Below are 55294 nucleotides of genomic sequence, written 5' to 3'. Positions count from 1 at the left end.
TGGACGAAATTCCGAAGGAGTACGAGGAGGCGGCGCTCGTCGACGGCTACACGCGCATGGAAGCCTTCTTCAAGATCGTGCTGCCTGAGGCCGCCACCGGCATCGCCGCCACCGCCGTGTTCTGCTTCATCACGGCGTGGAACGAATATGCCTTCGCGCTGATCATGACCAACCGACGCGCCCAGACGGCACCGCCCTTCATTCCCAGCCAGGTCGGCTCCGGCCTGTCGGACTGGACGGTGATCGCCGCCGGAACCTTCCTGTTCCTGCTGCCTGTCGCGATCTTCACCTTCCTGCTCCGCAACCACCTCTTGCGCGGCATGTCCTTCGGAGCGATCCGCAAATGATCCGCCATGCTACAATCCAACGCACGGCCGAGATCGTGATGGTGTGCGGCATCATCGCGCTCTGCCAGCCGTGGAATCTCTTCCTGCATCGCTACGGGCTGACGATCATCATCGTCGGGCTGGTGACGTTCATGATCACCGGCTGGGTCGGTCCAAGGCAGAAGCCGCAGGCGACCGGCACCCCGGAAAAAGAAGGTCACGCATGACCCAGATCGAGCTTCGTGGCGTCCAGAAATTCTTTGGCGCCGTTCAGGTCATCAAGGACCTCAATCTCAAGATCGACGACAACGAGTTCATCGTGCTGCTCGGACAGTCGGGCTGCGGCAAGACGACGACGCTTCGCGCCATCGCCGGGCTGGAGACGATCGACGGCGGCGATGTTCTCATCGACGGCAAGCCGGTCCAGCATCTCAAGGCTGCCGACCGCGACATCGCCATGGTGTTCCAATCGTTCTCGCTCTATCCGCATATGAGCGTCTACGAGAACATCGCTTTTCCGTTGCGCGCCATGCGCAAGAGCAAGGCGGAGATCGACGGCGAGGTGCGCTCGGTCGCCAAAGTGCTGCAGATCACCGACCTGCTCGGCAAGAAGCCGTCGGCGCTGTCGGGCGGCGACATGCAGCGCGTGGCCATCGGCCGGGCGCTGGTGCGGCGGCCGAAAGCGATGCTGATGGACGAGCCGATCGGCGCGCTCGACGCCAAGCTGCGCGAGGAGATGCGCGCGGAGATCAAGCGGCTGCACATCAAGCAGGGCTCGACCACCATCTACGTCACCCACGACCAGATCGAGGCGATGAGCCTAGCCGACCGCATCGTCATCATGCATGAGGGCGTTCTGCAACAGGTAGGCAGCCCATCGGACGTGTATACGCACCCGGCCAATTTGTTCGTCGCGCAATTCGTTGGCTCGCCTGTGATGAACGTCGCCAACGCGGCGGTGACGATGAACGGCTCCGGCGCCAGGGTCACCGTCGACGGGGCCGCGGAAGGGTTCCTTTTCCCGTCCGAGCTGGTCGGCCAGCTCGACGCCGCGAACGTCGGGCAGGACCGTCTTGCGCTCGGCATCCGCCCCGAAGGAGTGATGGTCTCGCGCGAGGCGGCGGACGGTTATCTGCCGGTCGAGGCGCACATCATCGAACCGCTAGGCTCCTACGACATTGTCGACCTCAAGGTTGGGGCACAGATGTTGCGTGCCCGCACCCGTTCCGGTTTCGTCGGCAAGCCGGGGGTCCAGGTCTTCGCCAAGCTCGACCCGGCGCAGGCGCACTTCTTCGACACGACAAGCGGCAATTCGCTGGGGGTGAGACTCTGATGGCCCATATCCAGCTCAAGAACATCTCGAAGACATTCGGCAATCACACCGCATTGACCGGGCTCAATCTCGACATTGCCGACGGCGAGTTCTTCGTGCTGCTCGGCGAGACCGGAGCCGGCAAGACGACGACGCTGCGCATGATCGCCGGCCTGGAAAAGCCGGACGAGGGGCAAATACTCATCGACGGCGCTGACGTCGCTGACTGGGGTGCGGCCGAGCGCGACGTGGCGCTGGTGCTGCAGCAATATTCGCTCTATCCGCGCTACACGGTGCGCGAAAACCTCGAATTCCCGCTGAAGCCAAAAATCCGCCGCATCGAGCCGGACGAGATCAAGACGCGCGTCGACCGCGTTGCCAAGACCTTGCGCATCGAGCATCTGCTCGAGCGCAAGACGGATCGCCTCTCCGGCGGCGAGATGCAGCGCGTCTCGATTGGTCGCGCCATCGTCAGGAAGCCCCGCGTATTCCTGATGGATGAGCCCCTTTCGGCGCTCGATGCCAAGCTGCGCGAGGCGCTGCGCACCGAGTTGAAGAACATCCAGATGAACCTTGGTCAGACCTTCCTGTTCGTGACGCACGACCAGATCGAGGCGATGTCGATGGGCGACAAGGTCGGCGTGCTCAACCATGGCCGCATCGTCCAGACCGGCACGCCGTATGAGATCTACAACAATCCGCGCGACACCTATGTGGCGAGCTTCGTCGGCTCGCCGCCGATGAACCTCATCGACGGCAAGCTCGTCAACGGCCGCGCGGTGATGGCACCGCTGAATTTCGAACTGCCTTTTGCGGGGGGGGCCAAGACGAGCGGTGCGACCGACGGTCGCCCGCTCGTCTTCGGCATTCGTCCCGAGGATGTCTATCTCGAGAGCGGGGCCCCGGTGGAAGCGCGCGTCCACGATGTCGAGAACCATGGCGTCGAAAAGATCCTGACGCTGCGCGTCGGCGATGCCATGCTGCGGGCCACGGTGCCGGCCAGAACCGATGTCGAGATCGAGCAGCCGGTGCGCTTTGCCTGGGATCCGGACAAGGTGGTGCTGTTCGACAAGGCTAGCGGAATAAGCCTCCGTCACGCGGGCTAGAGCGCGTCTGTTGGGCAGCAGGATGCTCGGCGGCTTGAAGCCCCTGGCCAGATTTAGCCGGCTTGGCGGGTCTCAGCCTGTTCCTCGGCCCGGAAATGGCTGGGAGCCGACCCGATGACGCGCTTGAACGCCCGACTGAAGGACGCGTCGGATTCATAGCCCAGGCGAGCGGCGACGACGGAAATCTTCAGCCGGTCGCGGACTAGCCATTGCCGAGCCTGGTGCATCCTCACCTGGGTGACATATCTCGCCGGGGTTTCGCCGACGATCGTCGCGAAGCGTTCCGCGAAACCCGATCGCGAGGCGCCCATCATCCTGGCGAGCGTTTCCACGGTCCAATCGCGGTCCGGTTCGAGGTGGATTGCCGCCAGCACGCGGCCGATCTCGCGGTCTCTCACCGCCGCGATCCATCCGGACGAGTCGCCGCAGCCGCGCTCGACCCACGAGCGGATGACGGTGGCGGCGAGCACATCGGCAAGCCGTGCGAGGATGCCGCCGGATCCGACGCGCTCCATCGTCACTTCGCGGGCCATGGCTTCCAGCAGATGCGGGATGCCGGGTTCATAGGCTTCCAACTCGTGCGCGCGCATTACGTCCGGCATCATGCCGAGCAATGGGTGCAAACCGTCGAGATTGAAATACATGCTGCCGAAAAACAGCAGCGTCCCCGGCCGGCGACCTTCATTGGACATGCAGTAAACGTCCTTGCAGACCTCGGCGACCTTGTAGCCCTGGATCGGCGAAGCCTCGATACCCGGCTCGCTCGCCAGGACGTGTGCCGCACCACGCGGCAGCAGCACCGCGTCGCCCGCCTTGAGCTCCACCCATTCGCCGGACGGCTGCAGCAGCCAACATCCCTTGCGGCCGATGAAATGAAACCGTGCCGCCGTCTGGGCCGGAAACTGGAGGCCCCAGGGCTCCTGCATTTCACAGCGGCCGTATTCGACGCCGTCGAGCCGTAACCCGCGCAATATGTCTGTCAGCGGATCGCCGGTGATCGGAACTTTGGACGAATAGTCAAGCATGATGGTGTTTCTAGCATGGAAACTCCAGGCGGTCACTCCCTATGTTGCATTGCAGCCAAATACTGCGCTGCAACCAGACCGGAGATTCCATCATGACCGAACCCGCGACAGGCGTCATGGACGCCGTTCTTGATCCCGCGGAAACCGACGAACGAGCCGAGCCGGCGTGGGGGGCGGTCGTGTCCCTTGCGCTTGGGGTGTTTGGGCTGGTGACCGCAGAATTCCTGCCTGCCAGTCTGCTGACGCCGCTGGCGCAGGACCTCGGCGTGACGGAAGGGACTGCGGGCCAAGCGGTGACAGCGACGGCCGTTGTCGGCGCGATAGCCGCTCCGACCATGGCCATCATCACCAAACGCCTGGACCGCAGGCTGGTCATGTGGGGACTGACGGTGCTGCTGATCCTGTCGAACCTGGTGGCGGCGTTTGCCTCCTCGCTTCCCGTTCTTCTGATCGCTCGCATCATGCTCGGGATCAGTCTCGGCGGCTTCTGGTCGATGTCGGCGGCCATGGCGATGCGGCTTGTACCGATGCGGCTGATGCCGCGCGCCATGTCGATCATCCTCACCGGCGTTTCGGTGGCGACGGTCTGCGCCGCCCCGGTCGGTGCCTATGTCGGCGACATCTGGGGATGGCGAACGGCCTTCATGATCGCAGCTGTTGTCGGCGCCCTGGCGCTGCTCGTGCAGATCGCCACCCTTCCGAAGCTGCCGCCGGCGGGCGTGGCAAGCGTTCGGACCTTGCTGGACGTGATGAAGCGCCCGATGATCAGGATTGCGCTTCTGGTGGTCCTGCTGGTCGCTTCGGGACACTTTGCCGGCTTCACCTATGTCCGCCCGTTTCTCGAAAAGGTGCCCGCGCTGGATATCGAGACGATCTCGCTTGTGCTGCTCGCCTACGGCATCGGTGGCTTCTTCGGCAATTTTGCCGGTGGCTTCATGGCCGAGCGCAGCCTCAAAACCGCCGTCGGCCTGGCGCCTTTGCTGATTGCTGTGGCCGCGGTGTTGCTGCTTACTCTCGGAGCCTCGCCAGTCGTTGCGGCGATAGCGGTTGCCGCCTGGGGCTTTGCCTTCGGCGCGGTGCCGGTCGGGCTGCAAACCTGGCTGGTGCGAGCCGCTCCCGACCAGGCTGAAAGCGCCGGCGGGCTGATGGTCGCCACGTTCCAGGTGGCCATTGCGCTGGGCGCCGTTTTCGGCGGCCTGCTGGTCGACAACGCCGGCGTTGCCAGTGCGTTCGCCTATTGCGGGATCGCGACGTTGCTGGCGGCCTTGGCGGCGTTCCTGCTTGGTCCGAGGAGCGCAACCTAAGCCATCCGCGCGTGCGTCCAACGTAGGACGCCTCTTGCCTCCAAGAAATGGCCCGAAAATCGGTTATGGTTTTCGGGCCGTTGCGATTGCGGCGACGAAACGGCCCAGACTATCTTCGACGTAGGATGCAACTTCGACTTTCGGGTCGAAACTCCACCAAAGCAGCGAACCTTGCCAGTGCGATGCCATCAGCAGGCCGATGTCCAACGGCGTGTTGGCCACCGAAGCAAAGCAAGAGTCGAGGATGTTGCACAGGGATGCCTTCCACGATGCCCCTCGCGCGCGAAGCACCGGATCGCGCAGATCTTCACGCAGGACGAGCAGGCCCTCGGCATAGGATTCAATGCCGCCATAGTCTCGCGACAGCGCCACCATCAGCCCGATCGCTCCACCAGGGGTTCTTGGGATCGTCTTCGACAGCCTCGCCGTCTTGTCATCAAGCCGGTCCCATGCCTGCAACAGAGCCCTCTGCTTCAGAGTGGCCTTGCTTTTGAAACGCTGCACCAGCGTCGAGCCGGACAGCCCGCAGGCTACGGACAGCCGCTCAAAGGTGAGCGCTTCCGGGCCATGCGCATGGATCAGCCGGTTCGCCGCTTCGAGCACGTCTTCGTCGGACTGGGTTTTTGGCCGGGGCATCTTGACATCCATTTATAACCGAATGATCATTTATATATTATGGCACCGGCAGAGACCAGCACCTCCTGGTCGAATCGAGCTTTGGGAGAGCCTAATGACGCTTCGTGGAAAAGTCGCTCTGGTCGCGGGCGCCACGCGTGGCGCCGGCCGAGGCATTGCAGTCGAACTGGGCGCTGCCGGCGCGACTGTTTACGTCACCGGCAGGTCGACGCGCGGGCATCCGTCCGAATATGCGCGTCCTGAAACCATCGAGGAAACGGCGGAACTGGTTTCGGCGCTTGGCGGCAAGGGCATTGCCGTGCAGGTCGATCAACTGATTTCGGAAGACGTGCGCAAATTGGTCGACCGAATCCGTGCGGAGCAGGGCCGTCTCGATATACTGGTCAACGACATCTGGGGCGGCGAAAAGCTGTTCGAATGGAACAAGCCGGTCTGGCAGCACAATCTCGAGAACGGCCTGCGCATGCTCAGGCTGGCAATCGACACGCACCTGATCACAGCTCACCACGCGCTGCCCTTGCTGATCGAGCGTCCGGGTGGGCTGCTTGTCGAGGTCACCGACGGCACCTCCGAGTATAATGCAGACCACTATCGGCTTTCCCCGTTCTATGACCTCGCCAAAGTGTCAGTGACCCGCATGGCCTGGGCCCATGCCCAGGATCTTGCCCCGCACGGTGCCACCTCGATTTCGCTGACACCCGGCTGGCTGCGTTCGGAAATGATGTTGGAAGCTTTTGGGGTGACGGAGGATAACTGGCGTGATGCGACAGCGAAGGTGCCGCATTTCATCATTTCGGAGACACCGCGCTTCGTCGGCCGCGCGGTGACGGCGCTGGCGACGGACGCCGATCTCTCACGCTGGAACGGGCAGTCGCTGTCCAGCGGCGGGCTGGCGCGGGTTTATGGCTTTACCGATCTCGACGGCTCGCGGCCCGACGCGTGGCGCTACGTTCCCGAGGTTCAGGACGCCGGAAAACCTGCCGATGCGACGGGGTACCGTTAGACCGCTCGAACGCTGGGAGCCGGCAATAGTTTCGGTTTCAGGCCGCGCGGCCGTCGAAGTCGAAAATCGACACAGCGTCCAGATCGAGATCGTCTATGCAATGGATGTTGACGTAGGCGCTTCGTTCGCTCCCTTCGCTGACATCCTCGGCGAAGGGATGGATGCCGCAGGTCCGGCAGAACCGGTGGGCGATGACATGGTTGCCGAAAGTGTACCGGCCAAGATCGTCACCCCAGGCAAGCACCCGCAATGCCGCATGCGGCACGGCCCATAGCAGTGCGCCCTTGCGCGAGCAGATCGAGCAATTGCATCGCACGGCTCCGGTCAGATCGCCTTCGACCTCGAAGGCGATCTGACCGCAGTGGCAGCTGCCTTTGTAGAGCATCAGGTCTCCTCCTTCTTTCGACAGGGTGCAAATGTGCTTGTGCCGGGTTATGTCTCTGCAGGTCACGCACCAGTCGTTGCCTGTAAGACGTTGCAGGCGTCCGGAGTCCGACACCGAAAATGCAATCTGCCCGCGACCGCCTCGAAGTCGTCCTTTCGCGTCTCGCCGTCCGCGCGGACAATGAAAGCGTATTCGTAAAACTCTATCCGGAAGCCGGGCGGGCAGCAGCCGATGCCGCCGATATCAGGCGCAAGGCCGGCGTGACGCTCGGACCGCTCGACGGAGCGATTGTGTCGATCAAGGATCTGTTCGACGTCGCCGGCGAGCCGACCACAGCCGGTTCGTTGTTGCTCGGCACCGCGGCGCCGGCGCTGTGGGATGCCGTCATCGTTCGACGATTACGGCAGGCGGGTGCCGTCATCTTCGGCAAGACCAACATGACCGAATTTGCCTTCACCGCGATCGGCGTCAATCCGCATTACGGCACGCCTGGCAATGCGACCGACACCAGCCGGATTGCGGGCGGCTCGTCTTCAGGCGCCGGCGTTTCGGTCGGCGAAGGCACGAGCGAGATCTCGATCGGTTCCGACACCGGCGGTTCGGTCCGCATTCCGGCGTCGCTGAACGGTGTCGTCGGCTTCAAGCCGACCGCACGGCGTGTGCCACGCGGTGGCGTTTTCCCGCTGTCCAACACGCTCGACTCCATCGGCCCACTCGCGCGCACCGTTGCCGAATGTGCCGCAGCCGACGCGGTGATGGCGGGCGAGGAGCCTGTGGCACTGGTTCCGCTTCCGCTTGCCGGGCTGCGCATCGGCGTTCCGCGCGGCGTGCTCTTCGAGGATATGGAAGAAGAGGTCGCGGCGGCGTTCGACCGATGTGTTGGCAAGGTAGAGCTTGCGGGCGCGCGTCTCGCCGATCTGTCCATCGATGACCTCCTTGCCGATTTGCGCGCGGTAACCAAGCGGGCCTCGATCGCGGCAATGGAGGGCGCCGAGGTCCATGCAGATTGGCTGGCGGCAGGTGCGACGACACCGGTCGATCCGCGGGCGAGCGAGCCACTGTCGCGCGCTGCCGCCGTTCCGGCCACAGCCTATATAAGGGCAATCCGCCGCCGCACGGCGCTTGTCGCCGCCATGGACGAGCGGCTGGCGTCTGTCGATGTGCTGGCACTGCCGGCCACGCCGGTCACCGCGCCGACTATCGTGTCAATGACCAGCGACGAAGTTCTATGTGAGCATACGGAAGGGCTGCTGCTGCGCAACACCCAGGTCGCCAACCAGTTCGACCTCTGCGCGATCTCGCTGCCGATGCCGGGAATGGCGCGCCCGGCCGGGCTGATGCTGGTGGCGCGCAACGGCCACGACCACCGTCTCCTGCGCATCGCTGCGGGGGTCGAGGCATTGCTTGGCCGTTGAAGACGTGAACGTCAGTGTGACGAACAATGGCCGCGTTCGCTGTCCCTGGACGCTCGTTCGATACCGGTCGCGACCAGCCATGGCAGAGTGTATCGCTTGCCGTTGAGGGTCTGGGTCCGGTTCTCGATGGAGCCGAGAACCACGACCTTGCCGGCGTAGAGCTTGTCCGAGAGATCGAGCGCCTTGTCCTCCCGCGGCAATTCATCGATGTCGATCGACACGCCCTTGATGATCTTGCCGGTGGCAAGGTCGAGCGCGCTGTTCGACGGACAGGGCGCCATCACGCAACGCAGACCGTTGTCGCAATAGACATAACTGCTCTCGGCCGCCGCACCCGCGGGCAGGACGCAGATCGAAAACATGGCAGCAAGCAGCGGCGTGCGGCGGACAACGAGCATGGGTCCAGCGTCATGGAGAAATGGGGCGAAACGGCGATGGCGCTACGCGTCGGCCGGAAACCGCCGCCGGTAGTGCTCGACCACTTCGGGATTGCGCAGGTTGACCGGCAATTTGTTGGCCAGCACCAGCAAGGTTTCATCAGCCGACCCGACGCCCATGCGCATCATCGACTGCTCGGTTATCCCTGCCATATGCGGGGTGACGATGACATTGTCGAAGCCGAAATAGGGATGATTGGAAGGCAGCGGCTGCGTCGCGAAGACGTCGAGCGCGGCACCGCCAATACGGCCCTTGTGCAGCGCTTCGATCAGCGCGTCGTCGTCGATCACCGGCCCGCGCGAAATATTGATCAGCAGCGCATGTGGCTTCATACGAGCGATGCGCTCGCGGTTGATCAGGCCGCGCGTCTCCGGTGTCAGCGGGCAGCACAGAACGATGATGTCGCTCTGCTCGACCAGCGCGTCGATCGACAGAAAGCCGACCCTGTCCAGCGCCGGCCCCATGCTGCGCGTCGTCGCCACCACGTTCAGGTCGAAACCATGCGCCGCTATGTGGCCGACTGCCTGTCCGATAGCGCCAAAGCCGACAATGCCGATCGTCTTGCCGGCGAGCTCGCTGGCGAGAGTGGTGTGGTCGCGGCCGGCCAGCCAGCCCTTCGCCCGCAAGTCGCGGTCCACCAGGCGGAAACGCCGAAGCAGCGCCAGGGCCGCGAACATCACGTATTCGGCGACCGACCGTGCATTGACCGCGGGCACGTTGGCGACCAGCACGCCGGCTGCAGTGGCCGCTTCCATGGGGACCATGTCGAGCCCGGCACCGTGGCGGATTGCGGCCCGGAGCTTCGTCGCGCCCTCGAAAAGCGCTGATGGCAGCGGCGCGCGAACGATGATGATATCGGCGTCCCTCGCCTCAGTCGCCAGCGTGTGCGCATCGAGGGCGGAGGCGACGACGAGTTCACCGGCACCGGTCAGCATGGCGGAGGCGCGCGGGTGCAGCGTGTGCGTCGACAGGATTCTAGGCATATCAGACCTGTTCGAGCGCTGGGCTTTGAGTTTCTTCGCGACCTTCGATCAGGCCTTTCCAGTAGCTCTCCGCGCCTTGCAAATGGGCGCTCATCAGCGCCTGGGCGAGGTTGCCGTCGCGGCGCAGCAGCGCCTCGTAGATCTGGATGTGCTCGGCGTGCGAGCGCACGCTGCGTTCGGGATCGTTGAAATAGATCGGCAGGCGTTGCTCGCCCATCATGTAATAGACGCTGCATATGTTGTGAAAAACGCTGTTCTTGGTTGCTCGCACGATCTCAAGGTGAAACTCGCGGTCCTCCTTGGCGAGGCCTTCGCCCGCAGCAATGCGATCCTCCGAAGCCTTCAGGATTTCGCGCAGCCGCTCGAAATTTTCCTCGGTGGCACGCGAACAGGCAAGCTCAGCGGCCTTGATCTCGTGGATCTTGCGCAACTCGACCGTCTCGTAGATCATAATCGGGTCGAGTGGCAGGCCGGCCCGCGCAAACAGTGCCATCGCCTCGACGCTGGGCTGCTTGGTGTCGATATAGATGCCGGATTTGGCCCGGCGCTCGACGATGCGCATGGCTTCGAGGATGGCCAGCGCCTCGCGGATCTGGCCACGGCTGACGGCGAAATGCTCCGCCAGTTCACGCTCAGACGGCGTTCGGCCCGTCGCCTTGTCGGAATGGGAGAACAGATAGGCGGCGAGTTCCGCGAGGAGGTTCTTTTCTTTCATGATCAGCCGCGTAGCGCGTGCGCCTCCAGGAACCGTTCCGAAAGGGTGAATCCCAGTCCGGGCTTCTCGGGGATCGCTATCATACCGTCCTTTGCTTCGACAGTCTCTTCGATAAGATCGTGGATCATCGGGTTGGCGCCGAGCGAATATTCGACGGTAAAGCTAGCCGGCGAGGCAGCGCAGACATGCAGCCCGGCAAAGAAGCAAGGGGCGCCGGCCCACAGATGCGGCGCGAAGCGCAAATTGAAGGCGCTGGCGATGGTGCCGATCTTCATCGCCTCGCTGATGCCGCCGCAGAAGGCGGGATCCGGCTGGAAAATATCGGCCGCTTTGAGCATGGCGAGGTCGCGGAACGCATAGCGCGTCGCCTCGCTTTCGCCGGTGGCGATCGGGATGGAGCCGGACGCCCGCACTTCGGCCATCCCAGGCTTATCGTCTGCGATGACCGGCTCCTCGAACCAGGCCAGATCGAGATCGCCGGCGAGATGGATGAAGCGCTTGGCCTCCGCCACAGTGTAGGTGCCATGCGCATCGACCATCAGGTCGACTTCGGGGCCGAGCGCCTGTCTTGCGGCGCGGACGCGGGCGGCGGAATTGTGCGGGGTGCCGTCCATCGCGCCGATCCGCATCTTCAGCGCCTTGAAGCCGCCCTTGGCGATATAGGATTTCAACTGGTCGCCGATCGCCGCGGTCGAGGCCCAGCCGCCGGAAGCATAAGCCGGCATGCGGTCGAGCTTGCGGCCGCCGAGCAGCCGCCAGACCGGAACCCCCAGCGACTTGCCCAGAATATCCCACAATGCGATGTCGACGGCACTGATCGCCGCGACACTGATGCCGCGCCGCGCCAGTTGCGGCATGGCGTGGCCGTTTTGGGCGGCGCTGTCGTGGCGCACGCCATTGTAGAGCATCTCCCAGATCACCCCGATGTCAGCCGGATCGCAGCCGATCAGCTGCGGGCCGACCTCGTGGTTCAGCATGTGGACAAGGGCGCCGTAGCTGCCGGTGCTGCCGGCGGCATTCTTGCCTTCGCCCCAGCCGACCAGCCCATCAGCGGTCTCGATGCGCAAGATGGCGGCGTCGAACGTCGTCACCTGACCGAAGTCGCTGCGATGCTGCTTCGCGGCTTCGATCGGTATGCGGACCCACCAGGCTTGGACCGTCTTGATGCGCATGTTCATCCCCGGCCCTGCCGCCGGTCAGGGCGGAAGGCTCATTCCCAAACGGACCGACTACTTGATCAGCGGCAGCAGCGTTTCAGCATTGATGCGCATCTGGTCGGTGTAGAATTTCTCCGTGAGCACGCTGGAACCGTGGTCTTGGATGAACTTCAGCTGCTCCGGCGAGATATCGACGGGATTGCGTTCGACCATGTCGGGATAGGGAGCGGCCGGCGTGCGGTCGACAGGGGCGACGAATTCGTTGGTCAGAGCGCCGTCGTAGCCGACTTCCTTCAGCGTGCCGACGATCTTCGGCCAGTCGATCTGTCCAAGACCGGCGGCGAAGCGGTTGTTGTCGGCGACGTGGAAGTCGAACAGGCGCTTGCCGACCTGCCGGATGGCGTCATAGACGTTAAATTCTTCCATGTGGATGTGGTAGGCGTCGAGGCAGACACCGCATTCGGGGCTGACCGCATCGGCCAGCGCCAGCGCCTGGGCGCCACGGTTAAATAGATAGGTCTCGAAGCGGTTGAGCGGCTCGACCGCGATCTTGACGCCGACCTTCTTGGCATGGGTGAAACACTCCCTGGTGGCGTCGACCACCCATTTCCATTCTTCGTCTTCGGTGCCGTCCGGCACCACCTTGCCGACGGTCGCGGGAACGAGGGTGATGATCTCGCCATCGAGCTCGCTGATCATGGTCAGCACGTCCTTGACGTACTGCACGGAGCGCTCGCGCTGGCCCTGGTCCTTGGCGGCGAGATTGCGCTCGCCCAGCATCAACGTCACCGCCCCCCAGCAGCGGATGCCGTGCTCCTTCAGGAGCGCACGCGTCTCGTTGGTCTTGTACTGCTCGGGCTCGCCGGAAATCTCGATCGACTCATAGCCGAATTTCTTGATGCGCTTGAGCGTCGTCTCCAATGGTTCCGCCCGCATCCAGTTGTGCGTCGAAAGATGCATGGTCTGTCCTTCCCAGAATTCGCCTGTAACAGCTCGCCTGCAACGCACCCATCGGAGCGCGCAGCACGATTCCTCCCCAAGGCGCTCCAGCGTTCTTCGTAAACTGGTTCGACCAATTGGGCCTGAAGCGAGGTCTACAGCAATTTGATCTGAACGGCAAGAAGCGCAGGATTACCGCTCTGATGCCTGGCTTACCTCATTGATTACATTGCAATATGTCGCGCAACTCGGCATGGTTGCAGGCTTCGGATGGCAAGCAAGGTGGCTTGACGAGATTTCGACGTTTGGTAATACCAGAATAGCGGTGCGTAACGCACTGTGCGAAAAGACCAAAGAGGCTGGCCCTGCTTTCAATCGGCGCTATGCTTGGTCGTGGAAAAATTAGGGAGGATGCCGATGCCGTCGACGATGAAGGGGCCTGGGCTGTTTCTGGCGCAGTTCGCGGGCGATGCCGCGCCGTTCAACTCGCTGCCGTCGATCACCAGGTGGGCGGCCGGCCTGGGCTACAAGGGCGTGCAGATCCCGACCTGGGACAGCCGGCTGTTCGACCTCGAGAAGGCGGCGTCTTCCCAGGCGTATTGCGACGAGGTGAAGGGCATCTGCACCGAGGCCGGCGTCGAGATCACCGAGCTGTCGACGCACCTGCAGGGGCAGTTGGTGGCAGTGCATCCGGCCTATGACGCGCAGTTCGACGGTTTCGCGCCGCCAGCGGTGCACAACAATCCTAAAGCCAGGCAGCAATGGGCGGTCGAACAGATGAAATTCGGCGCCAAGGCTTCGAAAAACCTTGGGCTCAAGGCGTCGGTGTCATTTTGTGGAGCGTTGGCCTTCCCCTACCTTTATCCGTGGCCGCAACGGCCGGCGGGATTGATCGAGGAGGCATTTTCCGAACTCGGCAAACGCTGGAAGCCGATCCTCGATATGTATGAGGACAATGGCGTGGACCTCGGTTACGAGATCCATCCGGGTGAAGACGTGTTCGACGGCGCGACGTTCGAGATGTTCCTCGACGCGGTGGGCGGCCACAAGCGCTGCAACATCAATTACGACCCGTCGCATTTCCTGCTGCAGCAGCTCGACTATCTCGAATTCATCGACATCTATCACGAGCGGATCAAGGCGTTCCACGTCAAGGATGCCGAGTTCAATCCGACCGGACGGCAAGGCGTCTATTCCGGCTATCAGAGCTGGACGAACCGAGCCGGGCGTTTCCGCTCGCTCGGCGACGGACAGGTGGATTTCGGCGGCATCTTCTCCAAGCTCGCCCAATATGACTACGATTCATGGGCGGTGCTGGAATGGGAGTGCTGCCTGAAGCATCCGGAGGACGGTGCGGCCGAAGGCGCTCCCTTCATCGAGCACCACATCATCAGGGTGACGGAAAAGGCGTTCGACGATTTCGCCGGCGGCGCGACCGACAAAAAGGTGCTGCGAGCCATGATGGGAATCTAGCACGGCTTCCCTCCCCTCGAGGGGAGGGTCGATCCGCGTAGCGGATCGGGGTGGGGTCGCTGGGCGTAGAACTCGGCATGAACCGACCCCTCCCGGCCCTTCGGGCCACCCTCCCCTCAAGGGGGAGGGGTATCTCAGACGACGAGGGAGAAAATCATGGTCGGCGCATCGAAGTCGGAAACGGGAGGCGGCCCGATCCGCTACGGCATGGTCGGCGGCGGGCAAGGCGCCTTCATCGGTGCCGTGCACCGGATCGCGGCGCGCATGGACAATGAGTTCGTGCTGGTGTCAGGTGCCTTATCGTCGGATCCGGCACGTGCGAAAGCGTCCGCCGCGGAACTCGGGCTCGATCCCACGCGCAGCTACGGCTCTTTCGCTGAGATGGCCAAGGCCGAGGCCAAGCGACCGGACGGCATCGAAGCGGTAGCCATCGTCACGCCCAACAATGTGCACGTGCCGGCGGCGAAGGCATTTCTCGAAGCCGGCATTCACGTCATTTGCGACAAGCCGCTGGCGACGACGTTGGCGGAAGCGAAGAAGCTGGCGGCACTTGTTGAAAAGACCGGCAAGGTCTTTGTGCTCACCCACAACTACACCGCCTATCCGATGATACGGCAGGCGCGCGAGATGGTGGCCAAGGGGCAGCTCGGCGACATCCGGATCGTGCAGTCGGAATATCCGCAAGACTGGCTGACCGAAGACCTCGCCGCCACCGGCCAGAAGCAGGCGTCCTGGCGCTCCGACCCCAAGCAGGCCGGCGCTGGCGGTGCGCTGGGCGACATCGGCACGCATGCCTACAATCTCGCGCGCTTCGTCTGCGGGCTGGAGCTTGATTCGCTATCGGCAGATCTCGATGCCTTCGTGCCGGGGCGGCAGCTCGATGACAATGTCAACGTGATGCTGCGCTTCAAGCCGGTCGGCAAGTCGCACCCGGCCAAGGGCATGATCTGGGCGAGCCAGGTGGCGCCCGGCCACGAGAACGGGCTGAAGCTGCGCATCTATGGGTCGAAGGGCGGGCTTGAATGGGTGCAGGCCGATCCGAACTATCTCTGGTACACGCCGTTCGGCCAGCCGAAGCAGTTGATCACCCGCAATGGCGCTGGCGCGCTGCCCGTCGCCGGGCGGGTCAGCCGCGTTCCGTCAGGCCACCCGGAAGGCTATCTCGAAGGTTTCGCCAACATCTACCAGGAGGCGGCCCGCGCCATCCGCGCGGCGCGCCGCAAAGGCGGCAAGCCGGCTAAGGACGTCATCTTTCCGACCATCCAGGACGGTGTCGAAGGCATGGCGTTCATCGAAGCCTGCGTGAAGTCGTCGAAGAAGAACGGGGCCTGGACGAAGCTTTAATCGCTGCGCCCGGTTAACGGGAAGTCCCCCTCACCCGGATTGCCAGCCGAATTGCAAGGGCAATTCGGCTGGCAATCCGACCTCTCCCCGAGGGGAGAGGAGATCGCCGGCGCTGGCGTCTGCCTCTCCTCCCCAGCGGGGAGAAGGTGGCCGCGAAGCGGCCGGATGAGGGGGCTTGTGGCGAAGTCGGCGGAGGAGCCAGCCGGCTGTCAAAGGGGAGGGAGCGTCGATGAAAATCGGCATGTGCATGTTTTTGTGGACGACGGCCGTATCGAAGAAACACGAGCCACTGCTCAGGGATATCAAGGCGACCGGCTTTGATGGTGTCGAGATTCCGGTCTTTTCCGGCACGCCCGACGACTACACAAAACTTGGCGCGCTGCTCGACCGCATCGGACTGGAGCGCACCGCGGTTTCGGCAATGGGCGATCCGGCGATGAATCTGATCTCGGCCGATGGCGGAACGCGCAAGGCCGGCATCGATTATATGAGATGGGCGATCGACTGCTCCGCTGCGCTCGGCGCCAGCACGCTGAGCGGCCCGCTGCATTCGACACTCGGCGCCTTTTCCGGCAGTGGGCCGACGGCGGCGGAGAAGAAGCGCTCCGTTGCCTCGCAACGCGCCATCGGCGACCATGCCGGCAACAAGAACGTCACCATCGGGCTGGAAGCACTCAACCGCTTCGAATGCTATCTGCTCAACACGATGGACGACTTGTCGGAGCATGTCGACGCAATCGACCGGCCGCACATCAAGGCGATGTACGACACCTTCCACGCCAATATCGAGGAAGCCGACCCGATCGGCGCCTATACGCGCAACCGCAGGAATATCGTCCATATCCATATTTCGGAGAACGATCGCGGCGTGCCTGGGCGCGGCCACATTCCGTGGAAGGAGACGTTTTCGGCCATCCGCAAGAGCGGCTATGACGACTGGCTGACGATCGAGGCCTTCGGCCGCTCGCTGAAGGATTTGGCGGCGGCAACCAAGGTCTGGCGCGATTTTTCGGAAAGCCCGGAAGCCGTCTACCGCGACGGCTACAAGCACATCAAGAGCGGCTGGAAGAAGGCTGGTGCTTAGGACGCAGCCGAGCCTTCCTCTCAGGCGATCTGAGCCACCGGCGGCAGGCCAACTGGCGCGCGCCCGCGCCGCTCATCGTTGCCGTTTGCGACTGTCCCCATCAATTTGCGGCGGAGAAAACTGGAAATGTTGTCGAAGATAAAGACGACAAGCAGGATCAGCAGAACCATATAGAAAACGTTGGCCCAATTGGTGTTGGTGCGCATCGCTTCCCACAGTTTCAGGCCGATGCCGCCGGCGCCGACAGCGCCTATGATCGTCGCTGACCGCGTGTTCGATTCCCAGAAATAGAGGGATTGGCTAAGGAATACCGGCAGAACCTGGGGCAGCACGCCATAGCGCTGCACCATTGCCGGCGTGGCGCCAACCGAGCGGATGCCCTCGCGCTGCTTGTCGTCGATGTTTTCCAGCGCCTCGGAATAGAGCTTGCCCAGGGTTCCGGTGTCGGTGAAGAAGATCGCCGACATGCCGGCCAGCGGCCCCGGACCGAAGCCACGCGTGAAGAACAGCGCCCAGATCAGCATGTCGACCGAGCGCAGGAAATCGAAGAAGCGTTTTGTTGCCTGGTTGGCAATCCGGCTCGGCGTGACGTTGCGCGCAGCCAGGAAGGCGAGCGGAAAGGCGACGATCGATGCCAGCACCGTGCCGACGAAAGCCATGACGACGGTCTGCAAAAGCTTCAGCCAGACGTCGCCGTGCTGCCACTCGGCGTTGTTGAGGATGTTGTCCCAGGCGAGCGCCGCGTTTGATCGCGACGGATCGATGCGTGCTCCGGAGATAATCAGTGAAGCGACCTCGCCGAACGGCTTTCCCCAGAATGGCGAGTTCGTGTCGAACACGAAATTGGCCCAGCCGAAGAAACGCCTCCAGGCAACGACTTCGTCGTTTTGGACTTCAGCGCGACCGAGAAATCCGAACGAGACATAGGCTGTCGAGCCTGGCCTGCGCTGCTCGATCCAGTCAGGCAGCGGTGTGCGCGGCGTCACAGAGCTGTCCTTGGCAATGTCGAAAATGACGCTTTCGGCGCCGCGCGTCACGGTGACAAGGTCTGGCGCGATGGCGATCTGACCATTGCCAAGAGTGACAGTCGCGGCCACGACGGCGTTTTCGCGCACCGTTTCAGGCACAGCCGGAGCGGATTGGCCTGACGGGACGGCTGGATTCTCGGCGGTCGGCGCGCCAGGCGCCATAAACGAATCCTGCGACGACTTGCCGGTCGCGCTCGCCGGTGCTGGCGCTGCGTCGACCCGCCGCTCGATCACCGCCATCTGCTTGGCCACCCAGTCGGGATTTGGATTGGATCCCAGCTTGGAAAAGCGGGAGTAGTCGATCGTCAGATGGTTGTCTTTGAATTCGATGTCAGGCCGGATTTCGTAAGACACCCAGTCGGCGAGATACGCGCCGGCAAGGTTCCAGTTCGCTTTTTCGAGAACGGTGACGATCGAGAAGAACCACGCGCAATAGAATGTGTAGAGGATGCAGAGAACGATACCGAGCGGGGTGGCGTAGCGCTTCCATAGGGATCGCCGGAACGCATTCGGATGGCGAGTGGCGATGTCGTTGATGGCGTCGGCGTTCATCGCATTACTCTCCGCGCCCGTATGCGAACGCTTGCCGGCCGACAAGACGATGTCTCAGCCACGCCGAAAACTGATCGACGGCGACAATCGTGCAGAACAGCAGGAAGACGATGGCGATGGTCTTGGCCTCATGGCCCCGGCTGATCGAAAGACGCAGGGATTCGCCGATGCCGCCGGCGCCGACGGCGCCGAGAATGGTCGAAGCGCGCACATTGATCTCGAAGCGGAGCAGGAAATAGCTCATGAAGTTGGGCAGAACCTGAGGCACGATGCCGAACCACACGCGTTCGACCCAGTTGGCGCCAACGGCTCGCAAACCTTCTTCAGGCTTCATGTCGGCATTCTCGACCACTTCGAAGAACATTTTTCCGAGTGCGCCGACGGTGTGGATGCTGACCGCGAGGATCGCCGGAATGGGTCCTAGCGAGAAGACCGCCAGAAAGAAGCCGGCGATGACGATTTCCGGAAAGGCGCGGACAATTTCAAGGAAGCGGCGCGTGGTGAAACGGAGCCAGCGGCTGGCCGTGATATTGCCCGCAGCCAGGAAGCAGAGCAGGAAACCGAATGTGGAGCCCACCAGCGTCGAAAACAGGGCAATGTTCAGCGTCTCGATCATCCGGTAGAAGTATTCCGGAACGTAGATGCTTTGGGTCAGGTAGACCCGGCCTTCGGGGTAGTCGAACTTGAGGCTGCCATCGTCGTAGGGGGACGGCAGGTCGAACAGCGCGCGCACCGGATCGAACCAGTCGCGCGGCTTCAATTCCGTGAAAAAGTCGGCGATATATGGAAGGCGGTCGAAGAACTTTCCGGCGTTGGTTTCGTTGGCGAACCAGAGCGAGCCAGAGAGCGCGAGAAACAGGAAAACCAGGCCTCCGATCGTGTAAAGGCGCCGGCGGGCGGCGAGGTCACGCCAGTGCCGCTCGACAGTGGCTCCCTCCGGTGAAAGCGCAGGCGCACGGTAAACGTCGGTCGCACTCATTTATCGATCCCTGGCCCATGATGCGGCAACGCCGCCGGCGGCACATGGCCCCGGCGGCGTTGTGGCAGTTTACTTACGAGCCGATCTTCGCCTTACGGGCGTCGATGATTGCCTGATAGAATTCCGGGGTGACCGGCGAATAGCCCTTGAAGTCGCCGCCCTGTATCGCCGAGAAACAGGCTGGATCGGTTTCCGGAAGCTTGGTCAGGAAATCGGTGACCTTCTGTTTGGCGCCGGCATCGATCGACGCACGCAGCACCAGCGGGCCGTTCGGGATCATCGGCGACTGCCACAATTCGACAAGATCGTCCATCTTGAGGACGCCCTTGTCGACCATCTTGCGCAGATTGCCCGAGCTGTAGCCGTCCTTGAAGTCGCCGACGCCGGAAGCCCAGGTGGTGCCGGCATCGAAGGTGCCCTTCAGGACCTCGAGGACGAGCTGTTCATGGCCGCCACCAAAACCGGTCGACGCGAAGTAGCTCTTCACATCCATGCCGATGTCCTTGGGCAGTGAAGTGACCGGGATCAGGTAACCCGAAGTCGAATCGGGATCGGCGAAACCGAGTTTCTTGCCCTTCATGTCGGCGAGCGTCTTGATGCCGGAATCGGCACGGGCGACCATGACCGAATGATAGCCGGTCGAACCGTCGGTCTGGACCGTCGTCAGGATAGGCTCAACCGCGTCCTTGTTTTCGAGATAGATCTTGGCATAGGCGGAAGCGCCGAGCTCGGCATAGTCAAGCGTGCCGCCGAGCAGGCCCTGGATGACGCCGTCGTAGTCGGCGGCCGGGAACAGCGAGACTTTCTCGACGCCCAGCACTTCCTTGATGTGGTCGGCGAAGCACTGGTAGTTGCGCAGACGGTCGGCTTCGTTCTCGCCGCCCAGAATGCCGACGCGGAATTCCTTCAGGTCCTGTGCCTGAACCGCGCCCATCGCCATGGCGATGATGGAAACAGCACCGAAAAGCATCTTTCTAAACATGTCGCGTCTCTCCTGTTGGTTCCGGCATCGCGCCGGTAGCGTTCGAATTTTGACAGCGCCCTTGACGTGGGCCGGCGATCCAGGCGCTCTTTTGCTTGTCCATGATCGTTTCCGGATACCGGTATCCACTTGTCGGGATCATGGAACTAGTAGCCCGGAAATGCGGGCTCGAGCGGTCCGGCGGATGCGGCGATTTTTTGCTTGATGGTGACGCTGGTCGAGGTGATGGCCTCGGAGATTTCGCCGCCATTGCTGTCGGCGCCGTAGACCATGCGCACGGCTTCGCGGTTGAGGTCTTCGGGTGGGCCGTCGAACACGACCTTGCCGGCGGCCATGCCGATGATGCGGTTGCAATAGGTGCGCGCGGTATCCAGCGTGTGCAGATTGGTGACGACGGTGATGCCCTCGCGCAGATTGATGTCCTGCAGCGAATCCATAACCACCTTGGCGTTGAGCGGGTCGAGCGAGGCGATCGGCTCGTCAGCAAGGATCACCTTCGGCTGCTGCATCATGGCACGGGCAATCGCAACGCGCTGCTGCTGGCCGCCGGACAAGGTGCCGGCCGGCTGCAGCGCCGTGCGGGCAATGTCGAGACGCTCGAGCGCCGCGATCGCCTCGGCCCGTTCCTCGCGAGAAAAGACACCGAGCAGATTGACAACGGTCGAGCGGTGATTGAGCCGGCCGAGCAAGACGTTGGTCAGCACGTCGAGACGCGGCACCAGGTTGAACTGCTGGAAGATCATGGCGCAGTCGCGCTGCCAGCGCCTGAGCAGCGAGCCGCGCAGGCTGGAGACTTCGGCGCCGTCAAAGAAAATCGACCCTTGGCTGGGATCGATGAGGCGGTTGATCATGCGCAAAAGGGTCGACTTGCCGGCACCGGAACGGCCGATGATGCCGACCATCTGACCATGCGGGATCGAGATATCGACATTGCTGACGGCGGTGTTCTTGCCAAACCGGCGGGTGACGCCGCGGATTTCAAGCGTGGCTGAGGTTGCTGACATGGGGCAGGTTCCAGTCCAGTCGCAGTTGAAGGTCCGTTGACCCTCGCTAGCGCAGCCGCATGAACCTGCGGTGTCGGATTGATGTCAGTTTTGTTACTGCCCACAGGCAGAGACGTCGCGCCGTCAGCCCAGGACAAGAAGCTCCTCGAAATACTTCATGTCCTTGAAGCTGCAAAATGCCGGAGGCCGCAGCTCGATCACTGGAGCCTGAAGGGCGAGCAGCGAGAGGCAGTCATCGAATAGCTGTTGCCATTGCGAGGCCCTTTCGTCGTCGAGGTGCCGGATCTGGTAGGCGAAAGTTATGTGGAAAGTGTAGCTGTCGTGATCGGGATGCCGGTATCCGAACGGCACCGACAGGGCATCGCGCCACGCGCGCATGATGCGCTCGTCCTGGTCCGACACGCCGGTAACGGTAAGCCCGGTCGGCACGACATCGACAACCCTGACTTTAAACGCGCCATGGTCCCCGACGCCATTCAGGCGCTCCAGATAGAGCCGTGTCATGTCGTCGATGCTTGTGTCGAGGGGCACATCCTCAGGCCAGTAGGGAAGCCGGCGGCGATATTCGATGATGCCCTGGAACAGCGTCATATGCAGGCTGGAGATCGGCGTGAAGGCCAGCCTGTCGGCATCGGGCATAACGCGCATCCGCTCACGCACTTCGATGACCGCCGTTTCGGAAGCTGAGCCGCTGACGAGATGGCAGACGACCGTGTTGCCGGGCTCGGTCAGGAAATTGCCTGACGTGTCGTAGCGCGTGCCGAGATGCACGGGAGGGTTCGGGTTCGAGCCGGCAAAGAATCCGGCGAGCGAAGGTTTGATGGGCATGGCGATCTCCAGGGAAAGACCGCCTTTGTCCGAGTCATGTGTCAGAGGTGTGAAACGGGCGGGTTCGTCCTGTGGTCAGCCGTACTTTTCCAGAAACGCTTCCGCCGAAAGCGCGCGAAAATCGTCGAGCGCGGCGCGCAGCCTGATATGGTCCCAATCCCACCAGGCGAGCGCCTGATAACGTTCCGCCGTGCGGCGGTCGAAGCGTTCGCGGATCGGTTTCGCCGGCACGCCGCCGACAATGGTGTAGGGCGCGACGTCCTTCGACACCACGGCGCCGGCGCCGACCGCCGCGCCATCGCCGACGTTGACGCCGGGCAGGATGGTCGAGCCGTGGCCAAGCCAGGTGTCATGGCCGATGGTGACGCGCTTGGCGCGACGCTGAGCGAAGAATTCGCTCTCGTGCTCGGCGTCGTCCCAATAGTCCGAGGCGCGGTAGGTGAAATGGTGCAGCGTCGGCCGCCAGGTCGGGTGGTTGGTGGCGTTGATGCGCACATTGGCGGCAATGTTGGCAAATTTGCCGATCGTCGCGCACCAGACGCCGCAGTCCTGCATCATGTAGGAATAGTCGCCCAACGTGCTTTCCGAAACCCGGCAGCGGTCGGCGATCTCGGTCCAGCGGCCAAGCGTCGAGTTCTCGACTTCCGCCGTCTCGTGGACAAGCGGCGCTTCCGACAGTTTTCTGGTCATGCGGCGATTTTCCCGGCGGCAAAAGCGGTCACGTCGATGACGCGGTCGGCTACCGCCTCGCGCACGTCGTGGTCATGGAAGATGCCAAGCAGGGCGACGCCAGCCGCCTTCTTGGCCGCGATCAGCGCAATCACCACGTCGCGGTTCCTGGCATCGAGCGAGGCGGTCGGCTCGTCGAGCAGCAGGATCGGGTGCTCGGTGATGAAGCCGCGCGCGATGTTGACGCGCTGCTGCTCGCCGCCGGAAAAGGTCGCCGGCGGCAGCATCCAGAGTTTTTCGGGCAGGTTGAGCTGCGCCAGCAAGGCGCGCGCCTTATTGCGCGCGACCTCACGGTCCGCGCCGCGCTCGACCAGCGGTTCGGCGACAACGTCGAGGGCGGAGACGCGCGGCACGGTGCGCAGGAACTGACTGACATAGCCGATCGTGAGCCGGCGCACGGCAAGCACGGTGCGCGGGCTGGCCGTTGCGAGATCGATGAGCCCATCCTCGTGCTGGACGATGATCTGGCCTGCGTCGACGGCGTAGTTGCCGTAGAGCATCTTCAGGATCGAGCTCTTGCCGGCGCCAGAGGGGCCGCCGAGCACTGCGCATTCACCGCTCCTGATCGAGAACGAGACGCCGGCGACGACAGGCAGTTTGATGCCGTCGCGCAGATGCATGGTGAAGCTCTTGGCGACATCGGAGACGACGAGAGGGGTTGCCATCAGAAGGTGCTCCAATCGTCGTTCGTTGGCAGGCCAGAGGGGGGTGACTTGGCGCCATCGTCAAACCTGCAAAATCGAGGAAACCAGCAATTGCGTATAAGGCGCGCGCGGATCGTCGAGCACGCGGTCGGTGAGGCCGCTTTCGACGACGCGGCCATCCTTCATCACCATCATGCGTTGCGACAAAAGCCGCGCCACCGCGAGGTCGTGGGTGACGACGATGGCCGCGAGGCCAAGATCGGTGACCAGCCCGCGCAACAAATCGAGCAGGCGTGCCTGCACCGAGACGTCGAGGCCGCCGGTCGGCTCGTCCATGAACACCAGCCGCGGCCCGGTGACCAGGTTGCGGGCGATCTGCAGGCGCTGGCGCATGCCGCCGGAGAAGGCGCGCGGTTCGTCGTCGATGCGGTCCTCGTCGATCTCGACGCGCGACAGCCAGTCGACTGCGGTGGCGCGAATTTTTCCATAATGGCGGTCGCCCACCGCCATCAGCCGCTCGCCGACATTGGCGCCGGCGGACACCGTCATGCGCAGTCCGTCGGCGGGGTTCTGGTGGACGAAGCCCCAGTCGGTGCGCATCAGGAAGCGGCGCTCGGCCTCGCTCATCCGGTAGAGCTCGCGAAACTGGCCGTCGCGCATGCGGTAGCTGGCGGTGCCGGAGCTCGGCAACAATCTGGTCGAGAGGCAGTTCAGCAGCGTCGTTTTGCCGGAACCGGATTCGCCGACCACCGCCAGCACCTCGCCCGGCCACAGGTCGAAGGTGACGTTCTCGCATCCGACGCGCGAGCCATAGAATTTGGAGAGCGCTGAAACGCGCAGCAGCGGCTCGTCGGTCATTGCGCCGGCTCCGTTTTTTCCAGGGCAAGAGGGGTTTCAGGCGCAAGGCGGCCGCGATGGCCTTGTTCGCGCCGCTTCTCGCAATGATCGGTGTCGGAGCACACGAACATGTGGCCGCCATGATCGTCGAGGATGACCTCGTCGAGATAGACGTTCTCAGCCGCGCACAACGCGCAGGGCTGGTCGAAGGTCTGCACCTCGAACGGATGGTCCTCGAAGTCGAGGCTGACCACATCGGTGAAAGGCGGCAGCGCATAGATGCGCTTTTCGCGGCCGGCGCCAAATAGCTGCAAAGCCGGCGAACGATGCATCTTCGGATTGTCGAATTTCGGTGTTGGCGAAGGGTCCATCACATAGCGGCCCTCGACTTTGACCGGATAGGCGTAGGTGGTGGCGATGCGACCGTGCCTGGCAATGTCCTCGTAGAGCTTCACATGCATGAGGCCGTATTCCTCCAGCGCATGCATCTTGCGCGTTTCGGTCTCGCGCGGCTCGAGGAAGCGCAGCGGCTCGGGGATCGGCACCTGATAGACCAGCACCTGGCCCGATGTCAGCGGATGTTCTGGGATGCGGTGGCGGGTCTGGATGATGGTCGCCTTCGCCGTCTCGGTGGTGACAGCGACATTGGCGACCTTCTTGAAGAAGGCGCGGATCGAAACGGCATTAGTGGTGTCGTCGGCGCCCTGGTCGATGACCTTCAGCACATCGTCCGGGCCGATGATCGAAGCGGTGACCTGGACGCCGCCGGTGCCCCAGCCATAGGGCATCGGCATTTCGCGCGAGGCGAACGGCACCTGATAGCCGGGAATGGCGATGCCCTTGAGGATCGCCCGGCGGATCATCCGCTTGGTCTGCTCATCGAGATAGGCGAAGTTGTAGGTGGCGATGTCGGTCGGTTGTGCGGTCATTCCGCTGCCTCCCTTTTCTCCTCGGCTTTGCCGGCGTTTTCGCGAGCATCATGCTCGGCGCGCATGCGGCGCACGAGGTCGAGCTCGGCCTGGAAGTCGACATAGTGCGGCAGCTTCAGATGCTCGACGAAGCCGGTCGCCTGGACATTGTCGGAATGCGAGATGACGAACTCCTCGTCCTGGGCCGCGGCGACGACATCTTCGCCGAATTCCGAAGCGCGTAACGCCCGGTCGCACAGCGCCATGGCCATCGCCTTGCGCTCGCTCTGGCCGAAGACGAGGCCGTAGCCGCGGGTGAATTGCGGGGGCGCCTTGGCCGAGCCCTTGAACTGGTTGACCATCTGGCACTCGGTGACGCGAACGGAGCCGAGCGGTACCGCGAAGGGCAGCTCCGCGACATCGAGTTCCAACTCGACCTCACCGATGCGAACCTCGCCGACGAAGGGGTGGTTGCGGGCATAGCCGCGCTGGGTGGAATAGCCGAGTGCGAGGAGAAAACCCTCGTCGCCGCGTGACAGCGCCTGCAGGCGGATGTCGCGCGCCATCGGGAATTCCAGCGGCTCGCGGGTGATGTCGCCGGGGACATGGTCCTGCGGCATGTCGCCGTCGGGCTCGATCAGGCCTTCGCGGGCGAGGATGGCGGAGACACGGGGCATGGCTTCCGCCTCGCTGGCACGCTGCTGCGGCTCGGCGACGTCGCGGCCCGCGGCAAGCTCGGGATCGAGCAGCCGGTGGGTGTAGTCGAAGGTCGGGCCGAGAAGCTGGCCGCCGGGAAGATCCTTGTAGGTCGCCGAGACACGCCGCTCGACCAGCATCGCGCCGGTGTCGATCGCCTTGGTGTAGCCGAAGCGTGGCAGCGTCGTGCGATAGGCGCGAACCAGGAAGATCGCCTCGATCATGTCGCCGCGCGCCTGGACGATGGCGAGCGCCGCCAATTCCCTGTCGTAGAGCGAGCCTTCGCTCATCACCCGGTCGACGCCGAGCGCAAGTTGCTCGACGATCTGGTCGAGGCGAAGCGCCGGCACCGAGCGGTCGCCGCGCCGGCGGTCGGCGAGCAGGGCGTGGGCGTTGGCAATGGCCGCTTCGCCGCCCTTTACCGCGACATACATATCACGCCTCCATCGTCTTGATGCGCGTCGTGCGCGGCAGGCAGGCGACGCCGTCCGGGGTGGCGAGGACGATGTCGACGCCACGCGGAAAGCGCTGGTTGTTCTGCTTCCACTGTTCGACGAAATGGCGCGGCATCTGTGCCGGCGCGATGCTTGCAGTCTTTTCGATGCCAGGACCTTCGAGCAACAGAGGGGCGCCTGAAACGAGATCGCCGACTTGCAGGATCAGCGTCGTGGAGCGGTCGGGATAATCCTGGGTGCCTTGTGAGAAGCCGTCGAGCGCCATCATTTCGGCCGGCGTGGCGATCAGCGCGAAATGCGCATCGGCCGGCGTGTTGGCCAGGGGCGCGCCGGTGTGGAAGCCGAGCCAGGATTTCACCGCTACCGGGGCCTGCAAAACGGGGTCGAGCCACAGCGGCGTGTCGTTGTCGCACAGCGCCAGCGCAATGGCGCCCGCGGTGGCTGATAGCGGCGCCGGCGGGCGGGCAAAGACCGGCAGAGCCTGCAGGGTGCCCGGCCGCGCCATTGCGTCCATCACGGCGCGGAACACCGTCTGGGCGTCGAACACCGGATCGGCAAAGCCGCCTTCGATCGCTTGGGTTACGATGTCCATCAGTCTTCTCCGCGTACCATGGTGAAGAAATCGACCTTCGTTGCCGCCGTCTCGGCGCGACGCCGTTCACGTGCGCTGGCCAGTGCGGCCTGCAGCGGCGCAATGAGTTTGGTCTCGACCTCACGGCGCAGGGCAGGGTCCTGCCAGAGCGCGTCGGCGATCGCCGCCAGTTTTGCTTTCTGCCTGTCACGGCCCAGCGCGTAGCAGTGGCCGACCTGTCCGGAGGCGAGCCGGACGGTAGCGCGGGTGACCGTCGCCTCGCCAACGTTGAACGGCGCGCCGCCGCCGCCGATGCGGCCGCGCACGGTGACCAAGCCGGTTTCGGGGCCGCGCAGGAGTTCCGCCTCAGAAGGCAGGCCGGCTTCGTTCCACAGCCGGACGATATCGTCGCCGGTCGATTGCGCCAGCGTTGCCATAACGGCCTTGCGCTGAGCCTGATCGCGCGCTTCCTGTCCTCGCATGGTTAACATTCCCTTGCATCGAAAATTTGTCTATTGATATAGACAATTATACAAATTATACCTATTATCTAATGCGTGTCTATGACGGGTGCATGACACGGGCGAAAAGATCGGGGCAAGACATGATCGGGCAGCCCAGCAGCATAGAGCGGCGCAGCGGCGTCTCGCTGTGGCGGCAGATCGCCGATCAAATCCTGCGTTCGATCGCCGTCGGCGACTTTGCCGAGAATACCGCGCTGCCGCCGGAAGTCGCGCTGGCCGAGCGCTATGGTGTCAACCGCCATACGGTGCGCAGCGCCATCGCAGCACTGGTGCAGGATGGCGTGCTCAGGGCCGAGCAGGGGCGCGGCACTTTCGTGCTTTCGCGCAAGCGCCTGTCCTATCCGATCGGCGCCCGCACCCGTTTTTCGGAGGGCTTGCAAGGGCAAGCGTCTGAGCGCCGCAGCGTGCTGCTCGAGTCGGCGGTCGAGCCGGCCAGCCGGCGTGTCGCCGAAGGCTTAGGTCTAGCCAAGGGTTCCAGCGTCATCCGCCTTGAGACACGCGGTGAAGCCGATGGACAGCCGGTCTCGCGTGCCACCGGCTGGTTCGATGCAAAACGCTTCGTAGGCATCGAGACCGCTATCGCGGAAACTGGATCGGTGACCGCTTCGCTCCAGCGTTTCGGCATCAGTGACTATCTCAGGCAATCGACGGTGCTGTCGGCGCGCCACGCGGATGCCGCCGACCTTGCCGATCTCGATCTGCAGCCCGGCGCCATCGTGCTGGTCACGGCCGCCGTCAACGTCACGCCGGACGGCCAGCCGATCCAGTTCGCCGAAACGCGGTTTCCGGCTGAGCGCGTCGAGCTCAAACTGTCGGCGCTGTAGGTAGTGCCGGCCTTATACGAGACCGTGATTTATCTGACCCACGCTGATATCATACCAGCTCGGTCGCGCTTACATGTCAGCGGCTTGGCGTTTGAGGACCGCCTTCCCCCACTCCGTCTCGGCTTCGCCGAGCCACCTCTCCCCCCTCCGGAGGGAGAGGAAGGGAGCCCGCTGACGGCGAGAGAAGTAGGGAGTCTGGTTGAGGAGCGTTGGCTGCAATAGGCTCGCACCCTTCCTCTACCCCGTCGCTCGGGGGAGAGGTGGCTCGGCGAAGCCGAGACGGAGTGGGGGTCGACCTGCGCGGGGCGTTGTCATTCGGGCCGGGCTCACCGCCTGCCGTGTTATGACCCGACTTCGATCACCGCCTTGATCAGGCCGGATTTCTCATGCGCCCAGCGGGCGAGGTCGCGCGGCGTCTCGCCCAGCGTCGTGCGATGGGTGACGAGCTTCGCCAGCGGCACGGCGCCATCGCGGATCGAGGCGGCGACATGGTCGAAATCGGCGCGCAGCGCGTTGCGGCTGCCGATCAACGTCATCTCGCGCTTGTGGAATTCGGGATCGGAAAAGACGATGTCGTCCTTGACGACGCTGACCAGGACCAGCGTCCCGCCATGCGCGACATGGGCGAAGGCCGACTGGACGGACTGGGTGTTGCCGGTGGCATCGAAGACAACGTCGAAACCTTCGCCGCCGGTCGCCTCCCGCACCCGATCGGTCGCAGACGCCTGCGAACCGTCGAGGGTCGCGAAGCCGAGTTCGTTTGCGGCGAAACCCAGCCTCTCCGCGCTCATGTCGAGCAGCGTCACGTCGAGACCGGCGATGCGAGCAAACAGCGCCGTGCCGAGGCCGATCGGCCCAGCGCCGATGACCAGCGTGCGCGCGCCTGGCTGCGCCAGCGAGCGCCGCACGGCATGCGCCCCGATCGCCAGGAATTCGACGGCGGCGGCATCCGCCAGCGACAGGCCGTTTGCCGGATAGAGATTTTGCGCCGGCACCAGGATCCGTTCGCACATGGCGCCGTCGCGGTGTACGCCGAGCACCTCGATTTTGACGCAGCAATTCGGCTTGCCTTGCCGGCAGGCGATGCATTTGCCGCAAGCGAGATAGGGGTTGATGATCACTGGTTCGCCGACGGACAGATCGACGCCTTCGCCGGCCTCGATCACAGTGCCGGAAACCTCATGACCCATGATGCGGGGATAGGCGAGGAACGGATGCTTGCCCTCGAAGATATGATAGTCGGTGCCGCAGATGCCGACATGGCTGACCGCGACCAACGCCCAGCCAGAGGGCGGAGTGCCTGGCGCCGGGCGGTCTTCCAGAACAAGCTCACCGGGCGAGCGGCAGACGACGGCTTTCATGCTTTGATCCAGTCGGTTCTTGGCACCGCGGCCCGTCGGCTATCGCCGGGCCGGCGGTTGTTAAAGATAGTCTACTTGCCGCGGCGACGCAGGCCGTCGAAATAGACGATGACGATGATCAGCACGCCGGTAATGATGCGCTGCCAGAAGGCGTTGACGTTCAAGAGATTGGCGCCGTTGTTGATGGTGGCGAGGATGAAGGCGCCGAGCAGCGGTCCGTGCACCGAGCCGACGGCGCCGAACAGCGAAGTGCCGCCGATCACCGACGAGGCGATCGCCTGCAACTCCCAGCCCTCGGCCTGCGTCGGATTGCCGATGCCGATGCGCGAGGCGAGCAGCACGCCGACGAAAGCCGCACACAGGCCCGACAGCGTATAGGCCATGTAGATGGTGCGCTGGACATTGACGCCGGACAGACGCGAGGCCTCGGCGTTGGAGCCGACCGAGAACAGATACCGGCCCCAGCGGCTGTGATGCAGGAAGATGTAGGCGGGGATGCCGACCAGGATCACCATCCAGAACAGATTGGGGACGCCGAGAAACGAGCTGCGCGAAAACAACTGGAAGGCGTCGTTGTTGATCGAGATCGAGTTGCCGTTGGTCATCAAAAGGCCAATGCCACGCAGCGAGGTCAGTGTCGCCAGCGTGATGATGAAGGGCGGCAGGCCCATCCTGACGATGCCGAAGCCGTGGAACATGCCGATGGCGACACCGACCAGCAAGGTGACCAGGATGGCGAGGAAGACCGGCACCCCGGCGTTGATCAGCATCGCCACGATGACGGTGGCGAAGCCGACCACGGCGCCGACGGAAAGGTCGATGCCTCCGGTGATGATGACGAAGGTCTGGCCGACCGCTAGGATGGCTATCATCGAGCCCTGCCGCAGCAGGTTCGAGATATTGTTGGCGGAGGCGAAGCTCGGCGTCGCCACCGACAGGATGATCCACAAAAGAACCAGCAGCGCCAGCAGCGTCAGCCCGAACAGCGCGTTATAGTTGCGTTTCGGCCTTTCGGCCGGGATCGCCTCGGTGCTCATATCTGTCCTCCCGGTTTTTCTTGTTTCTCGGCGAGCGCCTGATTGAGAATGTCCTCATGATTGGCGGTGCGGAAACCATGCGTGGCCACCAGCTTGCCGCGCCGGAATACATGCAGCGTGTCGGCCAGTTCATAGACCTCGGGCAGATAGGACGAGATCAGGATGATGCCGGCGCCCTTGGACAACAGTTCGCCGAACAGACGGTAGATCTCCGCCTTGGTGCCGACATCGACGCCAACTGTCGGCTCGTCGAAGATGAACAGCTTGGCGCCGTGCGCCAGCCATCTGCCGATGACGATCTTCTGCTGGTTGCCGCCGGACAGGCTGGAGGCGAGCGCGTTGCGCGTCGGCGTCTTGATCCTGAGATTGGCGATCTGGCGATCCGCCTCGGTCTTCTCCTGTGCGCTGGAGATCAGCAGATTGCTGGAGATGCGCTTGTAGATCGGCAGATTGAGATTGAGGCCGACCGGCAGGTTGAGGCAGAGGCCCTGGTCACGGCGGCTTTCCGGCGCCAGCGCCATGCCGAGCCTGATAGCGTCATGCTCGGAGTTGACCTGAACCTCCTTGCCCTCCCAGAGGATCTGGCCGGCCGACTTGCGATGACGGCCGTAGAGCGTGGTGACGAACTCGCTGCGCCCGGCACCGATCAGGCCGTAGAGCCCGACGATTTCGCCGGCCCGGACCGTCATCGAGACATTTTCGAAGCCCTTGCCGGAGAGATTTCTGGCTTCGAGGAGCGTCGCGCCCGGGGTAAAATGCTCCTTGTGGTAGACTTGCTCGATCGAGCGGTTGATCATCATCTTGACCAGCTCGGCGTCGTTGGTCTCGGCGATGTTCCTGGTGCCGACAAGCGTGCCGTCGCGCAGCACCGAGACGCGGTCGGCGAGCTCGAACACCTCTTCCATGCGGTGGCTGATGTAGATGATGGTGACGCCTTCGCCCTTTAGCCGGCGGATCAGCGTGAACAGCTGATCGGCTTCCTTCCGGGTGAGATAGGCAGTCGGTTCGTCGAAGATCAGGAACTTGGTGCCGCGCACGGTGGCGCGGGCGGCGGCGATCAGCTGCTGCTGGCCTATGGTCAGGTCACCCAGCACGACATGCGCCGGCAGATCGAAGCCGAGATCGTCGATGATCTTCTGCGCTTCCCTGACCATGGCCCGCTGCTGCAGGATGCCGAAGCGGGAATCCTCCTCGCCAAGGAACATGTTGGCCGCGACAGTGAGATGGCGGCACAGAACGACCTCCTGATGCACGGCATTGATGCCGAGCGCCATCGCCTCATGCGGCGTCGCCAGCGCTGCCGGCTTGCCCTCCCAGATGACGTCGCCGGAGGTGCGCGGCATGACACCGGTCAGCAGCTTGATCAGGGTGGATTTGCCGGCGCCGTTCTCGCCGACAATGGCGTGGATTTCGCTGGCCTTGAAGGCGAGGTTAACCGGCTTCAGCGCGTGCGTGCCAGGATATCGCTTTTCCAGTCCCTTGAGTTCGAGGATCGTCCTGCCCGGCTCCAGCGTTAGGGCCGGATGCAGTTCCTGCGCCGTCGACGTCATGACAATCCTCCCAGATTGGCCTCACGATTGGCACTTGGTTGGAGTGTTTCCGGGGCAGAAAGGCCCCGGAAACAATGCACCTACGCCGATGCTCAGTCGAGTTTCGGATTGAGCAACGCGTCGATCTTCGGATCCTTCATATTGGCCTTGGTGACCAGGTTGGCGCCGGTGTCGACATTGGCCTCGACCTTCTCGCCCTTCGAGGCGGCGAGCGCCGTCTTGATGCCGTCATAGCCCATCCGGTACGGATCCTGGACGACGAGAGCCGAAATGACGCCGTCGTTGAGGAACTTGATCAGCTTCTCGTCGCTGTCGAAGCCGACGAGCCCGACCTTGCCGGCCAGGCTGTTCTCGGCGATCGCCTGACCGACGCCCTGCGCCATGATCAGGTTGGAGGCGAAGATGCCCTTGAGGTTCGGATTGGCGGTGATCAGGTCGGTCGCGATGTTGAGGCCGGTCGTGGCCTGGCCGTCGGCATATTTGTCGGCGACGAGCTTGAGGCCCGGATATTTGGCGGCAAGCTGCTCCTTGAAGCCCTGGGCGCGCTGTTCGAGCGACCCGGCACCCGGAAGCGCGGTGATCAGGGCGACGTCGCCCTCGACTTTGCCGCCATTGGCCTCGCCGATGGCTGCCGCCAGGCCATCGGCGGCGACGCGGCCGCCCTGGATGTTGTCGGTGGTCAGGAACGAGGTGAAGGCCTTGGAATCGGCGCCGGAGTCGATGCCGATGATTTTGACCTTGCTGGCAGCCTCATCGATCGGCTTGCCGAGCGCCTTGGCTTCGGTCGGTGCGATGACGACGGCGGCCGGGTTGCCGGCGACGGCGTTTTCAAGGATCGAGATCTGGCCGTTGACATCGGTCTCCGCCTGGGCACCGAGTTCCGGCACGTTGACGCCGAGGTCCTTGCCGGCCTTGCGGGCGCCGGCCAGAACGATCTGCCAGTAGAAAGAGGTGGTGTCCTTGACGATGATCGGAATGGTCACGTCCGCCGCCGAAGCCGGCGCCGAATGCATCACGCCGGCAAGCATCGAGGCGGCAGCGAGCGCCACGAATGCGCGGCGGTTGAGAATGCTGGTCACGAATTTCATTAGGTTTCCTCCCTAAGTCGCCCGGTGAACGTTGCGGAAGCTCGGTTTGGATAGGCGCTGCCCAAACGGAACTTTATCAATAAAAAACATTTACCGCATTTTGATAGTGCATAGGATGGGCCGGCGCAAGCGGTGTTTCGTATCGGTCTCCAGATGGCTAGACCGGAAGGAGCCCCCTTGCCGATCCTCATTGCCAACCCTACAGATCCTCTTCGAAAGATATGGAATATTAATTCCACCAACCAGTCAATATGGAATGTTCATTCTTTTTTGAGGCGTACGATTGTGACGCCTCCTGACCGCACCGTCCGCCGTTTAACCGGCGAACGGCGAAGGCCGCAGCGCATCAGCCAAGTTTCTGTACGACCGTGTAGGGATCATATTTGGCGAACTCTGTTTCGGGCACCGGGATGTCGAGCAGTTGGAGATTTCGCGCCAGATTGGCCGGTTTGGCGGTGCCCGTCAGCACAGAAGCTACCACAGGCTCATGCAGTGGAAACTGGAACGCCGCCGCGGCAAGCGGGTAGCCGCCCTCGGCGGCGATTTTTTCCATGGCGCCGACGCGGTCGAGAATGTTCTGGGTGGCCGGCAGGTAGTCGAAATGCGCACCCGGCACCGGGCCGGTCGCCAAGATGCCGGAATTGAAGACGCCACCGATGATCAGCGAGGTCTGCCGCTGTCGGCAAAACGGCAGCAATTCGGCTTCGGCGGTGCGGTCGAGCAGCGAATAGCGGCTGGCAAGCAGGATGCAGTCGAGCGGCGCCTGGCGCAGCACATCGAGACAGATCTGCACCTCGTTGACGCCAAGGCCGTAGGCGGAAATGACCTTGGACGACTTCAGTTGTTCCAGCGCCTTCAGCCCGCCGTCCATCAACTGGCGGAAATGCAGCTTCGTTTTCTCGACGCCATGCGTGTAGACGCCGATGTCGTGGACGAACAGGATGTCGATTCGATTGAGGCCAAGCCGCGCATAGCTGAACTCGACCGAGCGCATGATGCCGTCGTAGGAATAGTCGTAGTCGAGCGCAAAGGGCAGCGGATCGACATAGGAGTGGTCCGGAACCTGGTCTTCCGGCACCGGCCGGAACAAGCGCCCAACCTTGGTCGACAGCACGTAGGAGTCCCGCGGCTTGTCGCGCAGGAAATCGCCGAAGCGGCGTTCCGAGAGGCCGAAACCGTAGAAGGGCGCCGTATCGAAATAGCGCAAGCCGGTGTCCCAGGCGACCTGCAGCGTCTGCATCGCCGCCTCGCGCGGGCAAGCTCGGTAGAGGCCGCCGACCGCCGCGCCGCCGAAGCTGACCTCGGTTATTTCCAGCGCGGTGCTGCCGACACAGCGTTTCTTCATGCAAAGCCTCCCACCGGCCATTTTGCCTGGCCCGTCTATGTCGTAAGTCAGTTAGTGGCTGGTCTAGAGGGTCGCGCCGAGGTGCCAGGGCACGAACTCGTTGTCGCCGTAGCCGAACTCCTCGCTCTTGGTCTTGCGGCCGGAAGCCGTCTCGACGATCAGTTCGAAGATCTCGCGGCCCATGCCGGCAATGGTCTTTTCGCCCGAGGCGATGACGCCGCAATTCACGTCCATGTCCTCTTCCATCTGATGATACATGGTCGAGTTGGTGGCGACCTTGATCGACGGTGTCGGCCGGCAGCCGAAGCAGGAGCCGCGGCCGGTGGTGAAGACGATGACATTGGCGCCGCCCGCAACCTGGCCGGTGGCTGAAACCGGATCGTAGCCGGGCGTGTCCATGAACACTAAGCCGTGTCCGGTGACCTTCTCCGCATAGCCGAAGACGCCGTTGAGCGGCGTCTGGCCGCCCTTGGCGACCGCGCCAAGCGACTTCTCCAAAATGGTGGTCAGGCCGCCGCGCTTGTTGCCGGGTGAAGGATTGTTGTCGATGGAGGCGCCATGCTTGGCGACATGGTCTTCCCACCACTTCACATAGCCGTCCAGCTTGGCTGCGATCTCCGGGGTCGCCGCGCGATAGGCGAGCAGATGCTCGGCGCCGTAGATTTCCGTGGTCTCGGAGAGGATGCCGATGCCGCCGACGCCCGCCAGGATGTCGACCGCGGCGCCCAGCGCCGGATTGGCGGTTATGCCGGACATGCCGTCCGAGCCGCCGCATTGCAAGCCGACGACGATTTCGCTGACCGGGATAGGCTCACGCTCAAGCTTGCCGACCTCCTCGGCGATCTCGGCCAGCACCAGCATCGCCTTCTCGACAGATTTGCGCGAGCCGCCGGCTTCCTGGATGTTGAAATGGCGTTTGCCGACAGCGACGCCTTTCTGGCCATAGAGGGTGAGCTGATTGACCTCGCAGCCGAGCCCAACCATCAGCACGCCGCCGAAATTCGGATGGCGGGCATAGCCGGCAAGCGTGCGGTGCAGCACCATCATGCCGTCGCCGGTGGCGCTCATGCCGCAGCCCTGGCCGTGAACGATAGGGACAAAGCCGTCGATCCCCGGATATCTGGGCAGGAGCGTGCGGTTCGCCTCATCGGCGATGGCGTGGCAAACGGTGGCCGAGCAATTGACGCTGGCGAGAATGCCGATGAAGTTGCGCGTGCCGGCACGGCCGTCGGCGCGACGGTAGCCCATGAAGGTGCGGGTGCGATCGGCCTCGGTCGCGTGCACGGCTTCGCTCGGCGGCACCACCGGCAAACGCCCGGACTCGAAGACCAGATTGTGCGAATGAACATGCTCGCCAGGCGCGATGGCTTCAGTGGCGCGGCCGATCGCCTGAGCGTATTTGACCACGGCCTCGCCAGCGGCGATCGGCTTGATCGCAACCTTGTGCCCGGGTTCGATCAACGCTGTGGCAACGGCGCCGCCCGGCAGCACCGCGCCGATCTCAATGCGGCCATTGGCAACCGCGACATTGTCGGCGGGAGACAGAAGAATGCTGTTTGCGGCGTTCACGGGCAGTTTCCTGGGTGTTCCTGGGATGTGCGAGCGGATTGACACGCGCCTGTTAAAAGATAATGTCTTTTATCGTGAAAAAACAGTTTTGCGTCAATTGTTTTTTCGCGAAAGCGTCGTGCGTTCTTAATGGATGTGCAGAGGCCCGGACACTGGAACCAGGGCTGACTTCCGAAAAGCGATTCCGCTTTTTGGGAGCCTGCGCTAGCAACGTTTGTCCATATCGCGCTTCAGGCCGGCCGCCGCAAGCGCTGGCGCGCAATGAGGCAGGGGATGTCAAAGAGCAACAACGTCTACAAGGACGCCTACAATCGCGGTCTGCGGCTGCTCGATGAAACGAAAAGCCTGCCGTCGGAGCCCGAACTGGGCACGCTGCTCGGCGTCAGCCGCACGACGATCCGCACCATCCTTGCGCGCATGGAAGAGACGGGGCTGATCGCCTGGAACAAGCGTAGCAAGACGGTTTTGCGCGTGCCGCGGCCGGACGATTTTTTCCCCGAGGAAGAGACCGACACGCTGTCGCAGATCATCGAGCGCTCTTTCATGCGGCGGCTGCTTGCCGGCGGCGCCGAGCCCGGCATGCAGATCAACGAGCTCGAGCTGGCGCGCGAGATCGGCGTCGGCACCACCAGCGTGCGCGAGTTCCTGATCCGCTTTTCCCGCTTCGGGCTGATCGAGAAACGCCGCAACAGCCATTGGGTGCTGAAAGGTTTTACCCGCGCTTTCGCGCTTGAATTGACCGAAATCCGCGAGATGTTCGAATTGCGCTCGGCCGCCGCCTTCGCCGCCCTGCCCGAAGACAGCCCGGTCTGGGCCGACCTCGACCTCCTGGAAGGCGAGCATCGCCTGCTGGCGCGCGAGATCGCCACGCGCTTCAATGAATTCTCGGAGCTCGACGAGCGCTTTCACCGGCTGATCCACCGCGCGTCGCACAACCGCTTCATCGTCGATTTCTACGACATCATCGCCATGATTTTCCACTACCACTATCAATGGAACAAGGCGCAGGAGCGCGAGCGCAACGAAGTGGCGGTCACGGAGCACCTAGCCTATATCGCCGCGCTCAAATCGCGCGATCTGGGCAAGGTCGACGCCGCCTGCCGCAAGCATCTGAAGTCGGCGCGCAATACGCTGCTGACTTCGATCCCCGAGGGCCAGCAGCCGCAACGGGCTTAAAGCGCGTCGCGTCTGAACAATGCGACGCGCTTTAAGTTCTTGTTCTTGTGCATGTCGTTATCCCAAAACCGCTGCGCACTTTTGAGCGACATGCATTGATCGCGCCGCGTTGCCGCAGCAATGATTTGGCGATTTTCCACCTGCTGAGCCCGTGCTAGATATCTGGCCGTTGCTGCGTGAAGAGGCAGGTCTTTGAATATTCGGCGGAGACGATGGAGCATGCCGGCCGCGTTCGCCGCGGCCTATTTGCTCGTGCTCCAGTCGGTGCTTGGCGCATTCGCCTTCGGCTTAAGCCCGAATGCCTCGCAACTCGACGCTTTCGGCAATGTCATCTGCACTCAGGAGGGCGCCGCCCAGCTTCCGGGCGGCGATCCGCACCAGCAGCACATGCCGGCCTGCTGCATGCTTGGCTGCGGTGTGGCCTCGGCTGCTTACGTGCCGCCGCCCGCTGCCGGGATGGTGCCCGGCAATTTTCCCGTCGAAACCGTCGCGTTTGTGCTGCCGGCGTTCCGGCACCTCGATTTCAGCCGCGACCGCTCGCCGTCGAATCCGCGCGCGCCGCCGGCGTCGGCCTGATCCGTTCCAGATCGCCTTGCGAAAGCCTTCGCAAGCGCATTCATTCAACATCGAAACTGTTCGCGACCGGCCGACGGCGCGATTTCTCAGTTCTTGGAGCTATCATGTCTCAGTCTTTCCGCGCGCGGTTCGGCCGCAACAGCCTCTTCCTGCACAGCTTCGAGGAGCGGCTCGGCATCACCGTGTTCGTACTCGCCCTCCTGTTCGTCAGCGCCCAGGCCGTTTTCGCGCATGAGTTCAGGGTTGGGGACCTCGAGATCGGGCATCCCTGGTCGCGCGCCACACCGCCCGGCGCCAAAGTGGCTGGCGGCTATTTCACCGTCACCAACACCGGCAGTTCGCCGGACCGGCTGCTGTCGATTTCCTCGGAAATTTCGGCCAAGGCCGAACTGCATGAAATGGGCGTGAGCGATGGCGTCATGACCATGCGGCCAGTCACCGGTGGCCTTGAGATTCCGGCCGGCGGCAAGGTCGCGCTGGCACCCGGCGGCTATCATCTGATGTTCGTCGGGCTGAAGCGGCAACCGAAGCAAGGCGAAGCGTTTCCAGCCACGCTGACCTTCGAGAAGGCCGGCGCCGTCACCGTCGACTTCGCCGTGGAAGGCATCGGCGAAACGGGCGGTATGGACAATCACGCTAACTGATCCGGCACGCCAACTGACGCGGTCAGATCCGGATAATTCGAAATTTGAGGGACCATCATGAACAGATATCTTTTGTCGGCCGGCGCGTTTTTTGTCTTGGGGACAAGCGCGGCCTTTGCCCACATCACACTCGAAACGCAGGAGGCGGCGGTCGGTTCGACCTACAAGGCCGTCCTGCGCGTGCCGCATGGCTGCGACGGCAAGGCGACGACCGCCGTGCGCGTGCAGATCCCGGAAGGGGTGATTTCGGTGAAGCCGATGCCGAAGCCGGGCTGGACGCTGCAGGTCAAGAAAGGCAGATACGAGAAATCCTATCAGCTCCATGGTCAAGAGGTGAGCAACGGCGTCAAGGAAGTCGACTGGAGCGGCGGCAGCCTGCCGGACGAATTCTACGACGAATTCGTCTTCCGCGGGACTCTGGCGGTAGACCTGCCGGCCGGCCAAATGCTCTACTTCCCGGTGGTGCAGGAATGCGACGGCGTTGCCGAGCGCTGGATCGAGATTCCGGCGGGCGGCCAGGATGAGGATGCGCTGGAATATCCGGCGCCCGGCCTCAAGCTTTCGCCGAAGAAATGATTTTTTGGCGGCGCGCTTTGTTCGAAAGAGCGCGCCGCCGCCTCTGTGACATTGACATGAGCCTGGCATCTTTTCGGTGGACGACCTGCAGGTTCGGCAAGCGCGCCGGTTGGCTTGCCATTGGCCTGCTGGCCGCGATCGTGCTGCTCGCCGTCATTACCGCGCCAAATCAGGCTTTTGCCCACGCAGCGCTGGTCACAGCCGACCCGGCCGACGGCACGGCGCTGGCACAGAGCCCAGCGCAGTTCTCGCTGACCTTCAGCGAGCCGGTCTCGCCGCTGGTGCTGACCTTGGTGCGGCCTGACGGGACGCCGGTTCCGCTGACATCCTTTCGGCTCAATGGCCAGACGGTCGAGATCGACAATCCGCAGACGCTTGGATCCGGCACACATGTGCTGAGCTGGCGGGTGATTTCCGCCGATGGCCATCCGGTCGGCGGCTCGGTGCTGTTTTCCATCGGCGCGCCGAGTGCTGAGCCGGCCGTCCCCGAAGCTGTCGACCGGGGTCTGAGGTCGGCGATCTGGATCGGCAAGGTCTTTCTCTATGTCGGCCTCTTTCTCGGCGTCGGCGGTGCCTTTGCCATCGCCTGGCTGGCGAAGGGCGGGCGTTCCGGCCAGCGCTTCGTCATCGCCGCAATCCTGTGCGGCCTTGTCGCGGCACCCTTGTCGCTCGGCTTGCAGGGACTGGACGCGCTCGGTGCGCCGCTCGTCCGGCTGGCGCAGCCCGGCGTCTGGCAGGCCGGGCTCGGCACAAGCTTGGGCTGGACCGTGCTGGTCGCGCTGGTGGCGCTCGGGCTTGGCCTGCTGTCGCTGGTCGGGCCGCGCGGCGGGGCAAAACTCTCTGCCCTTGCCGGCTTGGCCGGTGTCGGTGCCGCTCTCGCCGCCAGCGGGCATGCAAGTGCCGCCGAACCGCAATGGCTGACAAGGCCGATGGTGTTTCTGCACGGTGCCGGCATTGCCTTCTGGGCCGGGGCGCTGGCGCCGCTCGGTCTCGCCATCAGGTGGAAGCCGGTCGAGGCCGCACCTTTCCTGCGCCGGTTTTCCCAAGCCATCCTGCCTGTCGTGGCCATGCTCGCAGCGACCGGCATCGTGCTCGCCATCATCCAGGTGCAGGCGCCCGCAGCTTTGCTCGAGACCGCCTATGGCCGATTGCTGCTGGTCAAGCTGGCGCTGCTGTTCTTTCTGCTCACGCTCGCTGCGACCAACCGCTGGAAACTCACCGCTCCGGCCGAAGCGGGAGAGACGGAAGTGCAAAGGAGGCTGGTCCGCTCCATCGGCGTTGAAATGCTGATCATTCTGGCGATCTTCGGCGTTGCCGCCGGCTGGCGCTTCACGCCGCCGCCGCGCGCCCTGGCGATCGCCACAGCGCAGCCGGCATCGGTGCATATCCACACGCCGAAGGTGATGGCCGACCTCAGCATCACGCCCGGCCATGTTGGGCCGGTTGCGGCGTCTATCGTCATCATGACCGGCGATTTCGGTCCGCTCAATGCTGAGCAAGTGACGTTGGTGTTGTCAAAACCCGATGCCGGCATCGAGCCGATCAAACGCGCGGCGACAAAGCGCGGCGATGGCACCTGGCGTGTCGACGATCTCGTCGTCCCGGTCCCCGGCCGATGGACGGCGCGGCTCGATATTCTCGTCTCGGATTTCGAGATCGTGAAGATAGAGGCCCCGATCGATATCAGGCGATGACGACCAGCCGGCAGTCTGCGCAACACATTTCGGCGAGGCGGTTGACGCAGCCTTGAAGGCCCGTCATTCATTTCGGCAAGATTGGCATCTCGACAAGAATGGCATCCCAAGAAGAACGGGCATCGCTCCAAATCGCGGCCTCAACAAAAGATCCGAAAGCAGGGAAGAAACGATGGAAAAAGCCGAAATCGGCCTGATCGGCCTTGGCACGATGGGCTCCAACCTGGCGCTCAACATCGCCGAGAAGGGCCACCGCATAGCCGTCTTCAACCGCACCGCCGCACGAACCGACGCCTTTGTCGAGAATGCCGGCGCGCTGAAGAACATGGTCGTGCCCTGCTACAGCCTGGAGGAACTCGCCGCCGCCATCCGGCCGCCGCGTCCGATCATTATCATGGTGCTGGCCGGCAAGCCGGTCGACGAGCAGATCGCGGCGCTGCGCGGCGTGCTGTCGGCCAACGACATCGTCATCGATGCCGGCAACGCCAATTTCCGTGACACGATGCGACGCTTCTCCGAGCTTTCCGATTCGGGTCTCACCTTCATCGGCATGGGCGTGTCCGGCGGCGAGGAGGGCGCGCGCCACGGACCGTCGATCATGGTCGGCGGCACGGAAGAGTCCTGGAAACGCGTCGAAAAGGTGCTGACCGCCATTTCGGCCAAGTTCAGGGATGAGCCCTGCGCGGCATGGCTTGGCACCGATGGCGCCGGGCATTTCGTCAAGACCATCCACAACGGCATCGAATATGCCGACATGCAGATGATCGCCGAGATCTACGGCATTTTGCGCGACGGCTTAGGCATGGGGCCGAAGGAGATCGCACAAGTGTTTGCCGGCTGGAACAAGGGCCGGCTCAACTCCTATCTGATCGAGATCACCGCCAAGGTGCTGGCCGCCGACGATCGGAAGGCCGGCAAGCCGATGGTCGACATCATCCTCGACCGCGCCGGCCAGAAGGGCACCGGCAAGTGGTCGGTCATCGAGGCGCAGCAGCTCGGCATTCCGGCCACAGCGATCGAGGCGGCGGTGGCGGCGCGCGTCTTGTCGTCGATCAAGGACGAGCGCCTGGCCGCCCAAAATGCCTATGGCAATGGCGGCGTGACCAAGATTGCCGGAGACAAGGACGCTCTTCTCAACGACCTCGAACTGGCGCTGTTCGCCGGCAAGATCGCTGCCTATGCGCAAGGCTTCGCGGTGATGAGCGGCGCGTCGAAGGAATTCAACTGGAACCTGCCAATGCCGACCATCGCCAAGATCTGGCGAGCCGGCTGCATCATCCGTTCGCAAATGCTGGACACGATGGCAGAAGCCCTTGGCGCCGGTGGCGCTTCGACCAATCTGTTGATGGCGCCGGCCTTCATCACGATGATGCAGGAGGCGCATCCATCGCTCAGGCGCATCGTGGCGCGAGCATCGGAGGCCGGTTCGCCAGTGCCGGCGCTGTCTTCGGCGCTTGCCTATTTCGACAGCTATCGCCAGGGCCGCGGCACCTCGAACCTAATCCAGGCGCAGCGCGATTTCTTCGGAGCGCACGGCTTCGAGCGCATCGACGAGCCGGGTGCATTCCATGGCCCGTGGGGGAGCGGAGCGGCGGGTTAGCGCCGCGACTTGGACCTAGAGTCCAATTTTGCGGTTGCCAGAAAGCAGACATCTCCAGCGACCAACTGGGTGTCGGGTCGCGCCAGGAACCTGCTATGCCGGTAGAGACGATTGACCGTCTCATCGGTATCGGCGGAGCCGCGAATCTGTGGTAAGCCGCCGCTCAACCAACCAAAGGACGACACCTGTGAGCGAACCGACCGTGGCCCAGGCGACCGAAAGTATCTATGCCTCGCTGCGGGCGGACAATGCCGACATCGACGCACATATCGCGACGCTTAAAGCGGCGCTGACACGAGAAGGGATAAAACAGGCGGTGTTCGATCCGACCAAGTTGGCGCAGAACAACCGCTCGGGGCGCAAGTTGATGCAGGCCTATTTTCGGCAGCGCGGCGTGAGCGTGAGGTTTTCGGACTAGTAGAGCCGCGCGCGGGTGATCTCAAGCGCGCCGTTGGGAGTTCTCGGGCCGGTCCGGCGGTTCGCCATCTGGATGTCGGGACTGCGCTACATTTCGGCCGGTTGGGTCGCCTTGAGGCTGCCGTGAAAGTTGCCGGTGACCTGCCGACATGCAGCGTGGTGCAGGCATGGCCGGCCTTGGGCGCGGTCATCGGAGTTCCGTTCAGCCGCTGTTGAGTGCTTCGTCCAGTGCCGTCGTCTGGGCCTTGACGAAGGCCTGGGAGATGGCGGCTTTCGCTTCGATGGCGTCGAAGTTGTGGTAGGCGCCGGGCACTACGTGCAGGGTGCTGGCGACGCCGGCCTGCTGCAGTCGCCGGGCGTAGGTGACGTCCTCGTCGTGGAACAGGTCGTTGGTGCCGACGCCGATCCATGCGGGCGGCAGGCCGGAGAGGTCGTCATAGCGGGCCGGCGCGGCTAGCGGGGGCACGTTGCCGTCCGCGGTGGCTGGGCCGAGGTAGGAGCGCCAGCCGAACCGGTTGCTGGCCGGGCTCCAGAGGCGGAGCCGCCGCGGGTCGATGTCGATGCGGGTGGTGGTCCGGTCATCCAGCATTGGGTAGGACAGCAGTTGCAGGACCGGACGGATCTCGCCGCGTTCCTTCGCCAGCAGCGCCAACGCGGCGGCCAGACCGCCGCCGGCGCTGGCGCCGCCGATGGCGATGCGTGCGGGGTCGATGTCGGGTTGGCCGGCGAGCCATTGCAGCGCGGTGTAGCAGTCTTCCAGCGGCGCCGGGAACGGGTGCTCGGGCGCGAGCCGGTACTCCACCGAGACGACGACGATGTTGAGCTGATCGGCGATCAGGCGGCAGAAGGCGCTGTCCTGCGCCGCGTCGCCGAGCACCATTCCGCCGCCGTGGATCCACAACAGTGCAGGAGTCCGAGGCCGGGCCGAAGCCGGGCGAAAGACGTGTACCGACACGTTGGCGTCCACGGATACGACCTGCGCGTCCGGCCGCCGGGTGATCCCGGTGAGCTTGGTGAGGACACGGAGCGCGGGAAGCGTTCCGGCGGTGATGATGGTGCGGGGAAGGAACCGCGCGGCTCGCAGTTGTGGGTTGAAGGGTTGCTCGGTCATCGTGGTTCCTGTCTGATGGAGGGCGACGTCGCCGGGTGTGCCGGGGCTTGTCACAGAAATGAGGGTCATGGTCGGAGCTCGGCGTCCACCAGGGCCAGGGCGTTGCGGAGGCCCTGCTCGAGGAGGTCGTCGGAGAGTTGTCGGTCGGTCAGGGCGCGGCAGAGTTGTAGCGTCCCGGCCATCAGGCCGAGGAGGCTGAGCGCCTTCACGCGGGCCGAGGGCGGATCTTCGGGTGCCATGCGGGCGGCGAGGCCGTCGATGACGACCAGCACGCCGTCGGTGTACGCCTGCCTGATTGCGTCCGCGCTGCGCCCGATCTCGTCGAGCAGGGCGGCGTTGGGGCAGCCGTCGCCGGGGTTGTCACGGTGGTGGGCCGACAGGTACCAGCGCACGATCTGTTCGAGGCCGGCCAGGCCGGGCTCCGCCAGCTCGACGATGTTCGCGTGCAGTGTGTGCAGTTGGTCGGTGACCGCCTCCGCGACGAGGCCGTCCTTGGATTCGAAGTGGGCGTAGAAGGCGCCGTTGGTCAGGTCCGCGTCCTTCATCAGCGTCGCGACTCCGGAGCCGTCGATACCGTCCCGCTTGAGCCGTCGACCGGCCGTCGCAACGATCCGCTGCCTTGTCTCCTGCTTGTGTTCTTTCGTGTAACGCACCATGCGTTCCTCCATCTCAACCGGGCTTCGCGCTCCGGATACCGCTATGTCTTGGTCAGTTGTCAGTGGATCTAAGCAGCGATCAGCTCGGCATCCGGTTGAATCTGCGGATGACGCGGTCGAAGATCCGGGCCGGGGCGACGCGGTGCACCGCGTTGATGATCCGGGCGGTCGTACCGGCGGTGCGCCGTAGTTTTGGGTTCCGGTCGGTGGCCGCCGCGACGATCACCTTGGCGACGACGGCGGGGTCGTCGCCGCTGCTGAGGTTCTTCTCCAGCAGCTCGTCGTAGTTGCGCCGTCCCGCCGCGTAGAGCGGCATGGGGGTGTCGGCCTCCACGCTGTGGCCTGCGAACGGAGTGTTGATCGGGCCGGGCTCGACGAGCAGGACCCGGACGCCGTAATCGCGAACCTCGTGGTCCAGCGATTGGGAGTAGCCTTCGACCGCGTGCTTGGTCGAGACGTAGAGGGCCATGAACGGGCTGGGGACGAATCCGCTGAGGGAGGAGACATTGATGATGCGTCCGCGGCCTTGGACGCGCATGTGCGGCAGGACCGCCTTGGTCGTCCGCATGATGCCGTAGACGTTAATGTCGAAGATGTCCTGCGTCTGGGTAATCGAGAACTCCTCGGCTGCGCCGGTTGTGCCAACGCCGGCGTTGTTGACCAGGACGTCGATGTGGCCGAACCGATCGATCACCTGCTTGACCGCTGAGGCGACCGATTCGTCGCTGGTCACGTCGAGGTCGAGGTAGGTCACCCCGGCGGGGGCGGTGAGTTGCGCGGTGTTGCGGCCGGTTCCGATCACCTGGAAACCTGCGGCGGCCAAGGCGATCGCTGTGGCCTTGCCGATGCCTGAGGTGGCGCCTGTTACGAGCGCAACCTGCGGAGTTGTTGTCATCATGAGCTCCTGAAGTTTTGAATTACGTTCGTACGACAATAGCCGTTTGGTAGTCGCAAAGCAAGGATTAAATTATGTTCGTACTTTCATGGAGGGCGAGACGAGGACCACAGCGGGCCGGACGGGCGAAGGTATGCCGGTCTCGCATGAGCCGGCCTTCGTGGCCGACGTGGATTGCATCTGCGATCCAGCGACCGTGGTCGAGATCCTGGAGGGCTATCCGGCGAGGCTGATCGTCGATGGCCGCAGCCTCTGTTGAAATCATTGATGTTGCAGCTGATTTGCAATCCGGTGCGTGTGCCATCCGAACGGTGGTCCCGTCGGAGTGACCGCTATCCGCGTTTCGACGCCAAAAAGCAGACAGGCGCTTTCGGCCCCAAGGCTGCCAGTCAGCAGCGCGTTTTTTGCAGGCAAGTGGAATCACTGGCGTCGCAGAAATGCGGCTAAGGCAAATAGATGGAGCCGGATGCCCAGTTCAATTTGAACGTATCCCGCTTTAGTCGGGACGGCGATAGGCCAGGACCTCAGTCGGCACGCTCAGGCTTTGCAGGGAGCCAGGTGCCGCGCCGCCGATCCAGCCCAGCACGGAGCGGGCGAGCTCGGCGCCGGCCAGCCGGAAGTCCTCGTTGACGACCAGCAATTCCCTGCGGAACAGATGCAGCAGGTCCGACGACTGCTTGGACACCACGTCGACGTCCCGGCCGAGCTTGAGGCCGGCGTCCTCGATGCCGGCGACGATGGCGAGTGTTGCGGCGGCGGCGCTGCTGACGAAGCCATCCGGCCTGACGTCGCGACGCATCAGCTGCGCGGTCCTCATCCTGATCTGCTCGATGGAGTGGTCGATCGAAACGGTGTTGAACGGGATCTCGCTGGCGCCGACCTCGCTCAGCGCATCGGTAAAGCCGTTCAGCGCATGGCGGTGATAGGTCAGCTCGACTGGTGGTGCCAGCAGAGCCAGCCTGCGGCGGCCGATGCCGGCCAGGTGGCGCACAGCCTCGGTCGCGAACGCGTAGTTGTCGAAATCATGATAGGGGTGGATCAGCCCCATATCGGTGCGGCCGTGCGTGGCAAAGGGGATGCCGCGCTCCAGCAGGTAACGGGCCCTGGGGTCATTCGGCTGGGTTCGCGAAATGATGACGCCGTCGGCAGAGCCGGTTTCCACCAGATAGCGTATCGGGTCCAGGGGATCCTGCGAGCGCGAATAGGGCGTGACGATCAGGTGATAGGGCGTGTCGGCGATGACTTCCGAGACGCCGTAAATGATGTCCGAGACAAAGCTCATGATCTCGTGCTCGGTGTTGAGCACGAGACTGATGACGTTGGTCTTTCCGGTCCGCAGGCGGACGCCGGCACGGTTGGGGCGGTAGCCGATCTGCTTGGCGACGAGCTGGACGCGCCGCCTGGTCTCGGCGCCGATTTCGGGCGCGTCCTTCAGCGCCCGCGACACGGTGGTGACGCCCAGCCCGGTCATGAAGGCAAGCGTCTTCAGCGTCGGCCGGCCCTGTCCCGACGCCTCGTCGTCCTTTTCCGTTCGATGTCTGTCCATTCACCCCGCCCGTCAGGCGCATAGCAGTTGCCGTGCAGGCCGGCAATCGGCGGATTGCGGCTCGCCAGCGACTCTCCGCCTGGTGAACATCCTATACACTGAAACGTTACAGATTGTCACTTGCCATCGCGCAGCGGTTTGGGGCAGGTTCTCTGCACGCGCGACGTTTCATTCGAGGCAAAGTCGTTGGACGTTGGCAAGGGCTTGCCAGCGGGAACAGAATTTGGCCGAATTTCATGCGTGCAGCACTATTTTTTGCAATGCAACCTGTCTTGCTGCGACGCAACCGCCGGCAAATTGGCATGCGGATTTGTTCGCGGCTCGAAAAAATATCGAGCCGCTCCTATTTCGGGGGTTGCACGCCCAACGCAATTGCCGTATCGAAAATCTGTAACGTTTCAGATTCTGGGAGGAGCCGAAATGCGATACCAAGTCATGACCGCTGCGTTGGCGGTGACAACCGCGCTGCAATTCGCCGGCCCGGCGGCAGCGACGGATCTGGAAGTCACCCATTGGTGGACTTCGGGCGGCGAAGCGGCGGCGGTCGCCGAGTTCGCCAAGGCATTCGACGCGACAGGTAATCATTGGGTCGACGGCGCTATCGCCGGCTCCGGCGGCACGGCACGGCCGATCATGATCAGCCGCATCACCGGCGGCGATCCGATGGGCGCCACCCAGTTCAACCATGGCCGGCAAGCGGAAGAATTGGTGCAGGCCGGTCTGATGCGGGACTTGACCGATCTCGCCACCAGGGACAAGTGGGCGGAAATCGTGCAGCCGAAGAGCCTGCTCGACGGCTGCACCCTCGACGGCAAGATCTATTGCGTGCCGGTCAACATTCACTCCTGGCAGTGGCTGTGGCTGTCGAACGCGGCCTTCGAAAAGGCCGGTGTGCCGGTGCCGAAGAATTGGAATGAATATGTTGCAGCTGCGCCCGCGCTGGAGAAGGCAGGCATCATACCGCTCGCGCTCGGCGGGCAGCCCTGGCAATCCTCGGGCGCCTTCGATGTGCTGCTCACGGCGGTCGGCGGCACGGACACTTTCTTGAAGGTTTATCGCGACAAGGATGCGGAATTCGCCGCCGGGCCCGAGGTCGCCAAGGTGTTCAAGGCCGCGGACGATGCCCGCAAGATGGCAAAGAACACCAATGTGCAGGACTGGAACCAGGCCACCAATCTTGTCATCTCCGCCAAGGCCGGCGGCCAGATCATGGGCGACTGGGCGCAGGGCGAGTTCCAGGTTGCCGGCCAGACCGCCGGCAAGGACTATACGTGTCTTCCCGGCCTTGGCCTGAACGAGGTCATCGCCACCGGCGGCGATGCCTTCTACTTCCCGCTGCTGCAGGACGCTGAAAAATCCAAGGCGCAGGAAGCGCTGGCCGAAACGCTGCTCGATCCCAAGACGCAGGTCGCCTTCAATCTCAAGAAGGGCTCGCTGCCGGTGCGCGGCGATATCGACCTCAAGGCCGCGAACGACTGCATGAAGAAAGGGCTCGACATCCTGGCCAAGGGCAGCGTGATGCCCTGGACGGACCAGCTGCTGTCGCAGGACACCCAAAAGCAGAAAGAGGACCTTTTCTCCGAGTTCTTCGCCAAGCCGGACATGACCGTGGAAGAAGCGCAAAAGCGCTTCGCCGACATCGTCGCTTCAGCGGACTGACGATCGACGAACCGCTGGCTCCCGGCCCGCCGCGGGGCCGGGAGCTCAGGGTCAAGGCCCTAACCCTTCGGCCTTGACCCTCCCGCCCTTACCCGATCCAGCCCGGCTGTGCAGATGAGCAAGAGCGAACGCCCCAATCAACTCTTCCGCAACCTTAACGCCAAGGTTGCCTCTATTCCGATGGTCCTCACCGCGCTGGTGATCTTCGTCGGCGGCAGCGCGTGGACGGTGCTCTATTCCTTCACCAATTCGAAGCTGCTGCCGCGGCTGAACTTCGTCGGGCTCGACCAGTATTATCGGCTATGGTCGACGCCGCGTTGGTTGGTCTCGATTGAGAACCTCCTGGTCTACGGCGTGCTGTCGCTGGTGTTCTCTCTCGTGATCGGCTTCCTGCTGGCGGCGCTGCTCGACCAGAAGATCCGCTTCGAGGACACGTTCCGCACCATCTTCCTCTATCCCTTCGCGCTCTCGTTCATCGTCACCGGCCTTGTCTGGCAATGGCTGCTCAATCCGGAGTTCGGAATCCAGGGGGTGGTGCGCGGCCTCGGCTGGGAGAGCTTCAACTTCGATCCGCTCTACAATTCCGACATCGTCATCTACGGCATATTGATCGCCGCGCTCTGGCAAGGCACGGGGCTCATCATGTGCCTGATGCTGGCGGGCCTGCGCGGCATCGACGAGGATATCTGGAAGGCCGCGCGGGTGGATGGGATACCGACCCTGAAGACCTACCTCTTCATCATCATCCCGATGATGCGCCCGGTCTTCATCACCGCGCTGGTCATCATCGCTGCCGGCATCGTCAAGGTCTATGACCTGGTTGTCGCCCAGACCAGCGGCGGTCCCGGCATCGCCTCCGAAGTGCCGGCCAAATATGTCTATGACTACATGTTCTTCGCCCAGAACCTGGGCCAGGGCTTCGCCGCCTCGACCATGATGCTGCTGTCGGTGGTGGTCGTCATCGTGCCGTGGGCCTATCTCGAATTCGGAGGCAAGAAGCGTGTCTGACCATGCCGTTTCCCTGCCTGCCGGCACGGGCTCTATCGGGCTTGAGGCATCCGGGCCGCGAGGGCCGAAGCCGCGGCATGTGTTCTCGCGCCGCAACATCTTCCTCTATGGCACGCTCATCGTGGTGGCGTTGTACTATCTCCTGCCGCTCTATGTGATGGTGGTGACGTCGCTCAAGGGCATGCCGGAGATCCGCCTCGGCAACATCTTCTCACCGCCGCTCGAGATCACCTTTGAGCCTTGGGTGAAGGCCTGGTCCAGCGCCTGCACCGGCCTCAACTGCGACGGGCTCTCGCGCGGCTTCTGGAATTCGGTGCGCATCACCGTTCCGTCGGTCATCCTGTCGATCGCGATCGCTTCCGTGAACGGCTATGCGCTCGCCAACTGGCGCTTCAAGGGGGCCGACACTTTCTTCGTCATCCTGATTGTCGGCGCCTTCATCCCCTATCAGGTGATGATCTATCCGATCGTCATCATCCTGCGCGAAGTCGGCCTCTACGGCAGCCTAAGCGGCCTGGTGATCGTCCATTCCATCTTCGGCATGCCGATCCTGACATTGTTGTTCCGCAACTATTTTTCCTCCATGCCGGAGGAACTGTTCCGGGCGGCGCGCGTCGACGGCGCCGGCTTCTGGGGCATCTATTTCCGTATCATGCTGCCGATGTCGCTGCCGATCTTCGTCGTCGCCATCATCCTGCAGGTGACCGGCATCTGGAACGACTTCCTGTTCGGTGTGGTCTACACCCGCCCCGACACCTATCCGATGACGGTGCAGCTCAACAACATCGTCAACTCGGTGCAGGGCGTGAAGGAATACAACGTCAACATGGCCGCCACCATCCTGACCGGCCTGGTGCCGCTCGTCGTCTATTTCGTTTCCGGCAAGCTCTTCGTGCGTGGCATCGCCGCCGGCGCGGTGAAAGGATGATGATGACAAGAATGGAAAATCCCATTGGTTCAATCCAGAATCCCAGTGTCTCAATCCAGGACCTGTCGCTGAATTTCGGCGCAGTGTCGGTGCTGGAGACGCTCAACATCGATGTCGCCGAGGGCGAGTTCATCGTGCTGCTCGGGCCGTCCGGCTGCGGCAAGTCGACCTTGCTCAACTGCATCGCCGGCCTGCTCGACGTTTCGGACGGCCGCATCTTCATCAAGGGCAAGAACGTCACCTGGGAGGAGCCCAAGGACCGTGGCATCGGCATGGTGTTCCAGTCCTATGCGCTCTATCCGCAGATGACGGTGGAGAAGAACCTGTCCTTCGGGCTGCGCGTCGCCGGCATCGCCAAGGACGAGATCGCCAAGCGCATCGCGCGGGCCGCCGAGATCCTGCAGATCGAGCCGCTGCTGCAACGCAAGCCGTCGGCGCTTTCGGGCGGCCAGCGCCAGCGTGTCGCCATCGGGCGGGCGCTGGTGCGCGACGTCGATGTCTTCCTCTTCGATGAGCCGCTCTCCAATCTCGACGCCAAGCTGCGGGCGGAGCTGCGTGTCGAAATCAAACTGCTGCACAGCAAGCTGCAGAACACCATGATCTATGTGACCCACGACCAGATCGAGGCGATGACGCTGGCCGACCGCATCGCGGTGATGAAGGGCGGCGTGATCCAGCAGCTCGACGCACCGCAGACGATCTACAATCGCCCGGTCAACCGTTTCGTCGCCGGCTTCCTCGGCTCGCCGGCGATGAATTTCCTCGACGGCAGGCTGGAGAAGGACGAGGGCAACTGGTATTTCGCCGTGGAGGATGTGCGGATCCCGCTTGCCACCTACGCTTTCGAAAAGGAGCCCGTGCCGGGAGCGGCCGTGTTCGGTATCCGGCCCGAGCATGTCGCGTTCAACAGCGGCGCTGGATGGCCGTTCACAGCCATTTCAAATGTCGTGGTCGTCGAGCCCATGGGTTCCGACACGCTGGTCTGGCTGAAGCTCGGAAATCAGAATTTCACGGTGCGGGTGACATCTGAGCGCACGCCAAACAACGCCGACACCGTGAGCATCGGTTTTGATCCGACGCGCGCTTCGCTGTTCGACGCCGCAACCGGTACCCGCCTTTAACTCTCCAAAACCTCATTCCCAAGAATTTCACCTCAAACACATCCATCCCCCAGAGAACGGACAGAGACGATGAATTGGTCATTCCAACTTTACAGCGCCCGCAATTTCCAACCCTGGGAAGGGGTGCTCCAGATGCTAGGCGAGCTCGGCTATGCGCAAGTCGAGGGGTTCGGCGGCGTCTATGACGACCCCAAGGCATTTCGTGCCGGACTCGACAAGAACGGTCTCACCATGCCGACCGGTCATTTCTCGATGGATGCGCTCGAGAAGGATTTCGACGGTGTGCGCAAAATCGCCGACGCGCTCGGCATCACGCTGCTCATCTGCCCCTATCTGGTCGCCGAGCTCAGGCCGACCGACGCGGCCGGCTGGCGCGGCTTCGGAGCACGCCTGGCCAAGGTCGGCGAGACGGCTGAGAAAGCCGGCTACGGCTTTGCCTGGCACAACCATGATTTCGAGTTCAAGAAGCTTGCCGACGGCTCGGTGCCGCAGGACCATATCCTGGCGGCAGCGCCCGACATCGGCTGGGAGATGGACGTGGCCTGGGTGGTGCGCGGCGGCGACGATCCGCTGCCCTGGATCGAGAAGTATGGCAAACGCATCGCCGCCGTCCATGTCAAGGACATTGCCAAGCCCGGCGAGGGGCTCGACGAGGACGGCTGGTCGGATGTCGGCCACGGCACGATCGACTGGGCTGGTCTGATCAAGGCGCTGCGCGCCAAGAGCGCCGCCAAATACTACGTCATGGAACAGGACAACCCCAACGACATCGAGCGCTTCGCCCGCCGCTCGATCGCAGCAGCCAAGACCTATTAGGAGCAAACCAGCATGGCAAAAAAACTTGGGATCGGCGTCATCGGCTGCGGCAACATCTCGAAGGCGTATTTCTCGTTTGCGCCGCTGTTTCGCGGCATCGAGATGCGCGCCTGCGCGGATATCAACATGGATGCGGCCAAGGCGCGAGCGAAGGAGTTCAAGCTGCGCGCCGAGACAGTCGAAGGGCTGCTCAAGGCTGACGATATCGACATCATCGTCAACCTCACCGTTCCGGCGGTGCACTACGAGGTGTCGAAACAGATCCTCGATGCCGGCAAGCACGTCTATTCGGAAAAGCCGTTCGTGCTATCGGTCAAGGAAGGACTCGACCTGAAGAAGCTGGCCGAGAGAGACGGACTGCGCATCGGCTCGGCGCCCGACACTTTCCTCGGTGGCGCGCACCAGCTTGTCCGCAACCTGATCGACACTGGCAAGCTCGGCAAGATCACCAGCGGCACATGCCATGTGATGAGCCATGGGATGGAGCATTGGCACCCCAATCCGGACTTCTTCTTCCAGCCTGGCGCTGGTCCGGTGCTCGATATCGGACCCTATTACATCACCAATTTGATCCAGCTGATCGGGCCGGTGAAGCAGGTGGCAGCCTTCGCTTCGATCCCGAAGACAGAGCGCACGATCTCGTCCAAGCCTCGCGCGGGCGAAAAAATCCTGGTCGCCACGCCGACGACGATCCACGGCGTGATGGAGTTCGAGAATGGCGCCGTGGTGACGCTCAACACCAGCTGGGACGTGTGGAGCCATGGCCATGCGCCGATGGAGCTCTACGGCGAGTTGGGCACGGTGTTCTTGCCGGATCCGAATTTCTTCGGCGGCGACGTTCGCGTCACCGACGCCGCCAAGCCGGTCAAGAAGCTGCCGAAATGGAAGCATCCGTTCGGCGTGCCCAACCAGATGCATTCGCATGGCATGATGGCCAACTACCGCACCGCCGGTCTCGCCGACATGGCACTGGCGATTGCGGAAGGCCGGCCGCATCGGTGCTCGATGGAACTGGCGCTGCATGCCGTCGATGTGATGACCGGCATGTTGCGGTCGGGCGCGAGCGGAAAGTTCGTTGCCATGCAGACCACCTGCGAACGGCCTGCGGCACTGGGCGTCAAGGATGCGGAAGGGCTCTTGGCGAAGAAGAAATAGGGTAAGCGCTTCAGTGATTGCGACACGTGCTGTTTACCGTCGACCCCTCTCCCCATAGAAACGGGGAGAGGCTAAGGGTGAGGGGCAGAGCCGACTCACCCTTTTTCGCGGTGGCAACTGCCGGGCTCGCTTTTGATTTGAGGATCTCCATGCCCTATGTGCCCGCCGAAAACCGCTACGAGAAAATGATCTACAATCGCTGCGGGCGATCCGGCCTGAAATTGCCGGCGATCTCGCTCGGGCTCTGGCACAATTTCGGAGACGACACGCCGCATCGGACCAAGCAGGCGATCGCGCGCAAAGCCTTCGATCTCGGCATCACGCATTTTGACCTCGCCAATAATTACGGCCCGCCGCCCGGTTCGGCGGAGACGGCTTTTGGCGAAATCCTGCGGACGGATTTCTCCTCCTATCGCGACGAGCTGATCATCTCGACCAAGGCCGGCTATGAGATGTGGGCCGGACCCTACGGCGAATGGGGCGGGCGCAAATATGTGCTGGCCAGCCTCGACCAGAGCCTGAAGCGGATGGGGCTCGATTATGTTGACATCTTCTATTCGCACCGCTTCGATCCCGATACTCCGCTGGAAGAAACGATGGGTGCGCTCGATCACGCGGTGCGCTCGGGCAAGGCGCTTTATGCCGGCATCTCCTCCTACAATTCGCAGCGCACGCGCGAGGCCGCCGACATATTGAAGCAGCTCGGCACGCCTTGCGTCATCCATCAGCCGAGCTACTCGATGCTCAATCGCTGGGTCGAGGACGACGGTCTGCTCGATACGCTGGAGGGGCTCGGCGTCGGCTCGATCGTGTTCACGCCGCTGGCGCAAGGCATGCTGACCGACAAATATCTCGGCGGTATCCCGCAGGGCAGCCGCGCCAGCCAGGGCAAGTCGCTGAAGGCGGCCTTCATCAACGACAAGACCATCGCCAACATCAAGGCGCTGAACGCGATTGCCGGCCGACGCGGGCAGACGCTGGCGCAGATGGCGCTGGCCTGGGTGCTGCGCAAGGGCCGGGTGACCTCGGCGCTGATCGGCACCAGCCGGCCGGAGCAGGTCGAGGACTGCGTTGGCGCGCTGAAGGTGCTCGACTTCAGCGATGCCGAACTCGCCGAAATCGACACCTACGCACGCGAAGCCGACATCAATCTGTGGGCCGCCTCCGCCGAGCGCCAGGGTCCGCCACGCAAATGATCCTCCACGGAAGTGATACGTTACGGAAGTGACTGGCAACGCATAGCCGAGCAGGTGCGGCGGGGAACGCTCCCGCCGTTTTCATTGCTCGGGCCCGCCAATGTCTGCTTCGAAATTGGCCTGCCCGGAGTTGGCCGACTTCTGGGCCATGCCGGCACAGAAACAGTAGCAAAAACGCCCGTTCGTCGCTATCTGGATAGAATTGAAGCCGCTTGCATGCGGAAATGACGTGCGAGCGGCGCGAACGGGTTGGATACAGAATCATGGCGGCAAGGGATGTGCTGACGAAAAACCAGTTGTGCGTGCTCGAGAAACTCGAGGCCGCCAGCGGTCCGCTCAGCGCCTATACATTGCTCGACCAGCT

57 protein-coding genes (2 of these 57 cut by a window edge) are annotated in these 55294 nt (G+C 63.2%); 27 read left to right on the top strand and 30 right to left on the bottom strand.

Features of this window, described 5'->3' with window-relative positions:
• The 4 genes in view from EOC94_RS19690 to EOC94_RS19675 are tightly spaced (each overlapping or abutting the next) and all read left to right on the top strand, a layout consistent with a single transcriptional unit that may run on beyond the window.
• On the top strand, positions 1-347 hold the final stretch of the coding sequence (locus EOC94_RS19690) for a carbohydrate ABC transporter permease (RefSeq protein ID WP_095488237.1). Its footprint begins 613 nt before the window's first position; 347 of the gene's 960 nt are visible here — the last part of the coding sequence; its start codon lies beyond the left edge, outside the window; it ends in the stop codon at positions 345-347.
• The gene (locus EOC94_RS19685) at positions 344-553 is read left to right on the top strand and encodes a hypothetical protein (protein WP_095488239.1); all 210 of its coding nucleotides are present in this window, start codon (positions 344-346) and stop codon (positions 551-553) included. The genes EOC94_RS19690 and EOC94_RS19685 overlap by 4 nt, the downstream gene beginning before the upstream one ends.
• Complete coding sequence (locus EOC94_RS19680) at positions 550-1659, top strand: ABC transporter ATP-binding protein (RefSeq protein WP_095488241.1); 1110 nt, start codon at positions 550-552, stop codon at positions 1657-1659. Before EOC94_RS19685 ends, EOC94_RS19680 begins: the two co-directional genes overlap by 4 nt.
• Positions 1659-2744 (top strand): ABC transporter ATP-binding protein, encoded by a 1086-nt coding sequence (locus EOC94_RS19675; RefSeq protein ID WP_095488243.1) that lies wholly within the window; start codon positions 1659-1661, stop codon positions 2742-2744. The genes EOC94_RS19680 and EOC94_RS19675 overlap by 1 nt, the downstream gene beginning before the upstream one ends.
• 53 nt (positions 2745-2797) lie before the next feature.
• Here EOC94_RS19675 and EOC94_RS19670 read toward each other — a convergent pair whose 3' ends face one another.
• Entirely contained in the window at positions 2798-3769 is a 972-nt protein-coding gene (locus EOC94_RS19670) for an AraC family transcriptional regulator (RefSeq protein WP_095488245.1), read from the bottom strand.
• Between the two features lie 92 nt (positions 3770-3861).
• Here EOC94_RS19670 and EOC94_RS19665 point away from each other — a divergent pair, with 92 nt between their 5' ends.
• A complete protein-coding gene (locus tag EOC94_RS19665; protein ID WP_127292786.1) occupies positions 3862-5073 on the top strand; it encodes an MFS transporter in 1212 nt (403 codons plus the stop codon).
• A gap of 63 nt (positions 5074-5136) precedes the next feature.
• On the opposite strand, the gene EOC94_RS19660 is transcribed toward EOC94_RS19665, so the two are convergent.
• Positions 5137-5709: a helix-turn-helix domain-containing protein gene (locus EOC94_RS19660; protein WP_127292783.1), complete on the bottom strand. Its 573-nt coding sequence runs from the start codon at positions 5707-5709 to the stop codon at positions 5137-5139.
• Between the two features lie 94 nt (positions 5710-5803).
• On the opposite strand from EOC94_RS19660, the gene EOC94_RS19655 reads away from it, so the two are divergent.
• The gene (locus EOC94_RS19655) at positions 5804-6712 is read left to right on the top strand and encodes an SDR family oxidoreductase (protein ID WP_127292780.1); all 909 of its coding nucleotides are present in this window, start codon (positions 5804-5806) and stop codon (positions 6710-6712) included.
• Between the two features lie 37 nt (positions 6713-6749).
• On the opposite strand, the gene EOC94_RS19650 is transcribed toward EOC94_RS19655, so the two are convergent.
• Positions 6750-7097 (bottom strand): GFA family protein, encoded by a 348-nt coding sequence (locus EOC94_RS19650; protein ID WP_127292778.1) that lies wholly within the window; start codon positions 7095-7097, stop codon positions 6750-6752.
• 119 nt (positions 7098-7216) lie between these two features.
• On the opposite strand from EOC94_RS19650, the gene EOC94_RS19645 reads away from it, so the two are divergent.
• Positions 7217-8512 (top strand): amidase, encoded by a 1296-nt coding sequence (locus EOC94_RS19645; protein ID WP_127292775.1) that lies wholly within the window; start codon positions 7217-7219, stop codon positions 8510-8512.
• An 11-nt stretch (positions 8513-8523) separates the two neighbouring features.
• On the opposite strand, the gene EOC94_RS19640 is transcribed toward EOC94_RS19645, so the two are convergent.
• From EOC94_RS19640 to EOC94_RS19620, 5 genes are read right to left on the bottom strand one after another with little or no spacing between them, the layout of a single operon-like run.
• Positions 8524-8910 carry a hypothetical protein gene (locus EOC94_RS19640; RefSeq protein WP_127292772.1) on the bottom strand — a complete coding sequence of 129 codons (387 nt, stop codon included), beginning with the start codon at positions 8908-8910 and terminating at the stop codon, positions 8524-8526.
• 42 nt (positions 8911-8952) lie between these two features.
• Positions 8953-9933: a hydroxyacid dehydrogenase gene (locus tag EOC94_RS19635; protein ID WP_127292769.1), complete on the bottom strand. Its 981-nt coding sequence runs from the start codon at positions 9931-9933 to the stop codon at positions 8953-8955.
• A 1-nt stretch (position 9934) separates the two neighbouring features.
• Positions 9935-10648 carry a FadR/GntR family transcriptional regulator gene (locus tag EOC94_RS19630; RefSeq protein WP_126104826.1) on the bottom strand — a complete coding sequence of 238 codons (714 nt, stop codon included), beginning with the start codon at positions 10646-10648 and terminating at the stop codon, positions 9935-9937.
• Positions 10649-10650: 2 nt separating this feature from the next.
• Entirely contained in the window at positions 10651-11820 is a 1170-nt protein-coding gene (locus tag EOC94_RS19625; protein ID WP_127292767.1) for a mandelate racemase/muconate lactonizing enzyme family protein, read from the bottom strand.
• Between the two features lie 57 nt (positions 11821-11877).
• Positions 11878-12765, bottom strand: a complete 888-nt coding sequence (locus EOC94_RS19620) for a sugar phosphate isomerase/epimerase (RefSeq protein ID WP_127292764.1) — start codon at positions 12763-12765, stop codon at positions 11878-11880.
• A gap of 396 nt (positions 12766-13161) precedes the next feature.
• Between EOC94_RS19620 and EOC94_RS19615 the strand changes: the two genes are divergently transcribed.
• The 3 genes from EOC94_RS19615 to EOC94_RS19605 all read left to right on the top strand — a co-directional run bounded on the left by EOC94_RS19615 (position 13162) and on the right by EOC94_RS19605 (position 16645).
• Entirely contained in the window at positions 13162-14217 is a 1056-nt protein-coding gene (locus EOC94_RS19615; protein ID WP_127292761.1) for a sugar phosphate isomerase/epimerase, read from the top strand.
• Between the two features lie 156 nt (positions 14218-14373).
• A complete protein-coding gene (locus tag EOC94_RS19610) occupies positions 14374-15561 on the top strand; it encodes a Gfo/Idh/MocA family oxidoreductase (RefSeq protein WP_127292758.1) in 1188 nt (395 codons plus the stop codon).
• 229 nt (positions 15562-15790) lie between these two features.
• Positions 15791-16645: a sugar phosphate isomerase/epimerase gene (locus EOC94_RS19605; RefSeq protein WP_127292755.1), complete on the top strand. Its 855-nt coding sequence runs from the start codon at positions 15791-15793 to the stop codon at positions 16643-16645.
• A gap of 20 nt (positions 16646-16665) precedes the next feature.
• Here EOC94_RS19605 and phnE (EOC94_RS19600) read toward each other — a convergent pair whose 3' ends face one another.
• The 12 genes from phnE (EOC94_RS19600) to phnG all read right to left on the bottom strand — a co-directional run bounded on the left by phnE (EOC94_RS19600) (position 16666) and on the right by phnG (position 27340).
• Entirely contained in the window at positions 16666-18225 is a 1560-nt protein-coding gene (phnE, locus tag EOC94_RS19600) for a phosphonate ABC transporter, permease protein PhnE (RefSeq protein WP_127292752.1), read from the bottom strand.
• A 4-nt stretch (positions 18226-18229) separates the two neighbouring features.
• Positions 18230-19204, bottom strand: a complete 975-nt coding sequence (gene phnE / locus EOC94_RS19595; RefSeq protein ID WP_126104832.1) for a phosphonate ABC transporter, permease protein PhnE — start codon at positions 19202-19204, stop codon at positions 18230-18232.
• A 73-nt stretch (positions 19205-19277) separates the two neighbouring features.
• Positions 19278-20186, bottom strand: a complete 909-nt coding sequence (gene phnD / locus EOC94_RS19590) for a phosphonate ABC transporter substrate-binding protein (protein WP_126104833.1) — start codon at positions 20184-20186, stop codon at positions 19278-19280.
• Positions 20187-20332: 146 nt separating this feature from the next.
• Positions 20333-21190: a phosphonate ABC transporter ATP-binding protein gene (gene phnC, locus EOC94_RS19585; protein ID WP_029348282.1), complete on the bottom strand. Its 858-nt coding sequence runs from the start codon at positions 21188-21190 to the stop codon at positions 20333-20335.
• 123 nt (positions 21191-21313) lie between these two features.
• A complete protein-coding gene (locus EOC94_RS19580) occupies positions 21314-22018 on the bottom strand; it encodes a DUF1868 domain-containing protein (RefSeq protein WP_185928280.1) in 705 nt (234 codons plus the stop codon).
• Positions 22019-22093: 75 nt separating this feature from the next.
• Positions 22094-22708 (bottom strand): DapH/DapD/GlmU-related protein, encoded by a 615-nt coding sequence (locus EOC94_RS19575; protein ID WP_127292747.1) that lies wholly within the window; start codon positions 22706-22708, stop codon positions 22094-22096.
• Positions 22705-23412 (bottom strand): phosphonate C-P lyase system protein PhnL, encoded by a 708-nt coding sequence (gene phnL, locus EOC94_RS19570; RefSeq protein ID WP_126104837.1) that lies wholly within the window; start codon positions 23410-23412, stop codon positions 22705-22707. Before phnL ends, EOC94_RS19575 begins: the two co-directional genes overlap by 4 nt.
• A gap of 60 nt (positions 23413-23472) precedes the next feature.
• Positions 23473-24249, bottom strand: coding sequence for a phosphonate C-P lyase system protein PhnK (gene phnK / locus EOC94_RS19565; RefSeq protein WP_065009749.1), 777 nt, complete (start codon positions 24247-24249; stop codon positions 23473-23475).
• A complete protein-coding gene (locus EOC94_RS19560; protein ID WP_095488278.1) occupies positions 24246-25157 on the bottom strand; it encodes an alpha-D-ribose 1-methylphosphonate 5-phosphate C-P-lyase PhnJ in 912 nt (303 codons plus the stop codon). Before EOC94_RS19560 ends, phnK begins: the two co-directional genes overlap by 4 nt.
• Positions 25154-26266 (bottom strand): carbon-phosphorus lyase complex subunit PhnI, encoded by a 1113-nt coding sequence (locus EOC94_RS19555; RefSeq protein ID WP_095488280.1) that lies wholly within the window; start codon positions 26264-26266, stop codon positions 25154-25156. The genes EOC94_RS19560 and EOC94_RS19555 overlap by 4 nt, the downstream gene beginning before the upstream one ends.
• A gap of 1 nt (position 26267) precedes the next feature.
• On the bottom strand, positions 26268-26879 hold the full coding sequence (gene phnH, locus EOC94_RS19550; RefSeq protein ID WP_127292744.1) for a phosphonate C-P lyase system protein PhnH: 612 nt from the start codon (positions 26877-26879) through the stop codon (positions 26268-26270).
• A complete protein-coding gene (phnG, locus tag EOC94_RS19545; protein WP_095488284.1) occupies positions 26879-27340 on the bottom strand; it encodes a phosphonate C-P lyase system protein PhnG in 462 nt (153 codons plus the stop codon). Before phnG ends, phnH begins: the two co-directional genes overlap by 1 nt.
• Positions 27341-27462: 122 nt before the next feature.
• Between phnG and phnF the strand changes: the two genes are divergently transcribed.
• A complete protein-coding gene (phnF, locus tag EOC94_RS19540; RefSeq protein ID WP_127292742.1) occupies positions 27463-28206 on the top strand; it encodes a phosphonate metabolism transcriptional regulator PhnF in 744 nt (247 codons plus the stop codon).
• A gap of 341 nt (positions 28207-28547) precedes the next feature.
• Here the strand turns inward: phnF and EOC94_RS19535 are convergent, their stop codons facing one another.
• The 6 genes from EOC94_RS19535 to EOC94_RS19510 form a co-directional block, all read right to left on the bottom strand.
• Entirely contained in the window at positions 28548-29567 is a 1020-nt protein-coding gene (locus EOC94_RS19535; RefSeq protein WP_127292740.1) for a zinc-binding alcohol dehydrogenase family protein, read from the bottom strand.
• 71 nt (positions 29568-29638) lie between these two features.
• Positions 29639-30604 (bottom strand): ABC transporter permease, encoded by a 966-nt coding sequence (locus EOC94_RS19530; RefSeq protein WP_095488290.1) that lies wholly within the window; start codon positions 30602-30604, stop codon positions 29639-29641.
• A complete protein-coding gene (locus EOC94_RS19525; RefSeq protein ID WP_095488292.1) occupies positions 30601-32154 on the bottom strand; it encodes a sugar ABC transporter ATP-binding protein in 1554 nt (517 codons plus the stop codon). Before EOC94_RS19525 ends, EOC94_RS19530 begins: the two co-directional genes overlap by 4 nt.
• Before the next feature lie 92 nt (positions 32155-32246).
• On the bottom strand, positions 32247-33242 hold the full coding sequence (locus EOC94_RS19520) for an ABC transporter substrate-binding protein (RefSeq protein WP_095488293.1): 996 nt from the start codon (positions 33240-33242) through the stop codon (positions 32247-32249).
• A 346-nt stretch (positions 33243-33588) separates the two neighbouring features.
• The gene (locus EOC94_RS19515) at positions 33589-34587 is read right to left on the bottom strand and encodes an aldo/keto reductase (RefSeq protein WP_127292737.1); all 999 of its coding nucleotides are present in this window, start codon (positions 34585-34587) and stop codon (positions 33589-33591) included.
• Between the two features lie 63 nt (positions 34588-34650).
• Positions 34651-36156: an altronate dehydratase family protein gene (locus EOC94_RS19510; protein WP_127292735.1), complete on the bottom strand. Its 1506-nt coding sequence runs from the start codon at positions 36154-36156 to the stop codon at positions 34651-34653.
• 273 nt (positions 36157-36429) lie between these two features.
• Here EOC94_RS19510 and EOC94_RS19505 point away from each other — a divergent pair, with 273 nt between their 5' ends.
• The 7 genes from EOC94_RS19505 (at position 36430) to EOC94_RS19470 (ending at position 42840) form a co-directional block, all read left to right on the top strand.
• Positions 36430-37332, top strand: coding sequence for a GntR family transcriptional regulator (locus EOC94_RS19505; RefSeq protein WP_127292732.1), 903 nt, complete (start codon positions 36430-36432; stop codon positions 37330-37332).
• 219 nt (positions 37333-37551) lie between these two features.
• The gene (locus EOC94_RS19495; protein ID WP_095488301.1) at positions 37552-37908 is read left to right on the top strand and encodes a DUF2946 family protein; all 357 of its coding nucleotides are present in this window, start codon (positions 37552-37554) and stop codon (positions 37906-37908) included.
• A 104-nt stretch (positions 37909-38012) separates the two neighbouring features.
• Entirely contained in the window at positions 38013-38552 is a 540-nt protein-coding gene (locus EOC94_RS19490) for a copper chaperone PCu(A)C (RefSeq protein WP_127292727.1), read from the top strand.
• Between the two features lie 57 nt (positions 38553-38609).
• On the top strand, positions 38610-39128 hold the full coding sequence (locus EOC94_RS19485) for a YcnI family protein (protein ID WP_126104850.1): 519 nt from the start codon (positions 38610-38612) through the stop codon (positions 39126-39128).
• Between the two features lie 56 nt (positions 39129-39184).
• Positions 39185-40822 (top strand): copper resistance CopC/CopD family protein, encoded by a 1638-nt coding sequence (locus EOC94_RS19480; protein WP_127292725.1) that lies wholly within the window; start codon positions 39185-39187, stop codon positions 40820-40822.
• 172 nt (positions 40823-40994) lie between these two features.
• The gene (gene gndA, locus EOC94_RS19475; protein WP_127292722.1) at positions 40995-42422 is read left to right on the top strand and encodes an NADP-dependent phosphogluconate dehydrogenase; all 1428 of its coding nucleotides are present in this window, start codon (positions 40995-40997) and stop codon (positions 42420-42422) included.
• 187 nt (positions 42423-42609) lie between these two features.
• The gene (locus tag EOC94_RS19470) at positions 42610-42840 is read left to right on the top strand and encodes a hypothetical protein (RefSeq protein WP_095488311.1); all 231 of its coding nucleotides are present in this window, start codon (positions 42610-42612) and stop codon (positions 42838-42840) included.
• Positions 42841-43041: 201 nt separating this feature from the next.
• On the opposite strand, the gene EOC94_RS19465 is transcribed toward EOC94_RS19470, so the two are convergent.
• The 3 genes from EOC94_RS19465 to EOC94_RS19455 form a co-directional block, all read right to left on the bottom strand.
• A complete protein-coding gene (locus tag EOC94_RS19465; protein WP_126104853.1) occupies positions 43042-43950 on the bottom strand; it encodes an alpha/beta hydrolase in 909 nt (302 codons plus the stop codon).
• 65 nt (positions 43951-44015) lie between these two features.
• A complete protein-coding gene (locus EOC94_RS19460; RefSeq protein ID WP_095488315.1) occupies positions 44016-44606 on the bottom strand; it encodes a TetR/AcrR family transcriptional regulator in 591 nt (196 codons plus the stop codon).
• Positions 44607-44685: 79 nt separating this feature from the next.
• The gene (locus EOC94_RS19455; RefSeq protein ID WP_348627396.1) at positions 44686-45501 is read right to left on the bottom strand and encodes an oxidoreductase; all 816 of its coding nucleotides are present in this window, start codon (positions 45499-45501) and stop codon (positions 44686-44688) included.
• A 133-nt stretch (positions 45502-45634) separates the two neighbouring features.
• On the opposite strand from EOC94_RS19455, the gene EOC94_RS35085 reads away from it, so the two are divergent.
• Positions 45635-45760, top strand: a complete 126-nt coding sequence (locus tag EOC94_RS35085; RefSeq protein ID WP_281032974.1) for a hypothetical protein — start codon at positions 45635-45637, stop codon at positions 45758-45760.
• A 237-nt stretch (positions 45761-45997) separates the two neighbouring features.
• Here the strand turns inward: EOC94_RS35085 and EOC94_RS19450 are convergent, their stop codons facing one another.
• Positions 45998-47047, bottom strand: a complete 1050-nt coding sequence (locus EOC94_RS19450; protein WP_095488321.1) for a LacI family transcriptional regulator — start codon at positions 47045-47047, stop codon at positions 45998-46000.
• Between the two features lie 420 nt (positions 47048-47467).
• Between EOC94_RS19450 and EOC94_RS19445 the strand changes: the two genes are divergently transcribed.
• The 8 genes from EOC94_RS19445 to EOC94_RS19410 form a co-directional block, all read left to right on the top strand.
• Positions 47468-48706 carry an ABC transporter substrate-binding protein gene (locus EOC94_RS19445; RefSeq protein WP_095488322.1) on the top strand — a complete coding sequence of 413 codons (1239 nt, stop codon included), beginning with the start codon at positions 47468-47470 and terminating at the stop codon, positions 48704-48706.
• A gap of 114 nt (positions 48707-48820) precedes the next feature.
• The gene (locus EOC94_RS19440) at positions 48821-49714 is read left to right on the top strand and encodes a sugar ABC transporter permease (protein WP_127204949.1); all 894 of its coding nucleotides are present in this window, start codon (positions 48821-48823) and stop codon (positions 49712-49714) included.
• The gene (locus tag EOC94_RS19435) at positions 49707-50642 is read left to right on the top strand and encodes a carbohydrate ABC transporter permease (protein ID WP_126104858.1); all 936 of its coding nucleotides are present in this window, start codon (positions 49707-49709) and stop codon (positions 50640-50642) included. Before EOC94_RS19440 ends, EOC94_RS19435 begins: the two co-directional genes overlap by 8 nt.
• An 11-nt stretch (positions 50643-50653) precedes the next feature.
• Positions 50654-51763 carry an ABC transporter ATP-binding protein gene (locus EOC94_RS19430; RefSeq protein ID WP_127292717.1) on the top strand — a complete coding sequence of 370 codons (1110 nt, stop codon included), beginning with the start codon at positions 50654-50656 and terminating at the stop codon, positions 51761-51763.
• Between the two features lie 69 nt (positions 51764-51832).
• Positions 51833-52579 carry a sugar phosphate isomerase/epimerase gene (locus EOC94_RS19425; RefSeq protein WP_127292714.1) on the top strand — a complete coding sequence of 249 codons (747 nt, stop codon included), beginning with the start codon at positions 51833-51835 and terminating at the stop codon, positions 52577-52579.
• Between the two features lie 12 nt (positions 52580-52591).
• Positions 52592-53734, top strand: coding sequence for a Gfo/Idh/MocA family oxidoreductase (locus EOC94_RS19420; RefSeq protein ID WP_127292712.1), 1143 nt, complete (start codon positions 52592-52594; stop codon positions 53732-53734).
• A 149-nt stretch (positions 53735-53883) separates the two neighbouring features.
• Positions 53884-54930, top strand: coding sequence for an L-glyceraldehyde 3-phosphate reductase (gene mgrA / locus EOC94_RS19415; RefSeq protein WP_127292709.1), 1047 nt, complete (start codon positions 53884-53886; stop codon positions 54928-54930).
• 263 nt (positions 54931-55193) lie between these two features.
• Positions 55194-55294, top strand: the 5' portion of a protein-coding gene (locus EOC94_RS19410) for a Fur family transcriptional regulator (RefSeq protein ID WP_127204944.1). It continues 304 nt past the right edge of the window; the window shows 101 of its 405 coding nt (coding positions 1-101); its start codon is at positions 55194-55196; its stop codon lies off the right edge, out of view.

It is taken from the genome of Mesorhizobium sp. M6A.T.Ce.TU.016.01.1.1, assembly GCF_003997065.1.
Taxonomy (GTDB): domain Bacteria; phylum Pseudomonadota; class Alphaproteobacteria; order Rhizobiales; family Rhizobiaceae; genus Mesorhizobium; species Mesorhizobium mediterraneum.
The sequence above is the reverse complement of the archived record's forward strand: the minus strand, read 5'-3'. Positions and strand labels throughout refer to the sequence as shown.

Excerpts from the sequence above, each read along its gene's own strand:
- EOC94_RS35085 (WP_281032974.1), top strand. The coding sequence starts at position 45,635 with ATGCCGGTCTCGCATGAGCCGGCCTTCGTGGCCGACGTGGATTGCATC.
- EOC94_RS19580 (WP_185928280.1), bottom strand. The coding sequence starts at position 22,018 with ATGCCCATCAAACCTTCGCTCGCCGGATTCTTTGCCGGCTCGAACCCG.
- EOC94_RS19680 (WP_095488241.1), top strand. The coding sequence starts at position 550 with ATGACCCAGATCGAGCTTCGTGGCGTCCAGAAATTCTTTGGCGCCGTT.
- phnL (WP_126104837.1), bottom strand. The coding sequence starts at position 23,412 with ATGGCAACCCCTCTCGTCGTCTCCGATGTCGCCAAGAGCTTCACCATG.
- EOC94_RS19620 (WP_127292764.1), bottom strand. The coding sequence starts at position 12,765 with ATGCATCTTTCGACGCACAACTGGATGCGGGCGGAACCATTGGAGACG.
- phnK (WP_065009749.1), bottom strand. The coding sequence starts at position 24,249 with ATGACCGACGAGCCGCTGCTGCGCGTTTCAGCGCTCTCCAAATTCTAT.
- mgrA (WP_127292709.1), top strand. The coding sequence starts at position 53,884 with ATGCCCTATGTGCCCGCCGAAAACCGCTACGAGAAAATGATCTACAAT.
- EOC94_RS19460 (WP_095488315.1), bottom strand. The coding sequence starts at position 44,606 with ATGGTGCGTTACACGAAAGAACACAAGCAGGAGACAAGGCAGCGGATC.
- EOC94_RS19655 (WP_127292780.1), top strand. The coding sequence starts at position 5,804 with ATGACGCTTCGTGGAAAAGTCGCTCTGGTCGCGGGCGCCACGCGTGGC.
- EOC94_RS19685 (WP_095488239.1), top strand. The coding sequence starts at position 344 with ATGATCCGCCATGCTACAATCCAACGCACGGCCGAGATCGTGATGGTG.
- EOC94_RS19485 (WP_126104850.1), top strand. The coding sequence starts at position 38,610 with ATGAACAGATATCTTTTGTCGGCCGGCGCGTTTTTTGTCTTGGGGACA.
- EOC94_RS19645 (WP_127292775.1), top strand. The coding sequence starts at position 7,217 with ATGCAATCTGCCCGCGACCGCCTCGAAGTCGTCCTTTCGCGTCTCGCC.
- EOC94_RS19605 (WP_127292755.1), top strand. The coding sequence starts at position 15,791 with ATGAAAATCGGCATGTGCATGTTTTTGTGGACGACGGCCGTATCGAAG.
- EOC94_RS19665 (WP_127292786.1), top strand. The coding sequence starts at position 3,862 with ATGACCGAACCCGCGACAGGCGTCATGGACGCCGTTCTTGATCCCGCG.
- EOC94_RS19430 (WP_127292717.1), top strand. The coding sequence starts at position 50,654 with ATGGAAAATCCCATTGGTTCAATCCAGAATCCCAGTGTCTCAATCCAG.
- EOC94_RS19450 (WP_095488321.1), bottom strand. The coding sequence starts at position 47,047 with ATGGACAGACATCGAACGGAAAAGGACGACGAGGCGTCGGGACAGGGC.
- EOC94_RS19525 (WP_095488292.1), bottom strand. The coding sequence starts at position 32,154 with ATGACGTCGACGGCGCAGGAACTGCATCCGGCCCTAACGCTGGAGCCG.
- EOC94_RS19490 (WP_127292727.1), top strand. The coding sequence starts at position 38,013 with ATGTCTCAGTCTTTCCGCGCGCGGTTCGGCCGCAACAGCCTCTTCCTG.
- EOC94_RS19560 (WP_095488278.1), bottom strand. The coding sequence starts at position 25,157 with ATGACCGCACAACCGACCGACATCGCCACCTACAACTTCGCCTATCTC.
- EOC94_RS19670 (WP_095488245.1), bottom strand. The coding sequence starts at position 3,769 with ATGCTTGACTATTCGTCCAAAGTTCCGATCACCGGCGATCCGCTGACA.
- phnE (WP_126104832.1), bottom strand. The coding sequence starts at position 19,204 with ATGAGTGCGACCGACGTTTACCGTGCGCCTGCGCTTTCACCGGAGGGA.
- EOC94_RS19520 (WP_095488293.1), bottom strand. The coding sequence starts at position 33,242 with ATGAAATTCGTGACCAGCATTCTCAACCGCCGCGCATTCGTGGCGCTC.
- EOC94_RS19505 (WP_127292732.1), top strand. The coding sequence starts at position 36,430 with ATGTCAAAGAGCAACAACGTCTACAAGGACGCCTACAATCGCGGTCTG.
- EOC94_RS19480 (WP_127292725.1), top strand. The coding sequence starts at position 39,185 with ATGAGCCTGGCATCTTTTCGGTGGACGACCTGCAGGTTCGGCAAGCGC.
- EOC94_RS19555 (WP_095488280.1), bottom strand. The coding sequence starts at position 26,266 with ATGTATGTCGCGGTAAAGGGCGGCGAAGCGGCCATTGCCAACGCCCAC.
- EOC94_RS19465 (WP_126104853.1), bottom strand. The coding sequence starts at position 43,950 with ATGACCGAGCAACCCTTCAACCCACAACTGCGAGCCGCGCGGTTCCTT.
- EOC94_RS19420 (WP_127292712.1), top strand. The coding sequence starts at position 52,592 with ATGGCAAAAAAACTTGGGATCGGCGTCATCGGCTGCGGCAACATCTCG.
- phnG (WP_095488284.1), bottom strand. The coding sequence starts at position 27,340 with ATGCGAGGACAGGAAGCGCGCGATCAGGCTCAGCGCAAGGCCGTTATG.
- EOC94_RS19610 (WP_127292758.1), top strand. The coding sequence starts at position 14,374 with ATGGTCGGCGCATCGAAGTCGGAAACGGGAGGCGGCCCGATCCGCTAC.
- EOC94_RS19660 (WP_127292783.1), bottom strand. The coding sequence starts at position 5,709 with ATGCCCCGGCCAAAAACCCAGTCCGACGAAGACGTGCTCGAAGCGGCG.
- EOC94_RS19650 (WP_127292778.1), bottom strand. The coding sequence starts at position 7,097 with ATGCTCTACAAAGGCAGCTGCCACTGCGGTCAGATCGCCTTCGAGGTC.
- EOC94_RS19675 (WP_095488243.1), top strand. The coding sequence starts at position 1,659 with ATGGCCCATATCCAGCTCAAGAACATCTCGAAGACATTCGGCAATCAC.
- EOC94_RS19440 (WP_127204949.1), top strand. The coding sequence starts at position 48,821 with ATGAGCAAGAGCGAACGCCCCAATCAACTCTTCCGCAACCTTAACGCC.
- EOC94_RS19640 (WP_127292772.1), bottom strand. The coding sequence starts at position 8,910 with ATGCTCGTTGTCCGCCGCACGCCGCTGCTTGCTGCCATGTTTTCGATC.
- phnD (WP_126104833.1), bottom strand. The coding sequence starts at position 20,186 with ATGTTTAGAAAGATGCTTTTCGGTGCTGTTTCCATCATCGCCATGGCG.
- EOC94_RS19625 (WP_127292767.1), bottom strand. The coding sequence starts at position 11,820 with ATGCGCATCAAGACGGTCCAAGCCTGGTGGGTCCGCATACCGATCGAA.
- phnC (WP_029348282.1), bottom strand. The coding sequence starts at position 21,190 with ATGTCAGCAACCTCAGCCACGCTTGAAATCCGCGGCGTCACCCGCCGG.
- EOC94_RS19495 (WP_095488301.1), top strand. The coding sequence starts at position 37,552 with ATGCCGGCCGCGTTCGCCGCGGCCTATTTGCTCGTGCTCCAGTCGGTG.
- EOC94_RS19425 (WP_127292714.1), top strand. The coding sequence starts at position 51,833 with ATGAATTGGTCATTCCAACTTTACAGCGCCCGCAATTTCCAACCCTGG.
- EOC94_RS19445 (WP_095488322.1), top strand. The coding sequence starts at position 47,468 with ATGCGATACCAAGTCATGACCGCTGCGTTGGCGGTGACAACCGCGCTG.
- EOC94_RS19635 (WP_127292769.1), bottom strand. The coding sequence starts at position 9,933 with ATGCCTAGAATCCTGTCGACGCACACGCTGCACCCGCGCGCCTCCGCC.
- phnH (WP_127292744.1), bottom strand. The coding sequence starts at position 26,879 with ATGGACATCGTAACCCAAGCGATCGAAGGCGGCTTTGCCGATCCGGTG.
- EOC94_RS19615 (WP_127292761.1), top strand. The coding sequence starts at position 13,162 with ATGCCGTCGACGATGAAGGGGCCTGGGCTGTTTCTGGCGCAGTTCGCG.
- EOC94_RS19530 (WP_095488290.1), bottom strand. The coding sequence starts at position 30,604 with ATGAGCACCGAGGCGATCCCGGCCGAAAGGCCGAAACGCAACTATAAC.
- EOC94_RS19515 (WP_127292737.1), bottom strand. The coding sequence starts at position 34,587 with ATGAAGAAACGCTGTGTCGGCAGCACCGCGCTGGAAATAACCGAGGTC.
- EOC94_RS19630 (WP_126104826.1), bottom strand. The coding sequence starts at position 10,648 with ATGAAAGAAAAGAACCTCCTCGCGGAACTCGCCGCCTATCTGTTCTCC.
- phnF (WP_127292742.1), top strand. The coding sequence starts at position 27,463 with ATGATCGGGCAGCCCAGCAGCATAGAGCGGCGCAGCGGCGTCTCGCTG.
- EOC94_RS19535 (WP_127292740.1), bottom strand. The coding sequence starts at position 29,567 with ATGAAAGCCGTCGTCTGCCGCTCGCCCGGTGAGCTTGTTCTGGAAGAC.
- gndA (WP_127292722.1), top strand. The coding sequence starts at position 40,995 with ATGGAAAAAGCCGAAATCGGCCTGATCGGCCTTGGCACGATGGGCTCC.
- EOC94_RS19455 (WP_348627396.1), bottom strand. The coding sequence starts at position 45,501 with ATGACAACAACTCCGCAGGTTGCGCTCGTAACAGGCGCCACCTCAGGC.
- phnE (WP_127292752.1), bottom strand. The coding sequence starts at position 18,225 with ATGAACGCCGACGCCATCAACGACATCGCCACTCGCCATCCGAATGCG.
- EOC94_RS19575 (WP_127292747.1), bottom strand. The coding sequence starts at position 22,708 with ATGACCAGAAAACTGTCGGAAGCGCCGCTTGTCCACGAGACGGCGGAA.